This is a genomic window from Pseudomonas sp. MF6396 (assembly GCF_002018915.1).
GTDB classification, from domain to species: domain Bacteria; phylum Pseudomonadota; class Gammaproteobacteria; order Pseudomonadales; family Pseudomonadaceae; genus Aquipseudomonas; species Aquipseudomonas palmensis.
Genome location: NZ_MVOK01000017.1, coordinates 57,672 through 115,045, shown reverse-complemented (window position 1 = coordinate 115,045; position 57,374 = coordinate 57,672). Strand labels below are relative to the sequence as shown.

Sequence of the window (57,374 nt, the reverse complement as noted above, 5' to 3'; positions counted from 1 at the left end):
GCGTGGCGTACCGAGTTCCAGAACGCCTCGGTGGTCTGGCCCGAGAGGGTACGGCCCGAGGCGTCGGTGATGGTGCCCGAGATCATGATCGGCAGCTCGATGCCGTCGTCCTCGAACACCTGCTGCACGGCGAAGATCGCCGCCTTGGCATTGAGGGTGTCGAAGATGGTCTCGATCAGGATCAGGTCGGCGCCGCCCTCGATCAGGCCGCGGGTGGCCTCGATGTAGTTTTCCACCAGCAGGTCGAAGGTGACGTTGCGGTAGCCGGGGTCGTTGACATCCGGGGAGATCGAGCAGGTCCGGCTGGTGGGGCCCAGCACCCCGGCGACGAAGCGCGGCTTGTCGGGGGTTTCGAGGGTCTTGGCATCGGCCACCTGGCGGGCGATGCGCGCACCTTCCACGTTGAGTTCGTACACCAGCGATTCCATGCCGTAGTCGGCCTGGGATACCTGGGTGGCGTTGAAGGTGTTGGTTTCGAGGATGTCGGCGCCGGCATCCAGGTAGGCTTTCTCGATGGCCGCGATCACGTCGGGGCGCGAAAGCAGCAGCAGGTCGTTGTTACCCTTGACGTCGCTAGGCCAGTCGGCAAAGCGCGTGCCACGATAGTCGTGTTCCTCCAGGCGGTAGCTTTGGATCATAGTACCCATGCCGCCATCGAGGATCAGTATGCGCTCTTTGAGGGCTTGCTGAAGTGCTTGGTAACGGGCGCTGCGGTCAGACATAGGACTACCTGGTCGGGCAAATACAAAAGTTGCGGAATAATAACAAACCTGCGCGGTTTTTAGGCGTGTTGCCGGTTTGCATGAATTTGATTCATGTTGGCACGCTGCCGCCACCGGTAGAATCGTGAAGCTATCAATACCCAGGACATTCGGCACATGGTGCATCGTTTACTTGCCGGCGCCTTCGCACTGCTCATCAGCGGCGCGGCGCTCGGACAAGCCCCCGTCACAAGCCCGGCTATTTCCTATACCCGGGACATCCAACCGATCTTCACCGAGAAGTGCGTTGCCTGCCATGCCTGCAACGACGCGGCCTGCCAGCTGAACCTGGGCAGTGCCGAGGGCGCCGCGCGCGGTGCCTCCAAGGTGCCTGTGTATCAGGGCGACCGCAGTACGGCGGTCGCGCCGACCCGGCTGTTCTACGACGCGCACAGCGTCGAGGCCTGGCAGCGCAAGGGCTTCAGTTCGGTGCTCGACAGCCAGGGCAGCCAGGCCGCGCTGATGGCGCGCATGCTCGAGCTGGGCCACAACACGCCGCTCACCCCCAATGCCAAGCTGCCCGAGGAGATCGTGCTGGGGCTCAACCGCAACAACATGTGCCCGCTGCCCGGCGAGTTCGACGCCTACGCCGGCGCCCACCCCAGGGAGGGCATGCCGCTGGCCGTCACCGGCCTTACCGATGCCGAGTACCAGACCCTGCAGCGCTGGTTCGCCGCCGGTGCGCCGGTGGAGTACAACCCGATCCAGCCAAGTGCCACCGAGGCCGCGCAGATCACCGAATGGGAGGCGCTGCTCAACCGCCCCGGGTCCACCGAGGCGCTGGTGGGGCGCTGGCTGTACGAGCACCTGTTCCTGGCGCACATCTACTTTGTCGGCGGCGAGCAGGGCCACTTCTTCCAGTGGGTGCGCTCGCGCACGCCCAGCGGCCAGCCGATCGACCTGATCGCCACACGCCGCCCCAACGATCCGCCCGGCACCGACTTCTACTACCGCCTGATGCCCGTGCAGGGCGTGATCGTGCACAAGACCCACATCACCTACCCGATGGGGCCGAACAAGCTCAAGCGCGTCAAGCAGCTGTTCTACAGCGGCGACTGGCATGCCACGGCCTTGCCCGGCTACGGCCCGCGCCACCGCGCCAACCCGTTCGAGACCTTCGAGGCGATCCCGGCGATAGCGCGCTACCAGTTCATGCTCGATAACGCCGAGTACTTCGTGCGCACCTTCATTCGCGGCCCGGTATGCCGTGGGCAGATCGCCACCGACGTGATCCGCGACAACTTCTGGACCCTGTTCCAGGAGCCGGCACACGACCGCTACATCACCGATGCCGAGTACCGCGGCAAGGCCACGCCCCTGTTGGCGATGCCCGGTCAGATCGACGACGTGGGCAGCATCCTGACCCTGTGGCACGCCTACCGCGACAAGCGCAACGAGTACGAAAAACTGCGCCGCGACGCCTATGCCGACCTGCCGCCACCGAGCTGGTCGAGCCTGTGGGCCGGCAACGACAACGCCTTGCTGACCATCTTCCGCCACTTCGACAGCGCCTCGGTGAGCAAGGGCCTGATCGGCGATGTGCCCAAGACCCTGTGGCTGTTCGACTACCCGCTGTTCGAGCGCACCTATTACCAGCTGGCGGTGAATTTCGACGTGTACGGCAACGTCTCGCACCAGGCGCAGACGCGCCTGTACTTCGACCTGATCCGCAACGGGGCCGAGGTCAACTTCCTGCGCCTGATGCCGGCCAAGCAGCGCAGCGACATCCTCGGCGACTGGTACCAGAACAGCGGCAAGGTCAAGATGTGGCTGGACTACGAGGCGATCGACAGCAAGACCCCGACCGCCCTCAAGCTCGACCCGCGCGACCCCAAGCGCGACTTCGGCCTCAAGCTGGTGGAGCGCACCGGCAGCCTGAACGCCGCGCCCGACCCGATCAACCGCTGCCAGGGCGCGTACTGCTCGCTGCCCGGCAGCGAGGAGTTCCGTGACGTGGAGCAGGCCCTGAGCCGGCTGGCCTCGCGCCCGGCGGCCGGGCTCAAGGTGATCGGCCAGCTGCCCGAGGCGACCATGCTGCGCATCGAAGGGCAGGGCGGCCAGCGCAAGGTCTACAGCCTGCTGCGCAACCGCGCCCACAGCAACGTGGCGTTCATGCTCGGCGAGGCCTACCGCTACCAGCCGGGGCTGGACACCCTGACCCTCTACCCGGGGGTGATGAGCAGCTACCCCAACTTCATGTTCAACATTCCGGCCAGCGACGTGCCCGAGTGGGTCGAGGACATGGAGGCGGCGCGGGACGATCCGGCCCGCTTCGAGCGCATCGTCATGCGCTGGGGCGTGCGCCGCAGCCACCCGCAGTTCTGGCAGTACTTTCATGACCTGAGCCGCTACATCCAGCAGACCGATCCGGTGGAGGCCGGCGTGCTCGACATGAACCGCTACGAGAACCTCTGAGGCAACCGCCGGGCAGATCGGGCTGATCTTTCCCGGCCTTTCGTAGTCCCACCCGCAAGCGGTCCCGATTTGTGCGGGGCCAGGGTGGGGTAACGAGAGACGGGAATCGACATGCTGTTTTCGCTTCAGGCATTGAGGGCGCTCGCCGCCTGGGTGGTGGTCTGTCACCACTTCATGCAGATCTTCTTCGACTTCAAGGCCAGCGGCCCGGTAGGGCAGTTTCTGGCCGATCGCGGTGCGGTCGGGGTGGACATCTTCTTCGTCATCAGCGGGCTGGTGATCTACCTCTCGACCCGCGACAAACCCATGGCGCCGCGGCGCTTTCTGCTCAACCGGGTGCTGCGCATCGTGCCGGCCTACTGGTTCTATACCGGCCTGATGGCGCTGCTGCTGGTGGTGGCCAGCCAGTGGATGCCGCATCAGACCCTGGAGCTGTCGCACCTGCTGCTGTCGCTGCTGTTCATTCCGGCGGAAAACCCCGGCGGCTATGGCCTGTACCCCACGCTCAACGTGGGCTGGACGCTGAACTACGAGATGTTCTTCTACCTGCTGTTCTCGCTGGTGTTCCTGGTGCGCCAGCGCCATCACCTGTGGCTGGTGGCGCTGGCGCTGTTCGCGGTCAGCGAGGTGCTCACCGGCCTGGGCGTGCTGGGGCGGTTCTACAGCAACAACATCATCTACGAGTTCCTGCTGGGCGTAGCCATCGGCGTGCTCTACCGACGCGGCTGGATTGCCCAGGGGCTGTGGCTGCCGTTGCTGACCCTGGCGGCCGCATCGGTGGCGATCTATCGCCTGGATAATTCGTCGCGCCTGCTGCACTGGGGCCTGCCGAGCGCGCTGATCGTGCTGGCGTGCATCTCGCTGGAGCCGTATTTCAAGGGCAACCGGGTGCTCAAGGCACTGGGCGACTGCTCCTATTCGGTGTACCTGATCCATGTGCTGGTGCTGTACGGCGGCTGGTTTGCCAGCAAGCGTCTGGGGCTCAACCCCTACCTGGTGTTCGCGCTGTGCGTGCCGCTGATCGGCGGGGCGTCGTGGGCCAGTTACCGCTGGCTGGAAAAGGGCCTGTATCGGCGCATGAGTGGCTGGTTCGAGGCGCGTCTGGGCCCGGCGGTGCCGGTGGCACTTTCCCGACAGAATTACTAGGACTTTGTTCGCCGGCCGTGTTGGCGTAAACTGCGCACAAGTCTGTGAGGAACTTACATGAGCGCCATAACGATTACCGACGCCGCGCACGATTACCTGGCCGATCTGCTGGAAAAGCAGAATACCCCAGGCATTGGCATTCGCATTTTCATTACCCAGCCGGGTACGAACTACGCCGAAACCTGCATTGCCTACTGCAAGCCAGGTGAAGAAAAGCCGGAAGACGAAGCGGTGGGGCTCAAGTCCTTCACCGCCTACCTGGATGCGGTCAGCATCCCGTTTCTGGAAGATGCGGTGGTGGACTACGCCACCGACCGCATGGGCGGCCAGTTGACCATCAAGGCGCCGAACGCCAAGGTGCCGATGGTCAATGCCGACAGCCCGATCAACGAGCGCATCAACTACTACCTGCAAACCGAGATCAACCCGGGGCTGGCCAGCCACGGCGGTCAGGTCAACCTGATCGAAGTGGTCGAGGACGGTATTGCGGTGCTGCAGTTCGGCGGTGGTTGCCAGGGTTGCGGCCAGGCCGACGTGACCTTGCGCGAAGGCATCGAGCGCACCTTGCTCGAACGCATTCCGGAGCTCAAGGGCGTGCGTGACGTGACCGACCATTCGCAGAAAGAAAACGCCTACTACTAAGCAGTTGTAGCGTTCTGGCGGGCCCCTTCGCCGGCAAGGCCGGCTCCTACAGGTTTACCGTGACCTGTGTAGGAGCCGGCCTTGCCGGCGAAGGGGCCCGCTGCATTTCAAGGGCCAAGAAGGCAGATGTGCCGGCGAAGAGGCCCGCAAGGCCACAAAAAAAAGCCCCGCCAATGGCGGGGCAAAGTGGTCGGTGCTAACCAACCAAAGGAGCTCTGAATCAGTTCGCCGCAGCCACGCTGTCGGTCTGCCAGCCACCACCGAGTGCCTTGTAGATCGCCACGATCCCGCGATACAGGTCCACCTCGCCCAACGCCTGCGCGTCCTCGGCAGTAAGCCGTTCACGCTCGGCATCCAGCAGCACCAGGTAATCCACCGTACCTTCACGGTAACGAATCGACGCCAGGTCCGCGGCCTTGCGGCTCGCCTCGCTCTGGCGCAGCAGCGCCATCAGCCGTTGCTGACGCTTGGCGTAATCGCTGAACGCATTCTCCGACTCTTCCAACGCCAGCAGCACCTGCTGCTCATAGGTCGCCAACGCACCCTCGGCCTCGGCATTCGCGCCGCGCAGACGCGCCCGCACACTGCCCAGGTCGAACGCCGCCCAGGTGATGCTCGGGCCCAGTGCCCACGCCTGCGCCGCACTCGACCCCAACTGCGAACCACGCCCTGCGGTAAAGCCCAGGAAGCCGCTCAGGCTCACCCGCGGGAACAGGTCGGCCGTGGCCACCCCCACATTCGCCGTGGCCGCCGCCAGCTGGCGCTCGGCGCTGCGCACATCCGGGCGACGCTTGAGCAGTTCGCCCGGGTCGCCAATCGGCAGGGCCTTGGCAATCGCCGGCAACTGCGCCGGCGACAGGTCGACACTCAACGCATCCGGCCGCTGCCCCAGCAAGGTGGCGATGCGGTTGCGCGCACGCACCTGCTCGGCCTGCAGCTGCGGCACGCTGGCCTCTACCGCCGCCAGGCGCGCATCGGCGCGCACCACGTCCAGTTCGTTGCCAACCCCCGCATCACGCAGGGTTTCGGTAATGCCGCGCGAATCCTGCTGGGTCTTGAGGTTGGCCAGGGCTATCTTCTCGCGCAACTGCGCACCGCGCAGTTGTCCATAAGCATCAACCAGCTCGGCAATCAGGCTCACCTGCAATTGTTGCAGGTCGGCCTGGGCCGCGGCCTCCTGCGCCTCGCTGGCTTCCAGCTGGCGCTGAATGCGGCCGAACAGGTCAAGCTCCCAGGCCATGTCCAGGCCCAGGTCGTAGCGCTCGCTGTTGACCCGGCGGTCGGTCTGGCCAGGTATCTGACCCTTGCCCAGGTCGCTGCTGGCGCGGCTGGTGACGGTGGGCAGCGCATCGTTGCTCACATCGTCACGGATCGCCCGCGCCGCCTTCAGGCGCGCAAACGCCACGCGCAGCTCGCGGTTGTCGGCCAGCGACTGGCTCACCAGCTGGTTGAGGACCGGGTCGTCGAACTGACGCCACCAGATCGCATCGAAGCGGGTGCGGTCGAAGGCCGCCTTGGCCTCCTGCGCATCGGCCGCCGCCAGGTGCGCGGCGTCGGTGTGCGGGGCCTGGTAGTCCGGGCCGACCGCACAGGCGGCCAGGGCCAGCACCAGCAGGCTCGGTGCCCACAGTTTCAAGTGGTTCATGCCTGGTTCTCCAGCTGCAGCTGGCGGGCCGCCTTGCGGGCCTCGCTGCGCTCTACATAACGACGGATCAACACAAAGAACACCGGGGTCAGCAACAGGCCGAAAATCGTCACCCCGATCATCCCGGAGAACACCGCCACGCCCATGGCATGGCGCATTTCGGCGCCGGCCCCGGAGGAGAACACCAGCGGCACCACACCCATGATGAAGGCGAACGAGGTCATCAGGATCGGGCGCAGCCGCAGCCGGCAGGCTTCCAGCACCGCAGCCAGCGGGTCGAGCCCTTCGGCCTGCTTGTCCTTGGCGAACTCGACGATAAGAATCGCGTTCTTGCACGCCAGCCCCACCAGTACGATCAGGCCGATCTGGGTGAAGATGTTGTTGTCGCCACCGGACAGGATCACCCCGGTAATGGCCGACAGCAGGGTCATCGGTACGATCAGGATCACCGCCAGCGGCAGGCTCCAGCTCTCGTACTGGGCAGCCAGTACCAGGAACGCCAGCAGCACGCACAGCGGGAACACGAACAGCGCGGTGTTGCCGGCCAGGATCTGCTGATAGGTCAGCTCGGTCCATTCGAAGGTCATGCCGTTGGGCAGTTCTTCCTTGAGCAGTTTTGCCATGGCCTGTTCGGCCTGGCCGGAGCTGTAGCCGGGTGCTGCGCCACCGTTGATCTCGGCGGTGATGAAGCCGTTGTAGTGCATCACGCGGTCCGGCCCGGAGGTGTCGCTGACCTTGATGAAGGTCGCCAGCGGGATCATCTCGCCCTGGTTGTTGCGCACCTTGAGCTGGCCGATCTGCTCGGCATCCAGGCGGAACTGCTGCTCGGCCTGCACGTTGACCTGGTAGGTACGGCCAAAGCGGTTGAAGTCGTTGGCGTACAGCGAGCCCAGGTAGATCTGCAGGGTGTCGAAGATATCGTTGATCGCCACACCGTGGGTCTTGGCCTTCTCACGGTCGATGGCGGCATCCACCTGCGGCACATTCACCTGGTAGCTGGTGAACAGCCCGGCCAGCTCCGGCACGTTGTGGCTCTTGGCGATGATGTTCTGGGTTTCCTTGTACAGCGCCTCGTAGCCCAGGTTGCCACGGTCTTCGATCTGCAGGCGGAAACCGCCGATGGTACCCAGCCCCTGAACCGGCGGTGGCGGGAAGATCGCGATGTAGGCTTCCTGGATGTCGGCGTACTGCGCGTTCAACGTGGCGGCAATCGCCGCGGCCGACTGGCTGGGGTCCTTGCGCTGGTCGAACGACTTGAGTGCGACGAACACGATGCCGCTGTTGGGGCTGTTGGTGAACCCGTTGATCGACAGGCCCGGGAAGGCGATGGAGTCGGCCACACCCGGTTGCTTGAGGGCGAACTCGCTCATCTTCTTGATGACCGATTCGGTGCGGTCAAGGCTGGCCGCATCCGGCAGTTGCGCGAAGGCCACCAGGTACTGCTTGTCCTGGGCGGGCACGAAACCGGTCGGGGTGGCGGCAAAGCCCATCCAGGTCAGCACCATCAGCCCGGCGTACACGAACAGGGCGATGCCGCTGCTGCGGATCACGCGGCCCACGGTGCCCACGTAGCCATGGCTGGCACGCTCGAAGAAGCGGTTGAACGGCTTGAACAGCCAGCCGCCGAGCAGGCGGTCGAGCAGTTTCGAGAAGCGGTCCTTGGGGGCGTGATGGCCCTTGAGCAACACCGCAGCCAGCGCCGGCGACAGGGTCAGCGAGTTGAACGCCGAGATCACCGTGGAAATCGCGATGGTCAAGGCGAACTGCTTGTAGAACTGCCCGGTCAGGCCGGAGATGAACGCTGCCGGGATGAACACCGCGCACAGCACCAGCGCGGTGGCGATGATCGGCCCGGTCACTTCGCTCATGGCGCGCTTGGTCGCCTCCAGCGGGTTGAGTCCCAGCTCGATGTTGCGCTCCACGTTCTCCACCACCACGATGGCGTCGTCCACCACGATACCGATGGCCAGCACCAGCCCGAACAGCGACAGCGCGTTGAGCGAGAAGCCGAACAGGTGCATCACCGCAAAGGTGCCGATCAGCGAGACCGGTACCGCCACCAGCGGGATGATCGAGGCGCGCCAGGTCTGCAGGAACAGGATCACCACCAGCACCACCAGGATCAGCGCCTCGAACAGGGTGTGCACCACCGCTTCGATCGAGCCGCGCACGAACACGGTGGGGTCATAGACGATGCTGTAGTCCATGCCCTCGGGGAAGTCCTTCTTCAGCTCGGCCATCTTGGCGCGTACTTCGTCGGAGATCTCGATGGCGTTGGAGCCAGGGCGCTGGAAGATCGGGATCGCCACCGCCGGCTGATTGTTGAGCAGCGAACGCAGGGCGTACTGGCTGGAGCCCAGCTCCACCCGGGCGATGTCCTTGAGGCGGGTGATTTCACCGTCGGCGCCAGAGCGGATGATGATGTTCTCGAATTCCTCTTCGCTCACCAGGCGGCCCTGGGTGTTGACCGACAGCTGGAAGCTGGTGGCCCCGGGGGCGGGCGGCGAACCGAGCTGGCCGGCGGCCACCTGGCGGTTCTGCTCGCGAATGGCAGCCACCACGTCGCTGGCAGTCAGGTTGCGTGAGGCGGTCTTGTTCGGGTCCAGCCACACGCGCAGCGAGTAGTCGCCCATGCCGAACAGCTGCACGTCACCCACGCCACCCAGGCGAGCCAGCTCGTCCTTGATGTTGAGGATCGCGTAGTTGGACAGGTAGAGCATGTCGTAGCGGTTATCCGGCGAGGTCAGGTGCACCACCATGGTCAGGTCGGGCGAGGCCTTGTCGACGGTGATACCGATACGCGTGACTTCCTCGGGCAGCTTGGGCTGTGTGCGGGTCACACGGTTCTGCACCTGCACCTGCGCGTTGTCCAGGTCGGTGCCCAGGGCGAAGGTGATGGTCAGGGTGATCTTGCCGTCGGCGGTGGACTGCGAGGACATGTACAGCATGTTCTCGACACCGGTGATGGCCTGCTCGAGCGGCGCGGCCACGGTTTCGCCGATCACCTTGGGGTTGGCACCGGGGAAGTTGGCGCGCACCACCACGGTGGGCGGTACCACCTCGGGGTATTCGCTGATCGGCAGCTGGAACAGCGAGATGCTGCCGGCGATCAGGATCAGCAGCGACAGCACGGCGGCGAAGATCGGCCGGGTAATGAAGAACTGGGAAAAATTCATCGGTCTGGTCCCTTAACCGCGTGGTGCCGCGGCACTGGCGAGCTTGACCGTGACCGGCTTGCTCGGGGTGCTGGCTTCCAGGGCCTGGCGTTGCTGGGCGAGGGCGGCGAGGGTGGTGTCGCTGGCCATCGGGGTTTCTTCAGGGCTGACCGGCGAGCCAGGGCGTACACGCTGCAGGCCCTTGACCACGATGCGGTCTTCCTTGCTCAGGCCGCTGCGCACGATACGCAGGCCTTCGAGTTTGGGGCCCAGCTCCACGGCGCGGTAATCGGCCTTGTTGTCCTTGTCCATCACCAGCACGAACTTCTTGCCCAGGTCGGTGCCCACGGCCTCGTCGTTGATCAGCACGGCCGAATAGGTGGCGCTGCCGACCAGTTTCAGGCGTGCGTACAGCCCGGGGGTGAACTGGCCGTCGCTGTTGTCGAACACCGCGCGACCGCGAATAGTGCCGGTCTTGGGGTTGACCTGGTTGTCGACGAAGTTCATCTGGCCCAGGTGCGGGTTGCCGGTTTCGTTGGACAGGCCCAGGTACACCGGGGTGCTCTGGCCGCGCTGGCCGTCGCGGGCCAGCTGGGTGTACTTGAGGTACACGCGCTCGTCGGCGTCGAAGTAGGCGTAGACCTTGTCGGTGGACACCACGCTGGTGAGCGCGGTGACATCGGCGGTGACGATGTTGCCGGCGGTGAACTCGGCGCGGCTGACACGGCCGCTGATGGGCGCGGTCACGCGGGTGAAGCTCAGGTTCAGCCTGGCCAGGTCCAGCTGCGCCTGGATCGCGGCCACCCCGGCGCGGGCTTCGGCGGCGGCACTGGTGCGCGACTCGGCGAGTTCGGCGGAAATCGCGTTGCTGCTGCGCAGGCGCTCGCCGCGCTGGGCTTCGGTCTGGCTGCGGGTGGCGGTGGCGCGGGCTTGTTGCAGTTGGGCTTCAAGTTGGCGTACCTGAGCCTGGAACGGGCGCGGATCGATCTGGAACAGCAGGTCGCCTTTCTTGACCTGGGCACCTTCGGTGAAGGCTACCTGGTCGATCTGGCCGGACACGCGCGGGCGTACTTCGACGGTTTCGGGGGCTTCGAGGCGGCCGGTGAACTCGTCCCATTCGTTGATGGGCTGCTCCAGCACCTTGGCCACCGTGACTTTCGGCGCACCGGGCGCTTGCGGGGCCTCCGGGGTACGACCACAGGCACTCATCACCACCAGTGCCAGGGCAGCAAGGGGATAGCGCAAGGGTTTGAGTGAGTGTTCCATGGATAGATCCGCCAATGTATTGAGAGTGGGCGGATTCTGCGATTTGTAACTATTAACAACGAATCGAATGGGGCGAAGGTAACTATCATTCGGAATGATATGAACGCCATTCGCCGGCAAGGCCGGCTCCTACATGCAGATGCACAAACCCGTAGGAGCCGGCCTTGCCGGCGAATGAGCGCGTAACCGATACCCGATCAGGCCTGAGCCTTCTCCTCCTGCCCTTGACGCAACCGCGTGCTGATCAGCGCCGCCAGCACCAGCAGGCCGGCGATCACCCACAGCCCGTTGCGCGTGCTGCCGGTGGTCTGCTCGATCAACCCCATCACCGACGGCCCGACGAACCCGCCGAACAGCCCGCACATGGTCACGAACGCCAGCCCCGCCGCCAGTGCACTGCCGCTCAGGCGGCTGGACGGGAACACGAAGATGATCGACTGCACCACGAACAGCATCAGCGCCGTCAGCGAAAAGCCCACCAGCCCGATGAACGAGTTGGAGAACGAGGCAATCACCAGCCCCGCCGCCATGGTCAGCAAGCCGAAGAACATGATCATCCGGCAGCGGGTGGGGGTGGTGGCCAGGCGCGGGAAGGTCGCGGCGCCAATGGCGGCGGCAATCCACGGTACCGAGGTCAGCAGGCCGATCTGGAACGGCGACAGGTTGCCATAGGTGCCGATGATGCCCGGCAGAAAGAAGATCACCGTGTAGATGGTGATCTGGTGCACGAAGTACACCGCGATCGCCAGCCAGATCTGCTTGTCGCGAAACATCTGGCTCAGGCGGGTTTGTGGCGGCGCGGCGGCTTTTTCGGCGTTCAGGCGCTGCTCGATGTCGCGCTTGTCGGCCTCCGACAGCCATTTGGCCGAGGCCGGCCCGTCAGGCAGTTTCTTCCACACCACATACGCCAGCGCCACCGCCGGCAGGCCTTCGATCACGAACAGCCACTGCCAGCCATGCCAGCCCAGCAAGCCGTCCATCTGCAGCAACGCACCGCCCAGCGGCCCGCTGAGGATGTTGGCCAGGCACACGCCCAGCAAAAAGTAACCGGTGGCACGTGCCCGCTGTTCGCGGTCGAACCAGTAGGTCAGGTACAGCATCACCCCCGGGAACAGCCCGGCCTCGGCCACGCCCAGCAGCAGGCGCATGATGTAGAACGAGGTCTCGCCCTGCACGAACGCCATGCCCGCCGACAGCAGGCCCCAGGTGATCATGATGCGGGTGATCCAGAAACGTGCGCCCACCCGGTGCATGATTAGGTTGCTTGGCACCTCGGCCAGCGCGTAGGTCAGAAAGAACAGCCCGGCACCCAGGCCGTAGGCAGCGGCCGACAGCCCCAGGTCGATGCCCATGCTGGCCTTGGCCAGGGCAATGTTGGTGCGGTCCAGAAAGCTCATCACGTAGACGATGACCAGCAGCGGCAGCAGTTTGCGCAGCAGCAGGCTGTTCAGGCGTTGTTCGGCAGGCACGGCGGGCGCGGCCGCCGCTGTCGCGGTATTGAGGATTGTCATTATTGTTAACCCCGGTATTGATGGTGCGGCCCGCCGACGCGCAGGGCGCGGCGGCGGGCTTGGGTGTCGATCAGGTGCGGGCGATGTCCAGCCACACCGGGCCGTTCGGGTACTGGTAGCGCTCCAGGGTGTCGGCGTGCATCTCGATGCTGTAGCCGGGGCGCAGCGGTGGCATGTAGCGGCCGCGGCGGATCACCACCGGGTCGATGAAGTGCTCGTGCAGGTGGTCGACGTATTCCAGCACGCGGTTGTGCAGCGAGGCCGAAACGCCGATGTAGTCGAACAGCGCGATATTCTGCACGTATTCGCACAAACCCACACCCCCGCCATGCGGGCACACCGGCACGTCGTACTTGGCCGCCATCAGCAGGACGATCAGCACCTCGTTCAGCCCGCCCAGGCGCGCCGCGTCGAGCTGGCAGAAGTCCAGCGCACCGGCCTGGAACATCTGCTTGAACATCACCCGGTTGTGGCAGTGCTCGCCGGTGGCCACGCCGATCGGCGCGATGCGCTGGCGAATGGTGGCATGGCCGAGGATGTCGTCGGGGCTGGTCGGCTCCTCGATCCACAGCGGTGCGAAGGCGGCCAGGCGGCGCATGTTCTCGATCGATTCGTCCACGCCCCACACCTGGTTGGCGTCCATCATCAGGGTGCGTTCCCAGCCCAGCTCGTCACGCAGGATGCCGGCGCGGCGAATGTCGTCTTCCAGGTTGGCGCCGATCTTCTGCTTCACGTGGGTCCAGCCATCGGCCACGGCCTCGCGGGTCAGCTGGCGCATCTTCTCTTCGCTGTAGCCCAGCCAGCCCGGTGCGGTGGTGTAGCCCGGGTAGCCTTCGCGCAGCATCTGCGCCTCGCGCTCGGCCTTGCCCGGCGCATTGCGGCGCAGCAGGGCGATGGCTTCCTCGGGGGTGATCACGTCGGTGACGTAGCTGAAGTCCAGGCAGCGCACCAGCTGCTCGGGGCTCATGTCGGCCAGCAGCTTCCACACCGGTTTTTCTTCGTGCTTGGCCCACAGGTCCCACACGGCATTGATGATGGCGGCGGTGGCGAGGTGGATCACGCCTTTTTCCGGGCCCAGCCAGCGCAGCTGGCTGTCGCCCACGGTGAAGTTGTGCCAGAAGGCGCCCATGTCGGCGGTGATCTCTTCCAGGGTCAGGCCCACCACCATCGGTGCCAGCGACTGGATCGCGGCCACGCAGATCTCGTTGCCGCGGCCGATGGTGAAGGTCAGGCCGTGGCCTTCCAGGGGGCTGTCGGTGTGCAGCACCACGTAGGACGCCGAATAGTCCGGTGCGCTGTTCATCGCGTCGGAGCCGTCGAGCGACAGCGAGGTAGGGAAACGGATATCGCGAACGCTCAGGTGGGTAATTCGAATGCTCATGGCGGGCTCTTGTTCTCGGTGACCACTTGGAGTCCCGACTGTAGGTTGCCGAGCGATACGTGCATAATCGCGGTTTCCTAACCAGGGATACCGAATTCGATATGTCTGCGAGCCCTGAAGCCGATCCGCTGCTGCCACGCAGCCTCGGCGCGCTGAAAATTTCCAGCCGCCAGATCACCTTGCTCAACGCCCTGGGCGAGTTCGGCAACCTGCGCCGCGCCGCAGCGGCCATGCACACCACCCAACCGGCGGCGAGCCTGCTGTTGCAGCAGTTGGAGGAGCGCCTGGGCGTACGCCTGTTCGAGCGCCTGCCCCGGGGCATGCAGCCCACTCTGTATGGCGAGGTGATGATCCGCTATGCCCAGGGCGCGCTGCACGAGTTCGAGCACGCCCAGGCGCAGATCGCCGAACTGGCCCGCGGTGCCATGGGCCTGGTGCGGGTGGGCACGGTGATGGGCCCGGTGCCGCGCCTGCTGACCGGCGCGGTGCTGGCCTACAAGCGCGACCATCCCAAGGTGCGCATCAGCATCGAGGTGGGCACCAGCGACACCTTGCTGCCGGCGCTGCTGCGCGGCGACTTCGACGTGGTGCTCGGGCGCCTGCCCGACCAGGGTGACAGCCAGGACCTGGACATCGAGCTGTTCGACATCGGCGAGCAGATGCGCGTGATCGCCAGGGCAGGGCACCCGCTGGCCGGCGCCGCGGCGCTGCAACTGGCCGACCTGGTCAGCCTCACCTGGATCCTGCACCCGCTCGGCAGCCCGATGCGCCGGCGCGTGGAAAGCGCGCTGCAGGCCGGCGGCATGGTGCAGTCGCTGGACATCGTCGAGACCGCCTCGATCCTGGCCACCACCGCCATGCTCGAAGCCTCCGACATGATCGCGGTGGTGCCCAACGACGTGGCCGAGCATTATGCGCGCTATGGCATGGTCGCCATCCTGCCGGTGGAGCTGCCCATCAGCATGGTCAACCTGGGCCTGCTGACCCTGCGTTCGCGCCCACGCTCGGTGGCGCTGAACACCCTGCTGCATTACCTGCGGGCGCAATGACATGACCTGCGCCGCCACCTTCAGGAGGCACTGAGCCGATGCCCTCGGACATTACCCATTCCAGCTTCTGCAACTGGGTGCGCTTCAAGCACCTGGTGCTGATCGACACCCTGGCGCGCACGCGCAACATGCACGCCACCGCCTCGCGCATGAACCTCAGCCAGCCAGCCCTGAGCAAGATGCTGCGCGACCTCGAGGAGCAGTTCGGCTTTGCCCTGTTCGAACGCCTGCCGCGCAGCATGCCGCCCACCGAGCTGGGCGAGTACGTGGTGCGCTATGCGCAGAACGCGCTGGCCGACTCGCACACCTTCGTCGACCAGGTCAATCGCCTGCGCAAGGGCGGGCACGGCTTCATCAAGGTGGGCGGCATCTTCGCCGCCACCTCGGTGGTGCTGCCCCAGGCCATTGCCGCGATCAAGGCGCGCAGCCCGCTGCTGTCGATAGAAGTGGTGGAGCAGTCCAGCGACTACCTGCTGGCGATGCTCGAACAGAACAAGCTCGACCTGATGATCGGGCGCTTCACCGAACCGCGCTTCGCCCAGTTGTTCGACTTCCAGGCACTGGAGCCCGAGCCCTTCTGCCTGGTGGTCAACAGCAGCCACCCGCTCAACCAGCTCGAGATCACGCCGCTGGAGGCCCTGGGCGACTGGCCGTGGGTGCTGTACCCGGTCGGCACGCCGATCCGCGACCGCCTGGAGCGGGCGTTTCGCGCTGCCAACATCGCCACCCCCGCCGACAGCGTGGATACCATCTCGATGCCGATGTTCCTGCAACTGCTGCAGTCGGGGCCGATGATCGCCATGCTGCCGCGCTCGATGGTGGCGGCGCAGTTGGCCAGCGGTCAGTTTCGCGAGCTGCAGACCCCGCTGCACCTGGCACCGCTGGAGTACGGCATCATCACCCGCAAGGACCAGCCGCTGACCGGCTCGGCGCAGGTGTTCGCCGATATCCTGCTGGACTTCGCCCGTCAGCGCCGTCAGGCCGAGGGTCATAAAACGATCTATAAATGAAACGAGAATTCGCACTTCGATAACCCAGGGTTATCGCTTGATCGGATCATCTCATTGGGAATACGCCGGCCGGCTCCTTACAGTTGGTGCAGATTCGCCCGCACAAGACGGGCGTGATGCCATAACAAGAAGCTTGCCGTAGCGCCCTGAGAGGTCCCATGCACCTGATTGCCAGAACCCGCAGCAGCGAAGACCCTGCGGTCATCCGCCTCAACCCGCTGGACAACGTGCTGATTGCCCGCCAGGTGCTGCCCGAGGGCCTGCACCTGGACGCCGAGGCGGTCACCGTGCGCCAGTCGATCCCTTCGGGGCACAAGGTGGCCAGCCAGCGCGTGGAGCAGGGCGAGGCGCTGCGCCGCTATGGCCAGATCATCGGCTTTGCCTCGCAGCCCATCGAGGCCGGCGAACACGTGCATGTGCACAACGTGGAGATGGGCGACTTCGCCCGTGACTACGCCTTTGGCGAAGACGCCCACAGCGTGCCGGCCAGGGAAGCCTTCTTCGAAGGCATCGTGCGTGCCGACGGGCGGGTGGCCACCCGCAACTACGTGGGCATCCTGACCTCGGTGAACTGCTCGGCGACCGTCGCCCGCGCCGTGGCCGACCATTTTCGCCGCGATATCCACCCCGAGGCGCTGGCCGACTACCCCAACGTCGATGGTGTGGTGGCCCTGACCCACGGTGCCGGTTGCGCGGTCGACCCCAGCGGCGAAGCCCTTGGCCTGCTGCGCCGCACCCTGGGCGGCTATGCCGTGCACCCCAACTTCGCCGCCGTGCTGATCATCGGCCTGGGCTGCGAGACCAACCAGATCGAAAGCCTGATGCAGACCCAGGGGCTGACCGCCGGCGCCCAGTTGCGCGCGTTCACCATCCAGGGCATTGGCGGCACCTCCAAGACCATCGCCGCCGGTATCGAGCAGGTCAAGGCGCTGCTGGCCGACGCCAACCAGGTGCGCCGCGAGCCGGTCAGCGCCCGGCACCTGATCGTGGGCCTGCAATGCGGCGGTTCCGACGGCTATTCGGGCATCACCGCCAACCCCGCGCTGGGCAATGCGGTAGACCGCCTGGTGGCTGCGGGCGGCACCGCGATCCTGTCCGAAACCCCTGAAATCTACGGCGCCGAGCACCTGCTGACGCGCCGTGCGGTCAGCCGCGAAGTGGGCGAGAAGCTGATCGCGCGCATCCACTGGTGGGAAGACTACTGCCAGCGCATGAACGCCGAGCTCAACAACAACCCCTCGGCCGGCAACAAGGCCGGTGGCCTCACCACCATTCTCGAAAAATCCCTGGGCGCCGTGGCCAAGGCCGGCTCCAGCAACCTGGTGGACGTGTACCAGTACGCCGAGGCCGTGCGCGCCAAGGGGCTGGTGTTCATGGACACCCCCGGCTACGACCCGGTGTCGGCCACCGGCCAGGTCGCCGGCGGTGCCAACCTGATCGCCTTCACCACCGGTCGCGGTTCGGCCTACGGCTGCGCCCCGGCGCCGTCGATCAAGCTGGCCACCAACAACCGGGTGTTCGAGTACCAGGAAGAAGACATGGACGTGAACTGCGGCGGCATTGCCGACGGTTCCACCAGCATTGAAGAACGCGGCGCCTACATCTTCGAACAGATGCTGCGCATCGCATCGGGCCAGCGCAGCAAGAGCGAGCAACACGGCTACGGGCAGAACGAGTTCGTGCCGTGGCAGATCGGCGCCGTGACCTGATTGACCTTTCCGCACCCTTACAGAGGCGAAATGCACATGAGCTTTTCCGGACACAACTTCATCGCAGGCCAGCGCAGCGCCCTGGGCGACACCCTGGTCTACAGCGTCGACGCCCACACCGGCGAACGCCTGCCGGGCGGTTTCCACCAGGCCACCCTGGGCGAAGTCGACAGCGCCGTTGCCGGTGCCAGCGCGGCCTTCCCGTTGTTTCGCAGCCTGCCGGCCGTGCGCCGGGCCGAATTTCTCGACGCCATTGCCGATGAACTCGACGCCCTGGGCGAGGACTTCGTGGCGCTGACCTGCCGCGAAACCGCGCTGCCAAGCGCACGCATCCAGGGGGAGCGCGGTCGCACCAGCGGCCAGATGCGCCTGTTCGCCAAGGTGCTGCGCCGTGGCGACTTCTACGGTGCGCGCATCGACCAGGCGCTGCCCGAGCGCACGCCGCTGCCACGTCCGGACCTGCGCCAGTACCGCATCGGCGTGGGCCCGGTGGCGGTGTTCGGCGCCAGCAACTTCCCGCTGGCATTCTCCACCGCTGGCGGCGACACCGCCGCAGCGCTGGCAGCCGGTTGCCCGGTGGTGTTCAAGGCCCACAGTGGCCACATGGCCACTGCCGAGCGCGTGGCTGAAGCACTGCTGCGTGCCGCCGACAAAACCGGCATGCCGGCCGGCGTGTTCAACATGATCTTCGGTGGCGGTGTGGGCGAGGCGCTGGTCAAGCACCCCGGCATCCAGGCCGTGGGCTTCACCGGTTCGCTCAAGGGCGGCCGTGCCCTGTGCGACATGGCGGCGGCGCGGCCGCAGCCGATCCCGGTATTTGCCGAGATGTCGAGCATCAACCCGGTACTGGCGCTGCCGCAGGCACTGGCCAGCCGTGGTGCGCAGATGGCCAGGGAACTGGCCGCCTCGGTGGTGCAGGGCTGTGGCCAGTTCTGTACCAACCCGGGCCTGGTGCTGGGCATCCGTTCGCCGGCCTTCACCACCTTCATCGAGCAACTGGGCGGCCACCTGGCCGAACAGGCGCCGCAGACCATGCTCAACGCCGGCACCCTGGCCAGCTATGGCAAGGGCCTGCAGGCACTGCTGGCGCACCCCGGCATCCAGCACCTGAGCGGCCAGGCACAAGCCGGCAACCAGGCCCAGCCGCAGCTGTTCGGCGCCGATGTCAGCCTGCTGCTGGAACACGACGAACTGCTGCAGGAAGAGGTGTTCGGCCCCTGCACCATCGTGATCCAGGTGGCCGACGACGCCGAGCTGCTGCGCGCCGTCAGCGCCCTGCGGGGCCAGCTCACCGCCACGCTACTGGCCGACGGTGACGACCTGCCGGCCTTCGCCCAGCTGTTCGGCGTGCTCGAAGACAAGGTCGGCCGCGTGCTGGTCAACGGCTACCCCACCGGTGTGGAGGTGTGTGACGCGATGGTGCACGGCGGCCCGTACCCGGCCACCTCCGATGCCCGCGGCACCTCGGTCGGCACCCTGGCCATCGACCGTTTCCTGCGCCCGGTGTGCTACCAGAACGTGCCCGACGCGCTGTTGCCGGACGCCCTGAAGGACGCCAACCCGCTGGGTATCCAGCGCCTGGTCGATGGCCAGTACAGCCGCCAGGGCCTGAGCGATGTCTGAAGCCCGGCGCTACGACACGGCCACGCTGACCCGGTTCGTCGAACAGTTGTTCGAGGGTGCCGGGGCCGACGCCGAGGTGGCCCGGGTGGTGACCCGCGTGCTGCTCGAGGGCGCGCTGCTGGGGCACCGCACCCACGGCCTGAACCTGGTCAGCCGCTATGTCGGTGGCGTACAGCGCGGTGAGGTCAAGGCACGTGCCGCCGACCTCGAACACCTGCAGGGCAGCGGCATCGCCACGCTGTTCGACGGCCACTACGTGCTGGGCCCGTACTGCGTGGAGCGTGCCCTGGCATGCGCCGCGCAGGGTGCCCAGGCGCAGGGTATCGGCATCTCGGTGGTGCGCCGTGCCTCGCACATCGGCTGCCTGGCGGCCTACCTCAAGCCCTACACCGACCGTGGCCTGGTGGCCCTGCTGTATTCCTCCGACCCGTCGGTGGGGCTGGTGTGCGCCCAGGGCGGCATCGACCCGGTCTACACCCCCAACCCGATTGCCGCGGGTATCCCGACCCAGGGCGAGCCGATCCTGCTGGATGTGAGCATGTCCAGCGTCACCCTGGGCCTGGTGGGCCAGTGCCGCGATGCCGGCACCACCTTGCCCCACGCCGTGCTGATGAGTAACGACGGCACGCCGAGCAACGACCCGCGCGACTTCTTCACCACGCCCCAGGGCAGCCTGCTGCCATTGGGCGGGCAGGCCTTCGGGCACAAGGGCTTTGCCCTGGCCCTGCTGGTCGAGGCGCTGACCTCGGGCCTGGCCGGGCACGGGCGCAAGGACGCGCCGCAGCAGTGGGGCGCCTCGGCCACCGCAGTGGTGATCGACCCGCGCTTCTTCGGCGGGCTTGAGGCCTTTACCGCCGAGAGCAGCTTCCTTGGCCAGTTGGTGCTGGCCAGCCGTCCGCTCGACCCGCAGCGCCCGGTGCGCCTGCCGGGCCAGGCCGGGCTGAAACTGCGCGAGCAGGCGTTGCGCGAAGGCCTGGGCCTGTCGCCGGCGGTGCTCGATGCGCTGAACCAGACCGCTGCGCAGTTGCAACTGGCGCCGCTCCCGCAATGACCGACCACCACAACAAGAGTGCACACATGACCAACCAGAACCAGGCGCACGCGCCTCTCGCACTGAGCAACGATCTCGCCGTGTTCGCCACCGGCAGCTGGGTAGGGCGGGTGTGGCTGCCCGAGCAGGGCCCGGCCGTGGTGCTGGTCAGGGCGGGCGCGGTGCATGACATCAGTGCCCATGTGGCCACCGTCTCGGCCCTGCTCGAACAACCCGACCCGGCCGCCTACCTGCGCGCACTGCCGCTGGGCGAGGCGTTGATCGAGCTGCCCGCGCTGCTGGCCAACAGCGACCCGCAGCAGCGCGATGCGCGCCTGCCATGGTTGCTGGCCCCCATCGACCTGCAGGCGGTCAAGGCCGCCGGCGTGACCTTCGCCGCCAGCCTGCTGGAGCGTGTGGTCGAAGAGCAGGCCAAGGGCGACCCGGCCAAGGCCGACGCGATTCGCGACACCCTGGTCAGCCGCATCGGCGCCGACCTGTCGCGTATCGTGCCCGGCTCGGCCCAGGCCGAAGAACTGCGCGTGCTGCTGGTGGAGCAGGGCATGTGGTCGCAGTACCTGGAAGTGGGCATCGGCCCGGACGCCGAAGTGTTCACCAAGGCCCAGCCGTTGTCGGCGGTCGGCCACGGCGCCGATATCGGCCTGCACCCCAAGTCCAGCTGGAACAACCCCGAGCCCGAGGTGGTGCTGGCGGTGTCGAGCAACGGCACCATCCACGGCGCCATGCTGGGCAACGACGTGAACCTGCGCGACTGCGAGGGGCGCAGCGCGCTGCTGCTGTCCAAGGCCAAGGACAACAACGCCTCGACCGCCCTCGGCCCGCTGCTGCGCCTGTTCGACGAGACCGTCAGCCTGGAGGACGTGCGCGCCGCCGAAGTCGACCTGCGCGTCGAAGGCCGGGATGGCTTCGTGCTGCAGGGGCGCAGCTCGATGCGCCAGATCAGCCGCGACCCGGTCGACCTGGTGCAGCAGACCCTCAACGAGAACCACCAGTACCCCGACGGCCTGGTGCTGTTTCTGGGTACCCTGTTCGCGCCCAAGCAGGACCGTGACCAGCCCGGCAGCGGTTTCACCCACAAGCTGGGCGATGTGGTCACCATCAGCAACCCGCTGCTGGGCAGCCTGTGCAACCGCGTGACCACCAGCGACCAGGCGCCACAATGGGCATTCGGCCTGCGTGCGCTGATCGAAAGCCTGAGCCGTCGTGGCTTGCTGGAGGTGGCAGTGACTGCACGCCAGCCCTGAGCGGGCGTGCGTATTCCAGGGATGACGTGTGGATGAAGGATCGCCTCGGCGTTTGACGCTGCAACAACAATAATAAAGGCCATCAGATGAACGCACTGAAGAAGTACCAACGCATCACCGTCGTGTTTCTGCTGTTGATCGGCATCGTCAACTACCTGGACCGCAGCGCGCTGTCGATTGCCAACACCTCGATCCAGCGCGACATGCTCATCAGCCCTTCGCAGATGGGCATCCTGCTGTCGGCCTTCTCCGTGGCCTATGCCTTTGCGCAGTTGCCACTGGGCCTGATCATCGACCGCCTAGGCAGCAAGATCGCCCTGGGCGCCTCGTTGCTGGCCTGGTCGGTGGCGCAGTCGCTGTGCGGGCTGGTCAACAGCTTTGGCGGCTTCATGGGCCTGCGGGTGCTGCTGGGGATCGGCGAGGCGCCGATGTTCCCCTCGGCGGCCAAGGCGCTGTCGGAATGGTTCGACGCCAACGAGCGGGGCACGCCGACCGGCATCGTGTGGTCGTCGACCTGCCTTGGGCCGTGCCTGGCGCCACCGTTGCTGACGCTGTTCATGGTCAACTTCGGCTGGCGCGGGATGTTCATCATCACCGGCGTGATCGGCATCGTGCTGGCGCTGTGCTGGTTGACGTTCTACAAGAGCAAGGCCAGGTATCTGGCGGAACTGGCGGCGCAGGGCCAGGCGCTGCCAAGCGAACAGCCGGCGCCGCGGGCTGACGCGGTGCAGGCGCCCAAGGCGTCGTATTTTGCCGGCTGGCTCGACCTGTTCAAGCATCGCAGCACCTGGGGCGCGGTGCTGGGCTTCATGGGCGTGATCTACATGCTGTGGCTGCACCTGACCTGGCTGCCAGGCTACTTCGAGCGCGAGCATGGGCTGAACCTGTACGACACCGCGTGGGTGGTATCGCTGGCCTATGGTTTCGGCGCGGTGGGCACCATCGTGGCGGGGCGGTTCTGCGACCTGCTGGTACGGCGTGGCATGAGCGTGCTGGCCAGCCGCAAGTTCAGCGTGATCACCGGGCTGGTGCTGGCGGCGCTGTTCACCTTGCCGCTGTCATATGTGAGCGGGTTGACCGGGTGCGTGATACTGCTGTGCCTGGCGCTGTTCAGCATCAACATGGCCAGTGCCACGGCGTGGATGATCGTCAACACCATCGTCGACAGCCCGCGGGTGGCCTCGTTTGGTTCGATCCAGAACTTTGGCGGCTACATTGCAGGGTCCGTGGCGCCGATCGTGACCGGGTTCAGCATCCAGTATTCGGGCTCGTTCAATACCGCGTTCATGATCAGTGCGGTGGTGGCGCTGTGCTCGGCGCTGGCGTACTTCCTGTTGCTCAAGGCGCCGATCGGCGGGGCGGATGAGCCGGCGGGGCAGATGGCCGGGGCTACCCAGTAGGACAGGTGGCGAGCGCTTCGCGCTCGTTCGCTGGCGTGCCAGCGAAGAGGCCGGTGGTCTTCGCTCCTCTGCCATTCATCCACCCAATCGCACCCTGGCGCACGCGCGCCCTCAAACCCCCTGAATGGCCCGTGACACGGGCCCGCATTCAACCGGATCGAGGGTGAGCACCATGCCCCAGGGAAGCAAAGCCAAGTACACCGCCGAGCAGAAACGCAAGGCGCAGCACATCGAAGAAAGCTACGAGCAAAAAGGCACGCCCAAAGCCGAGGCCGAGGCGCGTGCCTGGGCCACGGTGAACAAGCAATCTGGCGGGGGCGAGAAAAAGGGCGGCTCAGGTCGCAGCACCCCGGCCGGCGAAAAGCACGCCGCTGCCTCCGACTCGGCCAAACGCGCCGCCAGCACCCGCGCCGGCCACGCGCGCACCTCCATCACCTCGTTGGCCAGCCAGACCAAGCAAAGCCTGCTCAAGGAGGCGCGCAGCAAGGACATCAAGGGGCGCTCGAGCATGACCAAGGCGCAGCTGATCGAAGCGCTGCACGCCCACCACTGAACCCACCCGACGCTGACCGGCGAGGCTGCCGGCCAGCGTCACGGGCTCAGGCCACCACGCCGTCGTCGACGATGGCCATCGGCAACTCGATGCTGCTGTCGCCAGGCGTGAGGATGACCTTGCGGCACTCCTGCTCCTTCTTGTCGAAGATCCTGTAGCCCTCGGCCGCCTGCTCCAGCGACAGGCGGTGGGTGATGATGGTTTCCGGCGTGAGCGCGCCGGTTTCGATGTAGCCCAGCAGTTCGGGCAGGTAGCGCTGCACGTGGGTCTGGCCCATGCGAAAGGTCAGGCCCTTGTCGAACGCATCGCCGAACAGGAAGCCGTGGATGAACCCCGAATACACCCCCGGCACACTGACCACACCGCCGCGCCGGGCTGCCGCGATGCACTGGCGCAAGGCCTTGCCGCTGCTGCCCTCGAGCTTGAGCGCGGCCAGCACGGTTTCGGTGGTGCTGCCCTTGGCCTCGAAGCCCACCGCATCGACCACACCATCCACCCCGCGCATGCCCGGGGTCTGGCGGATGATGGTATCGGCCGGGTCGTCGTCATCGTCGAAATTGATCGGGATCACGCCATACGCCTGCTGCGCATAGGCCAGCCGGTAGGGGTGGTGGTCGACCATGAAGATGCGTTCGGCGCCGAGCATCCGCGCCACCGCCGCGCACAGCAGCCCGACCGGCCCCGCGCCGTAGATGGCGAGGCTCGAACCCTGGCCGATCTCGGTGTTCTTCACCGCCTGGAAGGCCGTGGGCAGGATGTCGGACAGAAACAGCACCTTCTCGTCGCTCAGCGTGCCCGGCACGCGGAACGGACCGGTGTTGGCCTTGGGTACGCGCACGTACTCGGCCTGGCCGCCGGGTACGCCACCGTACAGGTGGCTGTAGCCGAACAGCGCTGCGCCAGAGGGGATGAGCTTCTTGTTGATGATCGCGCCGCGCCCGGTATTGGTGGTCTCGCACGCGGCAAACAGGTCCTGCTGGCAGAAGAAACAGCTGCCGCAGGCAATCACGAACGGGATCACCACGCGATCGCCCGGCTGCACCGCGGTCACCCCGGTGCCGACTTCCTCGACCACGCCCATGAACTCGTGACCGAAGATATCGCCGTCTTCGACCGCCGGGATCTTGCCGCGGTACAGGTGCAGGTCCGAGCCGCAGATGGCGGTGGCGGTCACCCGCAGGATCAGGTCGTCGGGTTCTTCCAGAATGGGGTCGATTACGGTATCGACCCTGACGTCGTGGGCGCCGTGGTAGGTGAGTGCTCTCATGGTCTCTCCAGCTTCGCGTAGGTAGGTGCAACACAGAGGGGCGCGCCCCGGCGCACAGGGCGCCGGGGCGACACTCAGGGCCTGAAGCCCAGGCCGTCGGACAGGTCGGCAGGCCCCTCGCGGGGGGCCTGCGCGGCAGCTGCCGGCGCGCTGGCGTCGGCGTTGTGCACGGCCTCGGTGGCGTCGGCGTACAGCGCCTTGCCGGTGCGGGTCACCTTGTCGGCCAGGGCATCGCGGGTTTCGCCCATCAGTTCGTCCTCCTTGCGCGTGCCGGGCAATGCCGCGCCCAGGGCCGCGCCGAGGGCGATGCCGATGGCGGCCAGCACCAGCGGCTGGTCCTTGAGCAGGTGGTCGAACTGGCCCTTGAGCTGCGCGGCCTGGGCCTGCACCCGGTCGCTGGCGTGGTGCGCGGCCTGGCGCACCTTGTCGGCCGAGCTGCCCAGGCTGTCGCCGGCGTCGCGCGCCTTGTCGTGGGCCACGTCCGAGGCGTGGTGCAGGTGCTCGCCGGCCTGGGCCATGGCGCCCTTGATGCCGCTGGCAGCGTCGCCCAGCGTGTCGGCCAGGCCGCTGCCGCCAAAGGTCGGCGAGCCGGGTGAGAAGGGGCGGTTCTGGTTCAGCGCCAGCCACGCCAGGCCCACGCCGGTGAGCACGGTGGGCACCGGGTTGTGCTTCAGGGTGGTGCCCAGGTTCTGGAAGAATTCGCCACCGTTGCCCTTGAAGTACGCCATGCCCTGGTCGATCAGCTGGCCGGGGGTGAGGCGGTGTTCCAGCGAGTCCACCAGGTGGCTGATGCTGGCGCGCTTGGCGTCGATCTCCTGCTCCAGGGTTTCCGGGCTCTTGTGCGATTCGGCTTCGAATGAGGTGCTCATGAGACTTTCCTCTTCAGTGCGTCCTTGTCCTGTTGCAGGGCATGCAGGGTGCGGTCAGGGGTGAGGTTGGACGGGTCGAACTGCTTCTTGCCGGCCTGCAGCATCATGAAGCCGATGACCAGGGTCACCGCGCCCACGATCAGCGCCGCCAGCCAGGGCGCGACCACGTAGGCCAGGCCGTACACCGCCGCCATCAGCAGGATGATCAGGCCCGCCAGCAGCACCATGGCGCCGCCGGCCACGGCGGCTGTACCGGCCTTGAGGGTGGTCAGGCTGCGTTGCAGTTCGGCCTTGGCCAGTGCCAGCTCCTTGGTGAACAGCTCGGGCACTTCACGGGTGAGCTGGCGCAGCAGGCTGCCGATGCTGGTGTTGTCGTGCTCGCCCGGTGGCGCGGGGGGCAGGGTATCGAGTGGGTCGCGTTCCATCACACACCTCCCTTGAAGCTGTCCTGGGTGTTGGGGCCATCGGCCAGGGTGCGGCCCAGCGGGTCGGCGGGCACGGGGTTGTCGCGCAGCGGCGGTACCGAGCTCTGGTAGGGCGCGCTGGCACCGTAGGCCTGCGTGGGGGTGCCCGACGCGGTCGGGTGGCTGCTGCTGGCGCGCAGAAAGCGCGACAGGCCAAAGCCGATGGCGACGCTGCCGGCCAGGAACAGCGTGGGGTTGTCGCGGGCCAGTTGCGCGCCCTTGTGCACCAGGTCCTCGATGCTGTTGTCGCGGACCTGGTCGGCAAAATCGCCCAGCCCGCTGGCCAGTTGCGCCATGTACTGGGCCAGCCCGAGGGAATCCTTGCCTTCAAGGGCCGAGGCTGCCGACTTGGCGCCTTCGACCAGCGAGTCGAGCTGTTCGGCGGCCAGGTCGCGATACTGCTCGTACTGTCTGGCGCCGTGTTCCCTGGCGTCGTCGAGCAATGCCCCGGCGTCTTCGGCCAGGGTGTGCAGGTGTTCCTGCGGGGTGCCCTGGGGCGACTGCGAGGCGTCGCCGTGGGCCGACTGATCAGTCCCGTTCATTGTGGTTCTCCCTTACGTTCGGATAAACGCCGGGCACACTGCGCTGATTGCCAAGCACTGTTTTACGGACTCTCAGGCGGATGACGGTGGGCGTGGCGGCAGAGTTCAAGGCAAGTGACAGGTGACTGCCAAGGGCACGACCAAAGGTGGGGCGGGCCCGCCCGGCGGCGGGCCTGGGGAAGGGCTCAGTGGCTGGTGGTATTCTTGAGGGCCTTCATGTAGTTGGCCTTGAACGCCTGCATCTGTTCGCCAAGGGCCTCGAGTTCGGCTTTTTTCAGCAGCTTGCGAGCCTGCGGGAACATCTCGGACTCTTCTTCCTCGATATGGTGTTCGAGCAGCTCTTTCACCACCTTCACGCGGCCGGTGAACTCCGGGGTCGACGGGTCGGTGGTCTTGAGGTCGGGCAGCACCAGGGAGTCGACGGTGCGGTGCTCTTCCTTGGCCTCGTAGTACATCACGTCCTGTTCCTTGCCGCCGGCCTGCTTGAACGCCGGGTAGAGGATCTGCTCCTCGATCTCGGTGTGCACGGTGATTTCCATCTCCAGTTCGGCAAGCAGCTGGGTGCGCGTCTTGACGCCGCGCTCGGTGGATGCGCTCAGTTTTGCCAACAGGGCCTTTACGCGCTTGTGATCGGCTTCGAGCAGTTCAATGGCATTCATGGTGATCTCCGGTGGCGGGTACGGTGGCGTGTTCGCCTCGGTAGTCGTTGCATCAACGGTGCCAGCCTGCACCGCTGGAAAAACCTCGCTGAATCAACGGCGTCGCCAGCGCATGGGCAGCGTCAGGCTTGCAAATTGCCCGAAACGGCCACCGGATCATGCAGTTTGGATGAAGGCACACTGCCCACGCCCACGCCGCCTCAGCGAAGCGGCGTGGGCATGCAATCAGCGCTTGCGCTTGGGCAGCACCGCGCTGAGCACCTGCTTGGCGGTCTGGGTGATCACGCCGGCTTCGTCGGGGTCGCCCTTGAGCAGGGTGGTGGCGAAGTTCTTCGCCTGTTGCACGGTGATGTGCGGCGGCAGGGGCGCCACGTTGGGGTCGGTCTTGAACTCGATCAGCACCGGGCAGTCGCTGGCCAGGGCCTGCTCCCAGGCGGCGGCAACGTCTTCTTCACGCTCGACGAAAATGCCCTTGAGCCCGATGGAGATGGCAAACAGGTGGTAGGGCACGTCGGGAATGTTCTGCGACGCCTCGAACTTGGGGTCGCCCTCCATTACCCGCTGCTCCCAGGTGACCTGGTTGAGGTCCTCGTTGTTGAACACCGCGCAGATCCAGTTCGGGGTCTGCCACTGACGCCAGTACTTGGCCACGGTGATCAGCTCGGCCATGTTGTTCATCTGCATGGCGCCGTCGCCCACCAGCGCGATCACCGGGCGCTCGGGGTGGGCGAACTTGGCCGCGATGGCGTAGGGCACGGCCGCACCCATCGAGGCCAGCCCGCCGGACAGCGAGCACTGCATGCCGCGGCGGATCTTCAGGTCGCGGGCGTACCAGTTGGCGCACGAACCCGAGTCGCTGGTGATGATGGCCTGGTCGGGCAGCCGAGGTGACAGCTCGTGCACCACCCGCTGCGGGTTGATCGGGTTGGCGCTGACCAGTGCGCGTTTTTCCAGGGTCTTGTCCCAGCGGGCGCGCCAGCCTTCGACCTTCTTGCGCCAGCTGCGGCTGGTCTTGCTGTCGAGCAGCGGCAGCAGGGCGCTCAGGGTTTCGGCCGCATCGCCCACCAGGTTGACCTCCATCGGGTAGCGCAGGCTGAGCATGTCGGGCTGGATGTCGATCTGCACCGCGCGGGCCTGGCCCTCCTTGGGCAGAAACTCGGCGTAGGGGAAGCCCGAGCCGATCATCAGCAGGGTGTCGCACTCCTGCATCAGCTTGTAGCTGGGCTCGGTGCCGAGCAGGCCGATGGCGCCGGTGACCCAGGGCAGTTCGTCGGGCAGGGCGGCCTTGCCCAGCAGCGCCTTGGCCACGCCGGCGCCGAGTTTTTCGGCCACGGCGATGACCTCGTCGGTGGCGTTCAGCGCGCCCGCACCAACCAGCACGGCGACCTTCTTGCCCGCATTGAGGATGTCGGCGGCGCGCTGCAGGTCGGCCTCGTAGGGCACCACCCTGGGCTTGCTGTAGCCGACGCCCGAATGCAGGGTGCCGTGGGCACGGGCGGGTTCTTTATAGGGCAGATCCTGCAGGTCGTTGGGCAGGATCACCGCCGTGACGCGGCGCTCGCCCACCGCCGTGCGCACGGCACGGTCGATCAGGTGGCGTACCTGGGAGGGTTCGGAGGCCTGCTGCACGAAGGCGCCGGCCACGTCCTTGAACATCGACAACAGGTCCAATTCCTGCTGGTAATGGCCGCCCAGCGCGGTGCGGGCCTGCTGGCCGACGATGGCGAGCACCGGCATGTGGTCCATGCGCGCATCGTAGAGGCCGGTGAGCAGGTGCGAGGCGCCGGGGCCGGAGGTGGCGATGCATACCCCCAGCTCGCCGGTGAACTTGGCATGGGCTGCGGCCATGAACGCGGCCATTTCCTCGTGCCGCGCCTGGATGAATTCGATCTTGCCCCGGGCCCGGTCGAGCGCGCCGAACACGCCGTTGATGCCATCGCCGGGGTAGCCGTAGATACGTCGCACGCCCCATTGATACAGCCGCTCAACCAGGAAGTCGCCCACTGTCGTCGTCATTCGATCCCTCACGTTTACAAGTGATAGTCAGAGGTCTGGACCGGGCGCGCGCGCAGAAAGTTTCAACTGTCGAGCGTGGCGACGACTATCGCGGCGGGGGCATTTGGAGGCATATTGCCGTGCCACCCGGCGTGCGCTGCACGCTTTACCAGAACAACCAGAAGAGGCAGAACGTGGTGCAACGGCGGCAGTTCAGCGGTGCCCTGCAGGGCTCGAACCTGCGTTTTGTAGGCGGGCAGGGTCACGGCAGCGGGCCCCGGGCGCGGGTGGGCTTTGTGCTGCTCGAACATTTTTCGTTGCCGGCCTTCACCCAGGCGCTCGATACCCTGGTCACCGCCAACCTGATCCAGGCCGACGCCTTCGCCACCACCACCTTCAGCCTTGACGGTGCCTCGGTGGTCAGCGACCTGGGGCTGGTGATCTGCCCGGATGCGCCGCTGGGTTTGAAGACGCTCGAAGGCCTGGACCTGCTGGTGGTGTGCGGTGGCCTGCGCACCGTGCTGCGCCCGCTGCCGGAGCTGGCGCTGTTGCTGCAACGGGCTGCGCAGGCGGGGGTGGCGTTGGCGGGGCTGTGGAATGGTGCCTGGTTTCTGGCCCAGGCCGGCCTGCTCGATGGCTACCAGTGTGCGGTGCACCCGGAGAACCGTGCGGCGCTGGCCGAGCTGGCCAGGCATAGCCAGGTGACAGGGGAGAGCTACACGGTGGACCGAGACCGCCTGACGGCGGGCAGCCCGGCGGGGGCGTTCAACATGGTGCTGGAGTGGATCGGCCAGCGTCATGGGCGTGGCCTGGTGGATGCCGTGGTCGATATCCTGGCCTACGAGGCCTCGCGCTTTCGCCGGGTGCAGCCGACCGTGCACCAGAACATGAGTGCGCCGCTGCGCGAGGCGATCAAGCTGATGGGGGCCAACCTTGAAGAGCCGCTGAGCCAGGTGCAGTTGGCGCAGTATGTGGGGTTGTCCCGGCGTCAGATCGAGCGGCTGTTCCAGTCGCAGCTGGGGACCACGCCGGTCCGTTACTACCTGGAGTTGCGCATTACCGAGAGTCGCCGGTTGTTGCAGCACTCGGACCTGGCGTTGATCGATGTGGCCCTGGCGTGCGGCTTTGTTTCGCCCAGCCATTTCAGCAAGTGCTACACCTCTTTTTATGGGTACGGCCCGTCGAAGGAGACGCGATTTGGCTGCGTGAATGGGCCGCAAAAGCCGGATATGCCGTAAGCCATGCGGTAACCACCTGTTTTTTCGTTATTTTTTATCGTTGGGGGCTTCCCTGGCGAAGCGAAAGTTGGTAAATTTCCGCTCATTCCTGCCGAGGCCTTTCATGGGCTTCCAGTTGCATCACAGGGGCGTCGCCAAGCGGTAAGGCAGCAGGTTTTGATCCTGCCATGCGTTGGTTCGAATCCAGCCGCCCCTGCCATTTTTCTCGTATCAACCTTCCCCAACTATCAAAAAACTGCTTGATTGCGGTCGGCTTCCGTTCGTGTTGCGTTTCGCTGCCGGGCCAGCGGCGCCAAGGCATGCAGGCCATGGCGCTCGGTTTAAACAACGCAGGTTCAAACGCTGGTCGCAGGGCTAGTGATCGTTGTGCTTGACCTTGCGCACCCGCACCAGAATCAACCCCAGCACGCCGATGGCCAGCGGCGCCATGCCCAGCAGTGCGTCCCGTGCGCTGACCTGCAGCCCCATCACCGTCAGGCCTGAATAGATCAGCTTGAACAGGTTGAGCAGGTAGTAGGTGATGGCGATGATCGACAACCCTTCCACTGCACGCTGGATCTTGATCTGGGTGTCGGCGCGGGTGCTCAGGCTCTTGAGGATCTCCGCGTTCTGCTCCTCCATTTCCACCTGCACCCGTGCCTGCAGCAGGTCGCCCAGGTTGGCCACGCTCTTGGCCAGCTGGTCCAGGCGCTGTTCGGTCACGGCGCAGTAGCGCACCGTGGGCTTGAAGCGCCGTTCGATGAAGATACCCAACCGCTGGCAATCGCCCAGGTGGCTTTCGCGCAGCTCGCCCAGGCGCTCGAACACCAGTTGCGCATAGGCCTGGGTGGCGCTGAAGCGGTGGCGGGTCTTCGCGGTGCTGCGCACCATCTGCGCCGACAGCCCGGCAATGTCGCCCAGCAGTGCCTTGGCGTTGCCCGGCTGCGGGTCGGCGTTGCGCTCGGACAGGCTCACCAGGGTTCTGTCGTAGGCATTGAGCTCCACGCTCAGGGCCTTGGCGGTGTCCAGCGACAGCGAGGCCATCATGCGGTAGGTCTCGATCTCCAGCAGGCGCCGGATCATGCGGCCCTGGCGGTAGGCATTGAGGCGCCTGTTGACGAACAGGAAGCGGTTGGTGCCGTCCTCGCCCAGGCGAAAATCGCTCCATACCCGCGCATCGCCTCCGCCAATGCACGAGCCGCACGGGTCCTTGAAACCGTAGCGCGACAGCTCGCCGGCAAATGCCGCGTCGTTGTGCACCATGATCTGCACGGCATTGATCAGGTACGGCAAAAAGGCATCGACCCTGTCCATCAGCAGCGCGGGCAGGGGCTGCCAGGCCGGCGTCTGCTCGGTGGTGGTGACCACCAGGGTGAGGGTGACGAACTCGGCGTGCCGTTCCCATTTCAGGGCGTGGCCTTGCAGTCGGGTGATGCCCTGCACGGCGCCGGGGCTCACCGGCTCCGGCAGGCACTGCAGCAGCAGCGCCTCGCAACGTGCGTCGTCGCTGAGAAAGGCCAGGTGGTAGACGTGGGCGGGCTCGTCGAAGTACAGCGAGGGGCGGGCGTGCAGCTCGTTGTGCAAGGTCTTGCGCTGTGGGTGCATGTAGATCAGGCCATGTTGGAATTGTTCTTGGCGCTTTCGATGATGCCCGTGACGAAGGTGATCAGGGCCTGGGTCAGGCCCTGTTCGCTGACCTGCACCCCGCGCCACTGCGCGTGCCCGTACAGCATGCCGATGACGGCATGGGTGACGAGGCCGATCGCGCCTCCCTGGCGCCCGTCGCGTGCACACTCGCTAGCAATGATGCCGCTCAGGATCGACGCATGGCTGCGGTTGAGCGCGTCGATCTGCAACTGCTGTTCGTGGGACAGGTTGACGTACTCGCGAGTCACCAATTGCACGCGATGGGCGTGGGCCAGGTTGAACCGCACAAACGCCTGGACGAAGCGCTGCAGGCGTTCTTCGGGGGTTCTGGCGCCTTTCATGCAGCGTTTTGTGTCGAACACCAGGTCGGCCAGGGTCGACTCGATCAGCTCGAACAACAGGCACTGCTTGTTCTCGATGTGGTGGTACAGCGAGCCGGCACGCAGGCCCAGATGGCTGGCCAGGTCGCGCAGGCCGATGGCCTGGTAGCCGCGGGTGGCGAACAGTTCGGTGGCCGCGTCGAGCAGGCGGTCCCGGGGCGAGCAGGCAGTAGCGGCAGCGGGCATGGCGCAGTCCTGTATGGGCATCGAGCGGGGCAAATTCGGTTTGACCAAATGTAAGACAACAGGCATCTTACGTAAAGACTAATGCGCGGAGGTGGTTATGGAAGGTCAGACGGTCGTAATCGTTGGCGGGGCTTCGGGTTTGGGCCTGGAGACCGCCAGGTTGATGGTCAAGCGTGGGGCACGAAAAATCGGCTTGATCGATCGCAATGAGCAGTTGATGGCCGAGGCGGCAAGCACCTTGCGCGCCCTGGATTGCGAGGTGGCCACGGCGGCGGCGGACATTTCGCGCCAGGCCAGCGCCCATGCAGCCTTCGGGCAGGTCGTCGAGGCGCTGGGGCGGGTGCACTGCCTGGTCAACAGCGCGGCGATCTACCCGCGCCAGGACATCTTCGAGATCACCGACGAAGAGTGGGACCTGGAAAACGCGGTCAACATCAAGGGCACCTACCACATGATGGTCGCCGCCGTGCGCCACATGCAGGGCTTCGTCGCGGCGCCGCAGGTGACCGGGCGCATCGTCAACGTGACCTCGGTGGATGCCTTCAAGGCGCACCCGCAGAACGCCCACTATGCCGCCACCAAGGCGGCGGTGGTGAGCCTGACCAAATCCTTCGCCCAGGCCTGTGCCAAGGACCAGATCCTGGTCAACTCGGTGGCGCCGGCCGGCTTTGCCACCGAGCGCGCCCGCCAGCTGGGTTTTCTCGGCGAGCTGGCCGCCGCCAACCCACTGGGCCGCGCGGCGGAACCTGCAGAGATCGCCGAATGGATCGTGATGATGGGCAGCAGCCGCAACAGCTATGCCACGGGTGAGAACGTGATTGTCAGCGGGGGTTACATCTATGCCTGAAGCAGCCGCATTACCGGCCTCCTACCGCTGTGCACTGGTGACCGGTGCCACCAGCGGCATCGGCAAGGCCATCGTGCTGGCCCTGCGCGATGCCGGCCTGCAGGTGATTGCCGTGGGCCGCAGCCGTGAGGCGCTGCAGGCGTTGGGCCAGGAGCAGGGCGTGGTGACGGTGGAGGCCGACGTGCGCCAGGCCGACGCCTTTGCCCAGGTGCTGAGCCAGTACCCGGTGGACGTGCTGGTCAACAATGCCGGGGTGCTGTCGAGCCGCGCCGCGTTCCAGGACATGGACCCGGCCGAGATCGACACCATGCTCGACATCAACCTCAAGGCGCCCCTGCACCTGACCCGTCAGGTGCTGCCGGGCATGGTGCAGCGCGGCCATGGCCACCTGTTCTTCATCGGCTCGAGTGCCGGGCGTGCGCCGCACCCCGGGGCGGCGGTGTATGGTTCGTCGAAGGCCGGCATCAGCCTGTTCTGCGACGCGCTGCGCTGCGACCTGCTGGGCAGCGGGGTGCGGGTGACCGAAATTGCCCCGGGTCGCGTGCAGACCCAGCTGTACCGTACCGCCATGGGCATGCAGGCCGCGGGCAGCGAGCTGTATGACGGCTACGCCTCGATCATGCCCGAGGACATCGCCCAGCTTCTGCTGGCGGCCTTGCGCCTGCCCGAGCAGGTGGATGTTTCGCGTCTGGAGGTGTTCCCCACGGCCCAGGCCGTGGGCGGCGCGCGGATGGTCAAGACGCTCGGCTGAGGCAGGCGGTGCCGGTGCGCGCGGCGCATCGGCACGCCAGCCCGGGCGAGGGTGGAAAAGCGTGGTGTTAGTGCTTGACCACCTGTAAGACAACATATAACTTACATTAAGCCCGCCAACCAGTCGGGTGTGACAAGCACAAGAATTCAGGGGAACGACGATGACTGCTACAGCATGCCGAGTCGGCGTGGACATAGGTGGGACCTTTACGGATATCGCGCTGGATGTCGGCGGGGTGTTGCACTCGACCAAGATTCTGACGGACTACGCATTGCCCGAGCGTGCGATCCTCACGGGTGTGCAGGCGGTCGTCGACGCGGCAGGCCTGAAGCTGTCTGATATCGAGCAGCTGATCCACGGCACCACCCTGGCCACCAACGCCCTGATCGAGCGCCGCGGCGCGCGCACTGCGTTCATCACCACCGAAGGTTTTCGCGACACGCTGGAGATGCGCACCGAAAACCGTTTCGAGCAGTACGACATCAACATTGCCCTGCCACCGCCGCTGATCGAGCGCGAGCACCGCTACACCCTGCGCGAGCGCCTGGACGTACGCGGCAACGTGCTGATCGCCCCGCAACAGGCCGATATCGACGCGCTGGTGCAGCGCATCGGCGAGGGCGACTACCAGAGCGTGGCCATCGGCCTGATCCACAGCTACATCAATGGTGCCCACGAGCGCCTGTTGCGCGACGCCCTGCAGGCGCGCCTGCCACACCTGTCGATTTCGATCTCCAGCGAAGTCTCGCCGCAGATGCGCGAGTTCGAACGCTTCAACACCGTGTGCGCCAACGCCTACGTCAAACCCCTGATCAAGTCGTACCTGGACCGCCTGGTGGTCACCCTCAAGGCCGCCGGCGCCGATTGCCCGGTGTTCATGATCCATTCCGGCGGCGGCATCATCTCGGTGCAGAGCGCCGCCGAGTTTCCGGTGCGCCTGGTGGAGTCGGGCCCGGCGGGCGGGGCGATCTTCGCCGCCGACATTGCACGCAAATACGCGCTCGACGCGGTGGTGTCGTTCGACATGGGCGGCACCACGGCCAAGATCTGCCTGATCGAGAACCAGGTGCCCAAGACCGCCAAGACCTTCGAAGTGGCGCGCACCTACCGCTTCAAGAAGGGCAGTGGCATGCCGATTTCCATCCCGGTGGTGGAGATGGTCGAGATCGGCGCCGGCGGCGGTTCCATCGCCAGCATCGACAGCATGCGCCAGATTCGTGTGGGCCCGCACAGCGCGGCGTCCGAGCCGGGCCCGGCCTGCTATGACCGCGGTGGCCTTGAGCCGACCATCACCGATGCCAACCTGCTGCTGGGCCGCCTGGATGCCGACAATTTCGCCGGCGGCGCGCTGCGCCTGTCGGTCGACAACGCCGCCAGCGCGGTGGACCGGGTGATCGGCCAGCCGCTGAGCATGGACCCGCGCACCGCCGCCTTCGGCATCTGCGAAGTGGTCGACGAGAACATGGCCAACGCCGGCCGGGTGCACGCGGTGGAGAGCGGCAAGGACATTGCCGACTACACCATGATCACCTTTGGTGGCGGTGGCCCGCTGCACGCTGCGCGTCTGTGCGAAAAGATGGGTGTGTCGCGCTTTCTGGTGCCGGCCGGCGCCGGGGTGGGGTCGGCCATCGGTTTTCTGCGTGCGCCGTTCGGCTATGAAGCGGTACGCAGCGCCTTCGTGCGCCTGGCCGAGTTCGAGGCGGGGCAGGTCAATGCACTGATCGACGACATGAAGGCCGAGGCCCTGGGCTTCCTGCGCCAGGGCATGCCCGAGGGCGAGCCGGAGATGGAGTGCACCGCGTTCATGCGCTACGTCGGCCAGGGCTGGGAGATCCCCGTGAGCCTGCCGTTCAAGGCTTTCAGCAACAGCGACACGGCGCAGTTCAAGACGCTGTTCGAGGCGGCCTACACGGTGTTCTTCGGCCGCCCGATCGAAGGCCCGGACGTGGAGATCGTCAGCTGGTCGGTCAAGGCCAGTTCGCCCTTGCCGCCCGTGGCGCTGGCCAGCCAGGTCAAGGCCTCGCACCGCGCCCACGAAGTGGCGCGTCGCCAGGTGTTCGACGTGGTCGCCGGCGGTTTCGTCGATGCCGGCATCTACCAGCGCGAAGCGCTGCAGGCCGGTGCGCGCATCGATGGCCCGGCGATCATCGCCGAGCGCGAAACCTCGACCTTCGTGTCGTCCTCGTTCACCGCCACGGTCCAGCCCGACGGCTGCCTGCTGGTCGTCCGGCGCTAAGCCGCATTCGTTTGGAAGGCGATAACCCATGAGCGAAACAATGATCGATATTCAAATGCAGGTGATGTGGAACCGCCTGGTGTCGGTGGTCGAAGAACAGGCCCTGACCCTGATCCGCACCGCGTTCTCCACCAGCGTACGCGAAGCCGGCGACCTCTCGGCCGGGGTGTTCGACCGCGCCGGCAACATGCTGGCCCAGGCCGTTACCGGCACCCCCGGCCACGTCAACACCATGGCCGAGGCGGTGGTGCACTTCATCAACGACATCGGCCCGGACAACATCTTCGAAGGCGACGTGTACGTCACCAACGACCCGTGGAAGGGCACCGGGCACCTGCACGACATCACCATCGTCTCGCCCTCGTTCTACAAGGGCCGGCTGATCGGCTACTTCGCCAGTACCGCCCACGTGGTGGACATCGGCGGGCGCGGTTTCGGCCCGGATGCCCGCGAGGTGTACGAGGAAGGCCTGTTCATCCCGATCATGAAGCTGTTCGAGCGCGGCCAGGTGAACCGCGACCTGATCAACATCCTGCGCAACAACGTGCGCGAGAACGACCGCGTGGTCGGCGACTTCTACGCACTGTCGGCCTGCAACGAGACCGGGCACAAGCGCCTGCTGAGCATGCTCGACGAGTTTGCCCTGGACGACCTGGAGCACATCGGCGGGTTCATCCTGGAGCACAGCCGCCGCGCCACCCTGGAATGCTTCAAGTCGCTGCCCCATGGCACCTACCACAACAGCATGACCCTGGACGGCTACGACGTGCCGGTGACGCTGGCGGTGACCCTGACGGTGGGTCCGGACGGCATTCTCACCGACTTCAGCGGCACCTCGGGCATGAGCCAGTTCGGCATCAACGTGCCGCTGGGCTACGCCAAGGCCTATGCCTGCTACGGGCTCAAGTGCATCGTGGCGCCGGAGATCCCCAACAACAGCGCCTCGCTGGAGCCTTTTGCGGTCACTGCGCCCGAAGGCTGCATTCTCAATGCCAAGCACCCGGCGCCGGTATCGGTACGCCATGTACTGGGCCACTTCGTGCCCGACCTGGTGCTGGGTGCGCTGCACAAGTGCCTGCCCGGCCAGGTGCCGGCCGAGGGCGCCAGCGCACTGTGGAACCTGCACCTGAGCGTGCGTCCGCTGGACAGCAACCCGACCGGGCGCAACGCCGAGATGCTGATGTTCAACAGCGGCGGCATGGGCGCGCGCTCCGGCATGGACGGCCTGAGCGCCACCGCGTTCCCCAGCGGCGTGCACACCATGCCGGTGGAAGCCACCGAACAGGCCGGCCCGGTGGTGGTGTGGCGCAAGGAACTGCGCGAAGGCTCTGGCGGTGCCGGCCTGCTGCGCGGCGGCCTGGGCCAGGAAATCGAGGTGTCGGCCGCCGAAGGCTACAGCTTCCGCTTCAGCGCCATGTTCGACCGCATCCAGTACCCGGCGCGTGGGCTCGAGGGGGGCAAGGAGGGGGCCCAGGGCTACGTGGGCCTGGACGACGGCACCCTGCTGCGCGGCAAGGGCCAGCAGTTCGTGCCGGCCGATCGGCGCCTGGTGCTGCGCCTGCCGGGTGGCGGCGGTTACGGCGACCCGCGCCAGCGGCCACGCCACGAGGTGGCGCGCGACCTGCGCTTTGGCTACATCAGTGCCAGCCAGGCACGCGACGACTACGCCTTCGAACCCGGCCAGGAGGGCTGACCCATGGACTTTCAGAGTGCCCGTGTGCGGGCGGTGAAAAGCTCGCCGAGCATGGCGGTATCGGTGCTGGCCAAGCAGATGCTGGCCAAGGGCGAGCCGGTGATCAACCTGAGCCTGGGCGAACCGGACTTCAACACCCCGGCCCACGTGATCGAGGCCGCGCACCAGGCGATGCTCGAGGGCAACAACCACTACACCGCGCCCAATGGCCTGGAGGTGCTGCGCCAGGCCATCGTCGACAAGTTCGAGCGGGAAAACGGCCTGCGCTACGCACTGGACGAAATCTGCGTGGGCAATGGCGCCAAGCAACTGCTGTTCAATGCGTTTCTCGCCACCCTGGAGCAGGGCGATGAAGTACTCACGCCAGCGCCGTACTGGGTGTCGTACACCGACATGGCGATGCTCAACGGCGGCGTGCCGAAGGTGGTGCCGTGCGGCGCCGAACACGGCTTCAAGCTGGATGCCGCGCGCCTTGAGGCCGCCATCACCCCGCGTACCCGCTGGCTGATGCTGAACTCGCCGAACAACCCCTGCGGGGCGATCTACAGCCGTGAAGAGTTCGCGGCCCTGGGCGCCGTGCTGGAGCGCCACCCCCGGGTGCTGGTGATCTCCGACGAGATCTACGAGCACATCGTGCTGGGCAGGCAGCCGTTCGTGTCGTTCGTCAGCGCCTGCCCGCACCTGCGCGAGCGCACCCTGCTGATCAACGGCGTGTCCAAGGCCTACGCCATGACCGGCTACCGCCTGGGCTATGCGGCCGGGCCACGCGAGCTGATCGTGGCAATGAACAAGACCCAGTCGCAGACCACCACCTGCCCGTCGACCATTTCGCAACTGGCGGCTGCTGCGGCGCTCAACGGCCCGCAGGATTTCGTGCGCCAGGCCAATCGCGAGTACCAGGCCCGAGGGGCGCTGGTGGTCGAGGGCCTGGCGGCCATCGAGGGGTTGAGCCTGCAGATGCCCGAGGGCGCGTTCTATGCCTTCCCGCAGTGCGCCGCGTTCATCGGCAGGCGTACGCCGGACGGGCAGGTGATCGAAACCGACGCCGACCTTGCCAGCTACCTGCTGCGGGTGGGCAAGGTGGCCACGGTGCCGGGCTCGGCCTTTGGCCTCGAACCCTACATTCGCCTGTCGTTCGCCACCTCGCGCCAGGAGCTGGAGCAGGCCCTGGGGCAGCTGCGCGATGCGTTCGCGGCGCTGGCCTAGTACCGACAAACCGACTTTCACGAGGTTTCAAGCATGAGCAAGCCGTTCAAACGTTTGTTGATCACCGGTGCAGCCGGTCGCCTGGGCAGCGTGTTGCGCAAGCACATGCAGGCCTTTGCCGACGAGCTGCGCCTGACCGATATCGCCGACATGGGCAGCGCCGCGCCGCACGAAGAGCTGGTGCGCTGCGACCTGGGCAACCTGGCCGATGTGCTGCCGCTGGCCGAGGGCGTGGATGCCATCATCCATGCCGGCGGCGTGCCGGTGGAGGACACCTTCGCGGCGATCCTCAACGGCAACATCGTGGGCACCTACAACATCTATGAAGCGGCGCGCCAGCATGGCGTCAAGCGCGTGATCTACACCAGCTCCAACCACGCCATCGGCTTCTATGACCGCACCGAAACCATCGACGCCAGCGCAGCGCACCGCCCCGACAGCCTGTACGGGGTGAGCAAGTGCTTTGCCGAGGACCTGGGCCGCTACTACTGGGACAAGTTCGCCATCGAGTCGGTGAACCTGCGCATCGGCTCCTCGTTCCCCGAGCCGCTGGACCGGCGCATGCTCGCCACCTGGCTGTCGTTCGCCGACTTCGCGCAGCTGTGCGAGCGCTCGCTGCTGGCGCCACGGGTCGGCCACATGATCGTGTACGGCATGTCCGACAACCGCGAAACCCTGTGGGACAACCGCCTGGCGTCCTCCCTCGGCTACGTGCCCAGGGACAGCGCCGACGACTACCGCGAGAAGGTCCTGGCCGAGCACCCGCCGCTGCACCCGAACGAGCCGGCAGCGCGCTACCACGGCGGCAACTTCGCCGGCGCCGGCCACTTCGAAGACCCGAAATGACCTTTTCCGAGCACTTTTGAAGAGACCCCAGCCATGGCTTCGACAGCAACAAAGCAGCATTACGATGTGGTGATCGTCGGCGGTGCGGTGAATGGCAGCGCCACCGCGTACTTTCTGGCCAGCAACCCGGACTTCACCGGCTCGGTGCTGGTGGTGGAGCGCGACTGGACCTATGCCCAATCGGCCACGGCGTTGTCCAGCAGCTCTATCCGGGTGCAGTTCTCCAACCCGATCAACATCCAGATCTCGCGCTTTGGCGCGCAGTTCATCCGCGACTTCCCCGAACTGATGGCGGTCAATGGCGACAGGCCCGACCTGGCCTTCAAGGAGAACGGCTACCTGTTCCTGGCCGACCAGAAGGGTTTCGACGTGCTCAAGCGTCTGCACCAGACCCAGCTGGACAACGGTGCCGACGTCACGTTGCTGGACACCGAGGCGCTGATCCGCCGCTTCCCGTGGGTCAACCCCGACAGCCTGGCCGGCGGCACCTATGGCGAGAGGGACGAGGGCTGGTTCGACAACTACGGGATCATGAACGGCTTTCGCAAAAAGGCCCGCAGCCTGGGCGTGGAGTATGTCGAGAACGAAGTGGTCCAGGTGCTGCGCGAGGGTGATGTGATCACCGGTGTGCGCCTGGGCGATGGCCAGTTGATCGGCTGTGGCCAGCTGGTCAACACCGCCGGCACCCGTGGACGCCAGGTGGCGCGCCTGGCCGGGCTGGACATTCCGGTGGAGGCGCGGCGCCGTTCGCTGTTCGTGTTCGACTGCCATACGCCGCTGCCCGGCACCGTGCCGCTGACCATCGACCCCACCGGGGTGTTCTTCCGTCCCGAAGGCCACCTGTACCTGGGCGGCACCTACCCGCGCCACGACCCGGAGGTGGATTTCAGCGACTTCGACGTGATGCACGACGAGTTCGAGGAAGAGGTGTGGCCGGTGCTGGCCGAGCGTGTGCCGGCGTTCGAGGCGATCAAGGTGGTCAACGCCTGGGCCGGGCACTACGACTTCTGCGTGCTCGACCACAACGCCATCGTCGGCCCCCATGACCAGGTGCGCAACTTCCTGTTCTGCAACGGTTTCAGTGGCCACGGCCTGCAGCAGGCACCGGCCATCGGCCGCGGCCTGAGCGAGCTGATCATCTACGGGGGCTACCGCACCCTGGACCTGAGTGCCCTGAGTTATCAACGAGTGATCGAGAACCGTCCTTTCCTGGAAGACTCGGTCATCTGACCGCGCCGCCTGATGGAGAACAACAAGATGAACACTGACAACAACGGGCTGCGCACGGGCGGGCAGGTGCTGGTCGATGCCTTGCGCATCAATGGCGTGGAACGCGCGTTCTGCGTGCCCGGCGAGAGCTACCTGGCGGTGCTCGATGCCTTGCACGATGCCAGGGACGACATCGAGCTGATCGTGTGCCGCCAGGAGGGCGGCGCCGCCTACATGGCCGAAGCCTACGGCAAGCTCACCGGCAAGCCGGGTATCTGCTTCGTCACCCGCGGGCCGGGGGCGACCAATGCCTCGGTCGGCGTGCACACCGCCTTCCAGGACTCCACGCCGATGATCCTGTTCATCGGCCAGGTGGCCCGCGACCAGGTGGAGCGCGAAGCCTTCCAGGAGATCGACTACCGCCGCATGTTCGGCCAGATGGCCAAGTGGGTGGTGGAGGTCGACGATGCCGCGCGCCTGCCCGAGCTGCTCAGCCAGGCGTTCCACCGCGCCACCAACGGCCGCCCCGGCCCGGTGGTGGTGGCGCTGCCCGAAGACATGCTGACGGATCGGGTGGCAGTGGCCGATGCCGGCCCGGCCCGGCGGATCGAAGCGGCGGCGGCATCTGCCGACCTGCAGCGCCTGCAGGCTCTGCTGGGCGAGGCACAGCGCCCGTTGGTGGTGCTGGGCGGTGGCGGCTGGACCGCCGCGGCGGTGGCCGATGCGCGGCGCTTCATCCAGGCCCAGAACCTGCCTGTGGCGGCTTCGTTCCGCTGCCAGGACCTGTTCGACAACACCTTGCCCCAGTACGCCGGCGACCTGGGCCTTGCCGCCGGCCCCGAGCTGGTGGAGGCGGTGAAAAGCAGTGACCTGCTGCTGGTGATCGGTGCACGCCTGGGCGAGATGAGCACCGGCGGCTATGCCCTGGTGGACATTCCGGTGCCCAGGCAGGCGCTGGTGCACATTCACCCCGGCATCGAGGAACTGGGCCGGGTGTACCAGCCGACCCTGGCGATCAACGCCGGCATGCCGACCATCGCCGCGCAACTGGCGGCGCTGGCGCCGGTCAAGCCGCAGGCATTCGCCGAGTGGGTACAGCGCCTGAACAGCGGCTACCGGGCCAACTTCGAATGCCCGCGTTCGCCCGGCGCGGTGCAGATGAGCGAGGTGATCGCCTGGCTCAACCAGCACCTGGCCGCCGACAGCATCATCACCTGCGGTGCCGGCAACTACACCGGCTGGGTGCACCGCGGCTACCAGCACCAGGCGTTTCGCACCTTGCTGGGGCCCACCAACGGCTCGATGGGCTATGGCGTGCCGGCGGCGATTGCGGCCAAGCTCACCGCGCCGCAGCGCAGCGTGGTGGCGTTCGCCGGTGATGGCTGCTTTCTGATGAACGGCCAGGAGCTGGCCACTGCCGCGCACTATGACGCCCGGGTCATCGTGGTGGTGGTGAACAACGGCATGTACGGCACCATCCGCATGCACCAGGAGCGCAGCTACCCGGGGCGGGTGTCGGGTACCGACCTGCACAACCCCGACTTCGCCGCGCTGGCACGGGCCTATGGCCTGCATGCCGAAACGGTGAGCGCCACCGAGCAGTTCGCGGGTGCGTTCGAGCGTTGCGAGGCGTCGGGCAAGCCGGCGCTGATCGAGGTGCAGATCGACCCCGAGGCGCTGACCCCGCGCATGACCCTCAGCCAGATCCGCGAAAAGGCCCTGGCGTCGCGTTGACCCTCCAGGCGGGGGCAGGGTCTGCCTCCGCCGTTTCCCTTCATTCCCCTGCGAGCCCATCAGCATGAACCTTGCCGATCCTGATCTGCTGCGTGAACGTTGCTATATCGATGGAACCTGGGTGGGCGCCGACAGCGCCCGCAGCATTGACGTGACCAACCCGGCCACCGGCCAGCGCCTGGGTGGCGTGCCGCGCATGGGCGCCGACGAAACCCGCCGCGCCGTGCTCGCCGCCCAGGCGGCGCTGCCGGCCTGGCGCGCCCTCACCGCCAGGGAACGCGCCAGCCGCTTGCAGGCGTGGTTTCGCGAAATTCTCCTGCACCAGGAAGACCTGGCGCGCATCATGACCGCCGAGCAGGGCAAGCCCCTGGCCGAGGCCCGTGGCGAGATCGCCTTCGCCGCAGCCTATGTGGAGTTCTATGCCGAGGAGGGCAAGCGCCTGTATGGCGACGTGATCCCCTCGCCGCAGGCCGACCGACGCCTGCTGGTGACCAAGGAGCCGATTGGCGTGTGCGCGGCGATCACGCCGTGGAACTTCCCGGCGGCGATGATCACGCGCAAGGCCGCCCCGGCCCTGGCGGCCGGCTGCACGCTGGTGCTCAAGCCCGCCTCGCAGACCCCGTTCAGCGCCCTGGCGCTGTGCGTGCTGGCCGAACGCGCGGGCATACCGCGTGGCGTGCTCAACGTGGTGACCGGCGACTCGGCCGCCATCGGTGGCGAACTGACCGCCAACCCGGTGGTGCGCAAGCTGTCGTTCACCGGCTCCACGCCCATCGGCATCCAGTTGCTGCAGCAAAGCGCGGCCACGGTGAAGAAGGTGACCCTGGAGCTGGGCGGCAACGCGCCCTTCATCGTGTTCGACGACGCGGACCTTGAAGCGGCGGTGGAGGGCGCACTGGTGGCCAAGTTCCGCAACAGCGGGCAGACCTGCGTGTGCGCCAATCGCTTCTACATCCAGGACGGCATCTACGAGCGCTTTGTCGAGCGTTTTGCCCAGCGGGTCGGCGAGCTGGTGGTGGGCGAGGGCAGCCAGGCCGGCACCACCGTCGGCCCGCTGATCGATGCCAAGGCCGTGGCCGGGGTCGAGGCGATGGTGAGCGACGCACTGGAGGGCGGTGCGCGACTGGTCGCCGGTGGCCGGCGCCACCCCCTTGGCGAGGCGTTCTACCAGCCCACCGTGCTGGCCGAGGTGACACCGGACCTGCGCGTGGCCCGCGAGGAGATTTTCGGGCCGGTGGCGCCGCTGTTTCGCTTTCACAGCGAAGAACAGGTCATCGCCCAGGCCAATGCCACCGAGTTCGGCCTGGCCTGCTACCTGTATGCACGGGATGTGGGGCGGATCTGGCGGGTCTCGGAGGCCCTGGAGTACGGCATGGTCGGCGTCAATGTCGGCGTGCTGGCCACCGAGGTCGCACCGTTTGGCGGCGTGAAGTCATCGGGGCTGGGGCGCGAAGGCTCGCGCTACGGGATCGAGGATTACCTCGAGATCAAGTACGTGTGCCTGGGCCTGGGCTGACCCGCGAGGGCAGGGCGACAGCGCCGCTCAGTCGCCGCTGTCGACCAGGCGCTGGTAACGCGACAGGCTTTCTTCCAGGTGCTTGCGCACCGCCGAACGGGCGGCGTTGACGTCGCCCATGCTGATGGCCGAGAGAATCGCGCCGTGTTCGCGGCCGATCTTCTTGATGTGCGCCAGGCGGTTCTTGCCGGTGGACTGGCCGTGCTTGAGGTTGAGGTCGAAGATGATGTCCGGGCCCAGGGCTTCGAGCAACTGCGGGAAGTGCGGGTTGTTGGTGGCGCGGGCAATCGCCAGGTGGAACTCGAAGTCGGCACGGGCCTCTTCCTCGAGGTTGGAGCCGTCCAGCGCGTTGAAGCGGTCGAAGGCCTCGGTGATCTGCGCCACGCTGGTGGGGCTGCGGCGCTCGGCGGCACGCGCGACCGACTCGGTCTCGATGCCCAGGCGCAGTTCCAGCACGTGGGCGGCGGCGCGCACGTCATCGACTGCGGTGCTCAGGGCAAAGCCCAGGCGCTTGACGTCCTGCTCGACCACGAATACGCCTACACCCTGGCGGGCGATCAGCCGACCGCCCAGACGCAACGAGGCCACGGCCTCGCGAATCACAGGGCGGCTGACGCCGAATTCCTTGCACAGCTCCTGTTCGGACGGAAGCTTCTGCCCCGGCCCGTATGTGCCATTGTCGATCCGGTTGGACAGCTCGTGGATCACTGTCTCCGCCAGATTGGCCCTGCGCGTTCCAAACGACGCATTCATAGTTGTGTAGCTCCTGAAACTGATGTGCTCATCACGATGGATTGAATGGTTGAACAGGTTGGCGCATCCGTCAAACGCGATCTGCGTCGATTTCACCCGACCCGCTAAAAACCCGAAGTAGCGGCGAAAATGTAGCCATATGTTATCAAACAACTGACTTGTTATGGTGCAAGCGCCTGATTCTACTGCAATCCCATGCCTCGTTAAGGTGCATGGATCAAGGCGTGCGTGGCTTTTATCAGCATTTTCATTTTCCTCAAGCATACACCCATTGACAGTTGCCTGCTGACTGTTATCTTACAAGTGCGCCGGCGAGGTTGGCCAGGCGTGTGCAGTTCGTCCAATGATTACTGGGAGCTGAGAATGAATAAGAACAACCGGGGTTTGACCGCCCTTGCTGCACTGATGGCAACACTGATGGGGGCTGGCACGGCGAACGCGGCGGACACCCAGCTGGTACGGATCGGCTTTGCCGGCCCGCTGACCGGGCCCTCTGCACACCAGGGGCTGGATGTGGAACATGGCGTGAGCATCGCCATCGAAGAGGCCAACCAGCAGCAGTTGAAGCTGGGCGACAAGGTGGCCCAGTTCAAGCTGGTGTCCGAGGACGATGTGGCCGACCCGCGTACCGGTACCGCCGTGGCGCAACGCCTGGTGGATTCGAAGGTGGCGGTGGTGATCGGGCATTACAACTCGGGCACCAGCATCCCGGCCTCGAAGATCTACGCCGATGCCGGCATCCCGCAGATCTCGCCGTCGGCGACCAACCCGGCGCTGACCCGCCAGGGCATCAAGACCGTGTTTCGCGTGGTCAACGACGACGCCACCCTCGGCCGCTATGCCGGCAACTACCTGGTCAAGACCCTGCAGGCCCAGCGCATCGCGATCTTCGACGACCGCACCGCCTACGGCCAGGGCCTGGCCGACGAAGTGACCAAGGCGGTCAAGGCCGCCGGTGGCAACGTGGTGGTACGCGAATACACCAACGACAAGTCCACCGACTTCAATGCCATCCTCACCACCGCCAAGTCGCAGAAGGTCGATGCGGTGTTCTTCGCCGCCCTCGACTACCAGGCCGCCCCCATGGCCAAGCAGATGAAGAACCTGGGCCTGAAGGCCAGGTTCATGAACATCGGCAACCTGCCCAACGACGAGTTCAAGAAGATGGCCGGCAGCGCCGCCGAGGGCGTGTACGCCTGGAACTACGGCACCCCGTTGCTGGAGATGCCCAAGGGCGCGGCGTTCGAGCAGAAGCTCAAGGCCAAGTTCGGCACGGGCGTGGTGCAGTCCTCGCCGGCGGCGTACGACGCCACCTGGGCGGCGATCACCGCCATGGTCAAGGCGCAGTCGGCCGACCCTGCCGTGTACCTGCCGGTACTCAAGAGCGAAAGCTACGAGGGCGTCACCGGCACCATCGCATTCGATGAATTCGGCAACCTGAAAAGCCCGGCCGCCACGGTGTTCCAGTTTGCCGACGGCGGCTGGAAAACCCTCTCGGTCGAGCGCGACTGAGCCGTTGCTCTACCTCGAATAACAAGCGGGCCGCCCGGCTCGCAACAATAAGAAGCGTTCATTTCTGACCTGCCAGGCATGCCGCCGCGTCGCTGTTGCCAGCGCACGCGGTGAGCGACAACGCAGTTTTGAGGATTCAGCTCGTGGAAGGCAATTTCGATATCTTGTTGCAGCAGGTCCTCAACGGCCTGGTGCTGGGCAGCATCTATGCCCTGGTAGCCCTGGGCTACACCATGGTCTACGGCATCATCGGCCTGATCAACTTCGCCCACGGCGAGGTGGTGATGGTGGGCGCCATGGTGACCATCTCGGTGCTGAGCATGCTCGCGGGCATGGGCTTTGCGCCCGGCATCCTGACCCTGCTGCTGGCGATCATGGTGGCGGCGGCGGTGTGCATGCTGATGGCCCAGGGCATGGAGAAGTTCGCCTACCGGCCCTTGCGCAAGGCCCCGCGCCTGACCCCGCTGATCCTCGCGATCGGCATCTCGATCGCCTTGCAGAACCTGGCGATGATGATCTGGGGGCGTGGCTACAAGACCTTCCCCGAAGTGGTCGAAACCCGCCCGATCGAGGTGTTCGGCGCCACCGTCACCAACGTGCAGATGAGCATCATGATCATCTCGGTGGTGATCATGCTGGGGCTGTGGCTGCTGGTCGACAAGACCCGCCTGGGCAAGGCCATGCGCGCCACCGCGCAGAACCAGGAAGTGGCCGGGCTGATGGGCATCAACATCAACCGGGTGATTTCCGCGACCTTCCTGATCGGTGCCGGGCTTGGCGCCATCGCCGGGGTGATGCGCGCGGTCAACTACGGCCAGGCCGACGCCTACATGGGCCTGCTGCTGGGGCTCAAAGCCTTCTCGGCGGCGGTGCTGGGCGGTATCGGCAACCTGTTCGGGGCCATGGCCGGCGGGCTGCTGCTGGGCCTGATCGAGTCGCTGGCCGCCGGCTACACCGGCCACCTCACCGGGGGCTTCCTGGGCGCCAACTACCAGGACATCTTCGCGTTCGCCGTGCTCATTCTGGTGCTGCTGTTCCGACCCAACGGCCTGATGGGCGAACGCCAGGCCGACCGGGCCTAGGAGGCAACGCACATGAAAAACCAAACCGCACAGTACCTGCTGCTGATCCTGGCGTTCGTGGCCTTGCCCTTCGTCGTCGACAGCATTCCGTTTCTGGGGCCCACCTGGGTACGCATCCTCGGCTTTGCCATGCTCTACGTGCTGCTGGCACTGGGCCTGAACATCGTGATCGGCTACGCCGGCCTGCTCGACATGGGCTACATCGGCTTCTATGCCATCGGCGCCTACCTGTACGCCTTGCTGGCCTCGCCGCACCTGAACATGGCCGGGCTGGTGGACGGCGTGCTGAACTGGCCGCTGTGGGTGATCATCCCGCTGGCAGCGATTGCCGCGGCCATCTGCGGGGTGCTGATCGGCGCCCCGGTGCTCAAGCTGCGCGGCGACTACCTGGCCATCGTGACCCTGGGCTTTGGCGAGATCATCCGCATCTTCATGAACAACCTCGACCAGCCGGTAAACATCACCAACGGACCGCAGGGCATCAGCAACATCGCACCCTTGCACATCGACGGCGGGGCCTGGTCGCATGCCGCAGGGCAGGCGCCCGAGGCGCTGCTGTCGCTGCAGACCTCATGGAGCCTGTTCGGGCTCAAGGTCACCCCGGTGATCAGCTACTACCTGTTCTTCCTGGTGGTGGTGATCTTCGCCATCGTGCTGTCCAAGCGCCTCGAAGTCTCGCGCATCGGGCGGGCCTGGATGGCCCTGCGCGAGGACGAGGTGGCGGCCGAGGCCATGGGCCTGAACAAGCGCAACCTCAAGCTGCTGGCATTTGCCATGGGCGCGACCTTTGGCGGGGTATCCGGGGTGCTGTTTTCCAGCTACCAGGGCTTCGTCAGCCCCGAGTCATTCACCCTGATGGAGTCGATCATGGTGCTGGCGATGGTGGTGCTCGGCGGCATGGGCTCGATTCGCGGCGTGGTGCTGGGGGCGTTGATCCTGTCGGTGATGCCCGAGGTGTTCCGCGACCTGGTCAACTGGATACAGCCGTTCGTGATGGACAACGTGACCTTCGTCAGCCGCGAGGTGCTGCGCAACGTGCTGGATGCCTCGACCCTGCGCATGCTGGTGTTCGGCCTGGCGCTGATTCTGGTGATGCGCTACCGGCCCGAGGGCCTGTGGCCGTCCAACCGGCGCCGCGCCGAGCTGCATGACGGCGACCCCGAGCCCACCCCGGCGGCGACCGCGCTGAGCACCACGGTGCCCGCGAGCACGCCGGCCTTCGATCACCCGGCCCAACAGGCGGACAAGGTATGAGCGACGTATTACTGGAGCTGCGTTCGGTCAGCAAGTTCTTTGGCGGCCTGCAGGCCCTGCACGGCATCGACCTGTCGATCCGGCGCGGCGAGATCCGCGGCCTGCTGGGCCCCAACGGCGCGGGCAAGACCACCCTGTTCAACGTGCTTACCGGGCTGTACCGGGCCGAAGAGGGCAAGGTCGAATTCGACGGCAAGCCGCTGAACATCAGCAAGCCGCACAAGGTGGTGGAGGCGGGTATCTCGCGCACCTTCCAGAACATCCGGCTGTTCCACAACATGACCGCGCTGGAAAACGTGATGATCGGTCGCCATGTACGCACCCGCTGCGGGGTGTTCGGGGCCGTGTTCCGCACCCCGGCCTGCGTGCGCGAAGAGCGCGAGATTCGCCAGGCTGCGCGGCACTGGCTGGCCTACGTGGGCATCGGGCACCTGGCCGGGGAGCTGGCCAAGAACCTCTCCTACGGCGACCAGCGGCGTCTGGAAATTGCCCGCTCGCTGGCCACCGAACCCTTGCTGATTGCCCTGGACGAACCGGCGGCCGGCATGAACGCCTCCGAGACCGAAGGCCTGCGCCAGCTGATGTGCAAGATGAAGGCCGACGGCAAGACGGTGCTGCTGATCGAGCATGACGTGAAGCTGGTGATGGGCTTGTGCGATCACGTCACCGTGCTGGAATTCGGCAGGAAGATCGCCGATGGCCTGCCGGTCGATGTGCAAAGGGACCCTCGGGTAATCGAGGCCTATCTGGGTTCGGAGGCGGTGGCCTGAACATGAAGAACATTCTTGAAGTACGCGACCTGCAGGTGGCCTACGGGGCCATCCAGGCGATCAAGGGCATCGACCTGCACATCCGCGAAGGCGAAATGGTCGCGTTGATCGGCGCCAACGGCGCCGGCAAGACCACCACCCTCAAGACCCTGGCCGGCCTGCTCAGCCCGGTGGCCGGGCAGATCACCTTCGATGGCAAGGCGCATGCGGCGATCAAGAGCTACGACCTGATCCGCCAGGGCCTGGCGCTGGTGCCGGAAGGCCGCGGGATCTTCCCCAAGCTGACGGTGTACGAGAACCTGGAGATGGGCGCGTTCTCGCGAACCGACGGCAAGGACGCGATCCAGGCCGATATCGAACGCATGTTCGGCATCTTCCCGCGGCTCAAGGAGCGCGCCTTTCAGCTGGCCGGCACCATGTCGGGCGGCGAGCAACAGATGCTGGCGATTTCCCGGGCATTGATGGGCAGGCCCAAGCTGCTGTTGCTCGACGAGCCGTCGATGGGCCTGGCGCCGATCATCGTGCAGAAGATCTTCGAAACCATCGTCGAGGTGGTCAAGGGCGGCGTGACCCTGCTGCTGGTGGAGCAGAACGCCAGGCTTGCCTTGCAGACCTGCCAGCGCGCCTATGTGATCGATGGCGGGCGCATCGCACTGGAAGGCCAGGCCAGCGACCTGTTGCACAACGAGCAGGTGCAGAAGGCGTACCTGGGCGAGTAGGCGCCGTTCAGGGGTGCCGGCGCTGCACCAGGGCCGGGCCCTGGTTGCGGCTGTTGCCCACGGCGCTGTCCACGGGGTACCACTCGAACACCTGGGCGGGCTCGGCGAGGTCCAGCAGCAGCTGTTCGGCGTATGCCTTGGAGGTGGCGGGGTCCAGCCAGTGGCGTGCGGCGTCTGCGGCCAGCACCACCGGGCGCCGGTCATGCACATCCAGCAGGCCGCCCTGGCTGTCGGCCGTGATGATCACGCAGCCGTCCTGTTCGCCGGGTGGGTCGCCCAGCTGGCCGATGGCCGCGCACAGGGCAGGGCGTCCATCGCGGCGGCGGATCAGGTAGGGCTGCTTCTTCGGCCCGCCTTCATCGACCCATTCGAACCAGTTGTCGACCGGCACGATCAGCCGGTGCGGCCAGATGGCGCGAAAGAACGGGCCGTGGGCCACCTTCTCGACGCGGGCATTGATCGGTGCCGGCTTGTCCTGCGCCCAGTGGGGCCGCCAGCCCCAGCGCAGCAGGTCGGCGTGCAGGGTGTCATGCTGCACGCCGAGTACCGCCAGCTGGGTGGTGGGGGCCACGTTATAGTGCCCAAGCGGCGCATCGCCCACGCGGTTGACCAGTGGGTTGGGCATGCTCAGGGCGTCCACGAACTCGTGGATGCCGTGGTACTGGCTCAGTCGTCCGCACATGTGCACCTCCGCCGGCAGGCCTGTTTGAGCATAGGCCGATTTGGTGGGCGGCGGTGCGTGGCCGGTCGGACGCTGTCAGCCGGGGGCGAGGGTCAAGGCGCTTCCTGGCTCAGCGCCGAGCGCCCGGCACTGTGGAACACCACGTCATCCTGCGGGGTGTGGATGCGGCTGCACAGCACGTTGCGGTAGTGCCGCTCCAGCGGGTTGTGCCGCGAAAGCCCTGGGTTGCCGCTGGCCTCGATGGCCAGCTCCACGGCCTGGATGGCGTTGTGCGTGACCAGTTGCTTGAGCTGCCCGGCGTGCTGCGCGGTGACCTGGCCGCTGGCCGCGGAGTCGAGCAGGTTGCGGTTGGCGAACAGCAGGGTATCGATGCGCCCGACCCGCTCCTGAAAGCGCGGCAGGCTGGCCAGCGGCTGGCCGAGGTTGGACGGCACCCGCTCGCGCAGGAAGCTCACCAGCCAGTCGCGTGCGGCCTGGGCCACGCCGTCGTAGAGGCTGGCCAGCAGCACCGCCATCCACAGCTGAGCTTCGCCATCGAGCTCGGCGCGCGGTGCGCTGGCCGGGCTGACGGCCACGGCATGCTCCAGCGGCAGCAGCACATTGTCGAACTCGACGCGGTGGCTGCAGGTGGCACGCATGCCCAGGTGATCCCACTCATCGACGATGCGGATGCCGGGGCTGTCCTTGTGCACCAGAAAGCCACCCACCAGCGGGTCGGCATCGTCGCTGCGCGCCCACACCAGGTACCAGCTCAGGCCGTGGCTGCCGGTGGAGTAGAGCTTGGTGCCGGACAGGCGCCAGCCTTCGGCGGTACGCCGCGCGAGGGTTGCGGGCAGGCCGCCACGGGCCGGGGTGCCCAGCTCGGGTTCGACCCTGAAGGCATTGATCAGCGCGCCGTGCTCCACCGCTTCGCGGGCCAGGCGCTGGCGCAGCGACACCGGCCAGCGCTGGTCGTCCTGCAGGCGCACGTGCTGCAGGTACTGCATGACCAGAATCAGTGCGGTGGAGGGCTCGCCCTTGGCCACGGCGGCCACCACCTTGCGCGCGGTGGCGAGGTCGGCACCGGCACCCCCCAGCTCGCGCGGCACGGTGAGCGCGAGCAGGCCATGGCGTTGCAGCAGGGCAAAGTTGGCGGCGGGGAAGGCACCGCTGCGGTCCACCTCGGCGGCGCTGGCGGCCAGCTCGCGGGTCAGGGTAAACAGCAGTGGGTCCAGGTCGGCCAGGGCAGGGGCCGACTCGATCGAACGGTACGGCGCGGCAATAGAAGACAGGCTCATCAGGCACTCATCGCAGAAAATCCAGGGAGCACCCGGGGGTGCCGTCGTCCCGCCCCGAGTTGTGTGTGCAGATCGGCGGGCTTATGACCGTATGCGTTAAATTTTCTGCTGTAAAATTCTTTATGGTTATAAGCTAATGGCGATAATTAAACGTTATTTGCATATTAGGATATTCATAAAATGCACTTCACTGATTTATGACGAGCCGGTAGAGTCGCTCTACAATCGCCTTCAGGAGTGCACTGCATGCCACCCATTTCACGACTTCTCGCCCTCGCCGGCGCCTTGCTGCTGGCCGGGCAGGTGCTGGCCGAACCGCGTATCGAACTGCGCATCGGCGACCAGAAGGGCAACATGCGTGCCCAGCTGGAGGCCGCCGACGGGCTGCGCGACCTGCCGTATGACATCAAGTGGGCGGAGTTTCCGGCTGCCGCGCCGCTGGCCGAGGCGCTCAATGCCGGCGCGGTGGACGCCGGCATCATCGGTGATGCGCCGCTGCTGTTCGCCCTGGCGTCCGGCGCGCAGGTCAAGGCGATTGCCGTGGACAAGTCCGACGCCTATGGCACCGCGGTGCTGGTGGACCCCGGGTCGGCGCTGCACGCGGCGGCCGACCTCAAGGGCAAGCGCATCGCCACCGGGCGCGGCTCGATTGGCCATTACGTGGCGCTCAAGGCGCTGGCCAGCGCGGGGCTGAGCGAGAAGGACGTCGAGTTCCGCTTCCTTGGCCCGGTGGATGCCAGGATGGCCCTGGCCAACGGTTCGGTGGATGCCTGGGCGACGTGGGAGCCCTACACCGCGCTGGCCGAAACCACCGGCCAGGGCCGGGTGCTGGCCAATGGTCGCGGCTTGTCCAGTGGCAACAGCTTTCTGGCGGCGACCGACAAGGCGTTGGCCGACCCGGCCCGGCGCGCGGCGCTGCAGGACTACCTGGCGCGCCTGGCCAAGGCCCAGGTGTGGGCCAACCAGAACCTGGACAGCTACTCCAAGACCCTGGCGCAGATCATCGGCTTCCCGCAGGACGCGGCCCGGCTGCAGTTCGAGCGTCGCCAGTTGCGCTGGCAGGTCGTGGACGCCGGCACCATCGCCGAACAGCAGGAAACCGCCGACTTCTACCAGGCCCACGGCCTGATTGCCCAACGTCTGGACGTGGCGCCGACCTTTGCCGGCGGCTTCGTGCTGCCCGCCAGGGTCGCCGTGACCCAGGCCCACTGACAGGAGCTGACCCCATGCAACCGTTCAAACGTCTGCGACAACTGGCCATCGGCGCGCTGCTTGGCGCCAGCCTGGTCGGTAGCGCCAGCGCGGGGCAAACCCTGCGCATCGGTTACCAGAAATCCTCGACGCTGCTGATTCTGCTCAAGGCCCAGGGTACGTTGGAGCAGCAGCTGGCGCAGCAGGGCATACAGGTCAGCTGGCATGAGTTCGCCAGCGGCCTGCCGCTGCTGGAGGCCCTGAACCTGGGCAATGTCGATGTGTCGGCGGATGTGGCCGACACCGTGCCGGTGTTCGCCCAGGCGGCGGGGGCGCGGCTGACCTATTTTGCCCGCGAGACGCCATCGCCACTGGCCCAGGCCATTCTGGTGCCGGCGGATTCGCCGCTGCACAGCCTGGCGGATCTCAAGGGCAAGAAGGTGGCGGTGACCAAGGCCGCGGGGAGCCATTACCTGTTGATACAGGCCCTGGCCAGGGCCGGGTTGACCTTCAGCGATATCCAGCCGGCCTACCTGATCCCGGCCGATGGCCGTGCGGCGTTCGAGAACCGCAAGGTCGATGCCTGGGTCACCTGGGACCCGTTCGTGGCCAGCGCCCAGCGCCAGCAGCATGCGCGGGTGCTGAGCGACGGGCAGGGGCTGGCCAGTTACCAGCGTTACTACCTGGCGGGCAGCGATTACGCCAAGGCGCATCCGCAGGTGCTTGAGACCGTGTTCGGTGCGTTGCAGAAGGCAGGGCAGTGGACCAAGGCCAACCCCACGCAGGCGGCGCAGGTGCTGGGGCCGTTGTGGGGCAACCTGGATGTGGCCACGGTGGAGCAGGCCAATGCGCGGCGCAGTTACGACGTGCAGTTGGTGAAGCCGGAGCATCTGGCCGAACAGCAGCAGATTGCCGATGTGTTCTTTGCCCAGGGCCTGTTGCCGCGCAAGGTGGATGCGGCGGCGGTGTCGTTGTTCGAGCCGGTGGCAGGGCGCTGATTTCGGCTCGGCGGGTGAGGGCTGCCTGATCCACGGTGGGTTCAGGTTGTACGAGTGCTTCGCGCTCGATTCGCCGGCAAGGCCGGCGCCTCCTGTGCTTGTGCCCGAAGGGCGCAGAAGCGGGCCTTGCCCGCACCTGCGTATGCGGCCTGTCGGCCAGGGGCAGACCATACGGTCTGCTCAAGAGGTTCAGATCACCCGGAACCCATGGGTGCCATCACGCCCCAGCTGCGCCACCAACCCGAACTCCCAATCCAGGTACCCCTGCATCGCCTCACGCGGGTTGTCGGTGCCTTCATACGGCCGGCGGTAACGGTCGCTGCGCGGCACCGCCAGGTGCGTCTCGCCCGACTCCAGCGGCCGCCCCTCGGCAATCCAGCGGCCCGTACCACCCTCCAGCACGAATACCGGCACTCGGGTCAGGCGTTGCAGGTCCTGCGCCGCAAACCGCGCCAGCAAGCTGCTGCCGCAGGTCAGCACGTAACGTCCCGCCACCGGCAAGCGCTCCAGTGCCTGCTCCAGCTGTGCCCTGATCGCCCAGTGCGCACCCGGTATGTGCCGCTGCACGTAATTGGCACTGGTGGTGAAGTCGAGCAGCACCGTGTCGGCGTCTGCCTGCCACTGCACCAACTGTTCGGGGTCGATGGTCGAAGGCTGCGGCAACGCCGGCAACGGCGGCTGCCAATCACCCGTTTCGCTGAAGTCGCCTGCGCCCAAGCCATCGAGCACCGCCACCTCCCAACCCATCTGCGCCAACCACGACGCACTCATGTTGGCACGCACGCCATCGTCATCGATCAGTACGATGCGCGCCCCGCGCACACTGGCCACATGGTCGGTTTCCTGCACCAGCTGACCACCCGGCGTCGAGCGGCTGCCTGGCAGGTGGCCCCGGGCAAATTCCTCGGGGGTGCGCACATCGAACACATAAGTACTGCGATCGGCCTGGGCGCGCCACGCCGCCAGCGTCTGGCTGTCCGCACGCACGACGCCGGCCTTGTCGGCCACGGCGCGGGCCTGTTCGGCGGCGCGCTGCCGGTTGGCCGGGCTCACGTCGCCAAAGCGCCGCGATTGGCCATGGGCCAGGGTCTGCCCCGCCAATGTCCAGCCAATGGTGCCGTTGCGCAAAGCCGATACCGGGTTGGGAATGTCGGAGTTGACCAGCGACTGGGTGCCGATGATGCTGCGGGTGCGCCCGGCGCAATTGACGATCACGCGGGTGGCCGGGTTCGGTGCCAGCTCGGCCACCCGCAGCACCAGTTCGGCACCCGGCACGCTGATGCCGCCCGGAATGCTCATGGTCTGGTATTCGTCGAAGCGACGCGCATCCAGCACCACCACGTCGGCCCTTTCGTTCAGCAGCGCCTGCACTTCTTCGGCCGCCAGCGAAGGGGTGTGGCGCTGGCTTTCCACCAGTTCGCCAAACGCCTTGCTCGGTACGTTCACATCCTGGAACAGCTCGCCGCCGGCCTCGCGCCAGCCGGCCAGGCCGCCTTCGAGCAGGGCCACGTCGCTGTAGCCAAGTTGACCCAGGCGCTGGAGCGCAATCTGCGCCAGGCCCTCGCCATCGTCATACACGGTGATCGGTGTATCGCGCCGGGGCACTCGCGCGTAGATTTCGATTTCAAGCCTGGAAAGCGGGATGTTGGCCGCGAACAGCGGATGTTCCACGGCGAAGGGCGCTTCTTCGCGCACATCGATCAGGGCCAGTTCATGCCTGGCCAGCAAGTGCTGGCGCAGGTGGGCGTAGGTGCGGGTGGTCGGGGTGCTCATGGCGCAAGGTTCTCTTTTGACAGGTCCCACAGATTGGGCAGTTGGGTGTTGGAATAACCGGAAATGAAGGGTTTCTCGCTGCCGTCGGCCAGGTACACGGCACGCCTGCCCGCGCCGATGTTGGCGCCGTACACGTGGATGCTGATCGACACCTGGTCGTCGAAGGCATTGCTGACCTGATGGATGTCGCCGATGCGCGGCGACACCGCCTCGACCTGGCCGCGCTCGAGGCGCACCGGGCTGCCGGACGGCAGCAGCGCGCCGTGCTCGTTGCGGGCAAACCCCTGGGCGTACTCGGCGCCGCGCAGCATGCCGATCAGGCCCCATAGCCGGTGGTCGTGGACCGGCGTGGTCTGCCCCGGCCCCCACACGAAGCTGACGATGGAGAAGCGCTGGCGCGAATCGCAGTGCAGCAGGTACTGCTGATAGCGTTCGGGGCTGGGCTGGGCCAGCTCTGGCGGCAGCCAGTCGTCATGGGCCACCAGTTGCTGCAACAGGCGCTGGCCATCATCGAGAAGGGCCGCTTCATCGGTTTCTC

At 66.3% G+C, this 57,374-nt stretch carries 47 protein-coding genes and 1 tRNA gene (2 of these 48 cut by a window edge); 29 read left to right on the top strand and 19 right to left on the bottom strand.

Annotated elements, in window-relative coordinates; translation table 11 throughout:
* On the bottom strand, positions 1-722 hold the 5' portion of the coding sequence (gene metH / locus MF6396_RS17940; protein ID WP_078481165.1) for a methionine synthase. The gene continues 2,986 nt to the left of window position 1, outside the view; the window shows 722 of its 3,708 coding nt (coding positions 1-722); the start codon lies at positions 720-722; the stop codon falls past the left edge of the window.
* Between the two features lie 156 nt (positions 723-878).
* Between metH and MF6396_RS17935 the strand changes: the two genes are divergently transcribed.
* The 3 genes from MF6396_RS17935 to nfuA all read left to right on the top strand — a co-directional run bounded on the left by MF6396_RS17935 (position 879) and on the right by nfuA (position 4,964).
* Positions 879-3,176: a fatty acid cis/trans isomerase gene (locus tag MF6396_RS17935; protein WP_078481164.1), complete on the top strand. Its 2,298-nt coding sequence runs from the start codon at positions 879-881 to the stop codon at positions 3,174-3,176.
* Between the two features lie 111 nt (positions 3,177-3,287).
* Positions 3,288-4,322, top strand: a complete 1,035-nt coding sequence (locus MF6396_RS17930) for an acyltransferase family protein (RefSeq protein ID WP_054914323.1) — start codon at positions 3,288-3,290, stop codon at positions 4,320-4,322.
* Between the two features lie 57 nt (positions 4,323-4,379).
* Positions 4,380-4,964: a Fe-S biogenesis protein NfuA gene (gene nfuA / locus MF6396_RS17925; protein WP_058540345.1), complete on the top strand. Its 585-nt coding sequence runs from the start codon at positions 4,380-4,382 to the stop codon at positions 4,962-4,964.
* A 220-nt stretch (positions 4,965-5,184) separates the two neighbouring features.
* Here the strand turns inward: nfuA and MF6396_RS17920 are convergent, their stop codons facing one another.
* From MF6396_RS17920 to MF6396_RS17900, 5 genes are all read right to left on the bottom strand, one after another.
* Positions 5,185-6,609 (bottom strand): efflux transporter outer membrane subunit, encoded by a 1,425-nt coding sequence (locus MF6396_RS17920; RefSeq protein ID WP_043864075.1) that lies wholly within the window; start codon positions 6,607-6,609, stop codon positions 5,185-5,187.
* Positions 6,606-9,785: an efflux RND transporter permease subunit gene (locus tag MF6396_RS17915; RefSeq protein WP_054914324.1), complete on the bottom strand. Its 3,180-nt coding sequence runs from the start codon at positions 9,783-9,785 to the stop codon at positions 6,606-6,608. Before MF6396_RS17915 ends, MF6396_RS17920 begins: the two co-directional genes overlap by 4 nt.
* A 12-nt stretch (positions 9,786-9,797) precedes the next feature.
* On the bottom strand, positions 9,798-11,030 hold the full coding sequence (gene mexE, locus MF6396_RS17910; protein ID WP_043864073.1) for a multidrug efflux RND transporter periplasmic adaptor subunit MexE: 1,233 nt from the start codon (positions 11,028-11,030) through the stop codon (positions 9,798-9,800).
* Positions 11,031-11,227: 197 nt separating this feature from the next.
* Complete coding sequence (locus MF6396_RS17905) at positions 11,228-12,541, bottom strand: MFS transporter (protein ID WP_078481163.1); 1,314 nt, start codon at positions 12,539-12,541, stop codon at positions 11,228-11,230.
* A 70-nt stretch (positions 12,542-12,611) separates the two neighbouring features.
* Positions 12,612-13,922, bottom strand: a complete 1,311-nt coding sequence (locus tag MF6396_RS17900) for an L-fuconate dehydratase (RefSeq protein ID WP_043864071.1) — start codon at positions 13,920-13,922, stop codon at positions 12,612-12,614.
* A gap of 101 nt (positions 13,923-14,023) precedes the next feature.
* Here MF6396_RS17900 and MF6396_RS17895 point away from each other — a divergent pair, with 101 nt between their 5' ends.
* The 8 genes from MF6396_RS17895 (at position 14,024) to MF6396_RS17860 (ending at position 23,561) form a co-directional block, all read left to right on the top strand.
* Complete coding sequence (locus MF6396_RS17895; protein WP_054914325.1) at positions 14,024-14,971, top strand: LysR substrate-binding domain-containing protein; 948 nt, start codon at positions 14,024-14,026, stop codon at positions 14,969-14,971.
* Positions 14,972-15,009: 38 nt separating this feature from the next.
* Positions 15,010-15,981: a LysR family transcriptional regulator gene (locus tag MF6396_RS17890; RefSeq protein WP_043864069.1), complete on the top strand. Its 972-nt coding sequence runs from the start codon at positions 15,010-15,012 to the stop codon at positions 15,979-15,981.
* A gap of 158 nt (positions 15,982-16,139) precedes the next feature.
* A complete protein-coding gene (locus tag MF6396_RS17885; RefSeq protein ID WP_078481162.1) occupies positions 16,140-17,690 on the top strand; it encodes a UxaA family hydrolase in 1,551 nt (516 codons plus the stop codon).
* Between the two features lie 36 nt (positions 17,691-17,726).
* A complete protein-coding gene (locus tag MF6396_RS17880) occupies positions 17,727-19,313 on the top strand; it encodes an aldehyde dehydrogenase (NADP(+)) (protein ID WP_078481187.1) in 1,587 nt (528 codons plus the stop codon).
* Positions 19,306-20,364 carry an Ldh family oxidoreductase gene (locus MF6396_RS17875; protein WP_078481161.1) on the top strand — a complete coding sequence of 353 codons (1,059 nt, stop codon included), beginning with the start codon at positions 19,306-19,308 and terminating at the stop codon, positions 20,362-20,364. The genes MF6396_RS17880 and MF6396_RS17875 overlap by 8 nt, the downstream gene beginning before the upstream one ends.
* A gap of 26 nt (positions 20,365-20,390) precedes the next feature.
* Complete coding sequence (locus MF6396_RS17870) at positions 20,391-21,608, top strand: fumarylacetoacetate hydrolase family protein (protein WP_078481186.1); 1,218 nt, start codon at positions 20,391-20,393, stop codon at positions 21,606-21,608.
* Between the two features lie 86 nt (positions 21,609-21,694).
* The gene (locus MF6396_RS17865) at positions 21,695-23,008 is read left to right on the top strand and encodes an MFS transporter (RefSeq protein WP_054914329.1); all 1,314 of its coding nucleotides are present in this window, start codon (positions 21,695-21,697) and stop codon (positions 23,006-23,008) included.
* A 172-nt stretch (positions 23,009-23,180) separates the two neighbouring features.
* The gene (locus MF6396_RS17860) at positions 23,181-23,561 is read left to right on the top strand and encodes a termination factor Rho (RefSeq protein WP_078481185.1); all 381 of its coding nucleotides are present in this window, start codon (positions 23,181-23,183) and stop codon (positions 23,559-23,561) included.
* Between the two features lie 46 nt (positions 23,562-23,607).
* Here MF6396_RS17860 and MF6396_RS17855 read toward each other — a convergent pair whose 3' ends face one another.
* From MF6396_RS17855 to MF6396_RS17830, 6 genes are all read right to left on the bottom strand, one after another.
* A complete protein-coding gene (locus MF6396_RS17855; RefSeq protein WP_078481160.1) occupies positions 23,608-24,828 on the bottom strand; it encodes a zinc-dependent alcohol dehydrogenase in 1,221 nt (406 codons plus the stop codon).
* Between the two features lie 74 nt (positions 24,829-24,902).
* Positions 24,903-25,697, bottom strand: coding sequence for a DUF3618 domain-containing protein (locus MF6396_RS17850; protein WP_078481159.1), 795 nt, complete (start codon positions 25,695-25,697; stop codon positions 24,903-24,905).
* Complete coding sequence (locus tag MF6396_RS17845) at positions 25,694-26,122, bottom strand: phage holin family protein (RefSeq protein WP_078481157.1); 429 nt, start codon at positions 26,120-26,122, stop codon at positions 25,694-25,696. The genes MF6396_RS17850 and MF6396_RS17845 overlap by 4 nt, the downstream gene beginning before the upstream one ends.
* A complete protein-coding gene (locus MF6396_RS17840) occupies positions 26,122-26,703 on the bottom strand; it encodes a hypothetical protein (RefSeq protein ID WP_102063817.1) in 582 nt (193 codons plus the stop codon). Before MF6396_RS17840 ends, MF6396_RS17845 begins: the two co-directional genes overlap by 1 nt.
* Positions 26,704-26,888: 185 nt before the next feature.
* Entirely contained in the window at positions 26,889-27,362 is a 474-nt protein-coding gene (locus MF6396_RS17835) for a hemerythrin domain-containing protein (protein WP_043864060.1), read from the bottom strand.
* 225 nt (positions 27,363-27,587) lie between these two features.
* Positions 27,588-29,378 carry a thiamine pyrophosphate-requiring protein gene (locus tag MF6396_RS17830; protein ID WP_054914333.1) on the bottom strand — a complete coding sequence of 597 codons (1,791 nt, stop codon included), beginning with the start codon at positions 29,376-29,378 and terminating at the stop codon, positions 27,588-27,590.
* Positions 29,379-29,554: 176 nt separating this feature from the next.
* Here MF6396_RS17830 and MF6396_RS17825 point away from each other — a divergent pair, with 176 nt between their 5' ends.
* On the top strand, positions 29,555-30,595 hold the full coding sequence (locus MF6396_RS17825; RefSeq protein ID WP_229590272.1) for a GlxA family transcriptional regulator: 1,041 nt from the start codon (positions 29,555-29,557) through the stop codon (positions 30,593-30,595).
* A gap of 124 nt (positions 30,596-30,719) precedes the next feature.
* A tRNA-Gln gene (locus tag MF6396_RS17820) sits at positions 30,720-30,794 on the top strand.
* Between the two features lie 155 nt (positions 30,795-30,949).
* On the opposite strand, the gene MF6396_RS17815 is transcribed toward MF6396_RS17820, so the two are convergent.
* Complete coding sequence (locus tag MF6396_RS17815; protein WP_078481156.1) at positions 30,950-32,179, bottom strand: DUF3422 domain-containing protein; 1,230 nt, start codon at positions 32,177-32,179, stop codon at positions 30,950-30,952.
* A gap of 5 nt (positions 32,180-32,184) precedes the next feature.
* The gene (locus MF6396_RS17810; RefSeq protein WP_054914335.1) at positions 32,185-32,787 is read right to left on the bottom strand and encodes a TetR/AcrR family transcriptional regulator; all 603 of its coding nucleotides are present in this window, start codon (positions 32,785-32,787) and stop codon (positions 32,185-32,187) included.
* Between the two features lie 97 nt (positions 32,788-32,884).
* Here MF6396_RS17810 and MF6396_RS17805 point away from each other — a divergent pair, with 97 nt between their 5' ends.
* The 9 genes from MF6396_RS17805 (at position 32,885) to MF6396_RS17765 (ending at position 44,825) form a co-directional block, all read left to right on the top strand.
* Entirely contained in the window at positions 32,885-33,634 is a 750-nt protein-coding gene (locus tag MF6396_RS17805) for an SDR family NAD(P)-dependent oxidoreductase (protein WP_043864056.1), read from the top strand.
* Positions 33,627-34,385, top strand: a complete 759-nt coding sequence (locus tag MF6396_RS17800; RefSeq protein WP_078481155.1) for an SDR family oxidoreductase — start codon at positions 33,627-33,629, stop codon at positions 34,383-34,385. Before MF6396_RS17805 ends, MF6396_RS17800 begins: the two co-directional genes overlap by 8 nt.
* 160 nt (positions 34,386-34,545) lie before the next feature.
* Entirely contained in the window at positions 34,546-36,621 is a 2,076-nt protein-coding gene (locus tag MF6396_RS17795) for a hydantoinase/oxoprolinase family protein (RefSeq protein ID WP_078481153.1), read from the top strand.
* Between the two features lie 40 nt (positions 36,622-36,661).
* Entirely contained in the window at positions 36,662-38,314 is a 1,653-nt protein-coding gene (locus tag MF6396_RS17790; protein ID WP_236171901.1) for a hydantoinase B/oxoprolinase family protein, read from the top strand.
* A gap of 3 nt (positions 38,315-38,317) precedes the next feature.
* Positions 38,318-39,520, top strand: a complete 1,203-nt coding sequence (locus MF6396_RS17785) for an aminotransferase class I/II-fold pyridoxal phosphate-dependent enzyme (RefSeq protein WP_043864052.1) — start codon at positions 38,318-38,320, stop codon at positions 39,518-39,520.
* 33 nt (positions 39,521-39,553) lie between these two features.
* Positions 39,554-40,366, top strand: coding sequence for an NAD-dependent epimerase/dehydratase family protein (locus tag MF6396_RS17780; protein ID WP_078481152.1), 813 nt, complete (start codon positions 39,554-39,556; stop codon positions 40,364-40,366).
* A gap of 33 nt (positions 40,367-40,399) precedes the next feature.
* Positions 40,400-41,596 (top strand): NAD(P)/FAD-dependent oxidoreductase, encoded by a 1,197-nt coding sequence (locus MF6396_RS17775; RefSeq protein ID WP_078481150.1) that lies wholly within the window; start codon positions 40,400-40,402, stop codon positions 41,594-41,596.
* 27 nt (positions 41,597-41,623) lie between these two features.
* Positions 41,624-43,309 (top strand): thiamine pyrophosphate-binding protein, encoded by a 1,686-nt coding sequence (locus MF6396_RS17770; RefSeq protein ID WP_102063820.1) that lies wholly within the window; start codon positions 41,624-41,626, stop codon positions 43,307-43,309.
* A 64-nt stretch (positions 43,310-43,373) separates the two neighbouring features.
* Positions 43,374-44,825, top strand: a complete 1,452-nt coding sequence (locus MF6396_RS17765; protein ID WP_078481147.1) for an NAD-dependent succinate-semialdehyde dehydrogenase — start codon at positions 43,374-43,376, stop codon at positions 44,823-44,825.
* 27 nt (positions 44,826-44,852) lie between these two features.
* Here MF6396_RS17765 and MF6396_RS17760 read toward each other — a convergent pair whose 3' ends face one another.
* Positions 44,853-45,578 carry a FadR/GntR family transcriptional regulator gene (locus tag MF6396_RS17760; RefSeq protein WP_043864047.1) on the bottom strand — a complete coding sequence of 242 codons (726 nt, stop codon included), beginning with the start codon at positions 45,576-45,578 and terminating at the stop codon, positions 44,853-44,855.
* A 363-nt stretch (positions 45,579-45,941) separates the two neighbouring features.
* On the opposite strand from MF6396_RS17760, the gene MF6396_RS17755 reads away from it, so the two are divergent.
* From MF6396_RS17755 to MF6396_RS17735, 5 genes are all read left to right on the top strand, one after another.
* Positions 45,942-47,090, top strand: coding sequence for a branched-chain amino acid ABC transporter substrate-binding protein (locus tag MF6396_RS17755; RefSeq protein ID WP_078481146.1), 1,149 nt, complete (start codon positions 45,942-45,944; stop codon positions 47,088-47,090).
* A gap of 143 nt (positions 47,091-47,233) precedes the next feature.
* The gene (locus MF6396_RS17750; protein WP_043864046.1) at positions 47,234-48,172 is read left to right on the top strand and encodes a branched-chain amino acid ABC transporter permease; all 939 of its coding nucleotides are present in this window, start codon (positions 47,234-47,236) and stop codon (positions 48,170-48,172) included.
* Positions 48,173-48,184: 12 nt separating this feature from the next.
* On the top strand, positions 48,185-49,426 hold the full coding sequence (locus MF6396_RS17745) for an ABC transporter permease subunit (RefSeq protein WP_043864045.1): 1,242 nt from the start codon (positions 48,185-48,187) through the stop codon (positions 49,424-49,426).
* Positions 49,423-50,196 (top strand): ABC transporter ATP-binding protein, encoded by a 774-nt coding sequence (locus MF6396_RS17740; RefSeq protein ID WP_078481145.1) that lies wholly within the window; start codon positions 49,423-49,425, stop codon positions 50,194-50,196. Before MF6396_RS17745 ends, MF6396_RS17740 begins: the two co-directional genes overlap by 4 nt.
* Positions 50,197-50,198: 2 nt before the next feature.
* Positions 50,199-50,915: an ABC transporter ATP-binding protein gene (locus tag MF6396_RS17735; protein WP_043864043.1), complete on the top strand. Its 717-nt coding sequence runs from the start codon at positions 50,199-50,201 to the stop codon at positions 50,913-50,915.
* 7 nt (positions 50,916-50,922) lie between these two features.
* Here MF6396_RS17735 and MF6396_RS17730 read toward each other — a convergent pair whose 3' ends face one another.
* Complete coding sequence (locus MF6396_RS17730) at positions 50,923-51,597, bottom strand: SOS response-associated peptidase (protein WP_078481144.1); 675 nt, start codon at positions 51,595-51,597, stop codon at positions 50,923-50,925.
* Positions 51,598-51,689: 92 nt separating this feature from the next.
* Positions 51,690-52,874, bottom strand: a complete 1,185-nt coding sequence (locus tag MF6396_RS17725) for an acyl-CoA dehydrogenase family protein (protein WP_078481142.1) — start codon at positions 52,872-52,874, stop codon at positions 51,690-51,692.
* Between the two features lie 246 nt (positions 52,875-53,120).
* Between MF6396_RS17725 and MF6396_RS17720 the strand changes: the two genes are divergently transcribed.
* Together MF6396_RS17720 and MF6396_RS17715 are read left to right on the top strand one after the other, a co-directional pair.
* Positions 53,121-54,086, top strand: a complete 966-nt coding sequence (locus tag MF6396_RS17720) for an ABC transporter substrate-binding protein (protein WP_078481141.1) — start codon at positions 53,121-53,123, stop codon at positions 54,084-54,086.
* Between the two features lie 14 nt (positions 54,087-54,100).
* Positions 54,101-55,063 (top strand): aliphatic sulfonate ABC transporter substrate-binding protein, encoded by a 963-nt coding sequence (locus tag MF6396_RS17715; RefSeq protein ID WP_043864039.1) that lies wholly within the window; start codon positions 54,101-54,103, stop codon positions 55,061-55,063.
* Between the two features lie 189 nt (positions 55,064-55,252).
* Here MF6396_RS17715 and MF6396_RS17710 read toward each other — a convergent pair whose 3' ends face one another.
* Positions 55,253-56,836, bottom strand: coding sequence for a rhodanese-related sulfurtransferase (locus tag MF6396_RS17710; protein ID WP_078481140.1), 1,584 nt, complete (start codon positions 56,834-56,836; stop codon positions 55,253-55,255).
* Positions 56,833-57,374, bottom strand: the 3' portion of a protein-coding gene (locus MF6396_RS17705) for a cysteine dioxygenase (protein WP_078481139.1). The gene runs 67 nt beyond the window's last position; 542 of the gene's 609 nt are visible here — the last part of the coding sequence; the start codon falls outside the window, past its right edge; the stop codon is at positions 56,833-56,835. Before MF6396_RS17705 ends, MF6396_RS17710 begins: the two co-directional genes overlap by 4 nt.

Excerpts from the sequence above, each read along its gene's own strand:
- MF6396_RS17935 (WP_078481164.1), top strand. The coding sequence starts at position 879 with ATGGTGCATCGTTTACTTGCCGGCGCCTTCGCACTGCTCATCAGCGGC.
- MF6396_RS17930 (WP_054914323.1), top strand. The coding sequence starts at position 3,288 with ATGCTGTTTTCGCTTCAGGCATTGAGGGCGCTCGCCGCCTGGGTGGTG.
- nfuA (WP_058540345.1), top strand. The coding sequence starts at position 4,380 with ATGAGCGCCATAACGATTACCGACGCCGCGCACGATTACCTGGCCGAT.
- MF6396_RS17920 (WP_043864075.1), bottom strand. The coding sequence starts at position 6,609 with ATGAACCACTTGAAACTGTGGGCACCGAGCCTGCTGGTGCTGGCCCTG.
- MF6396_RS17915 (WP_054914324.1), bottom strand. The coding sequence starts at position 9,785 with ATGAATTTTTCCCAGTTCTTCATTACCCGGCCGATCTTCGCCGCCGTG.
- mexE (WP_043864073.1), bottom strand. The coding sequence starts at position 11,030 with ATGGAACACTCACTCAAACCCTTGCGCTATCCCCTTGCTGCCCTGGCA.
- MF6396_RS17905 (WP_078481163.1), bottom strand. The coding sequence starts at position 12,541 with ATGACAATCCTCAATACCGCGACAGCGGCGGCCGCGCCCGCCGTGCCT.
- MF6396_RS17900 (WP_043864071.1), bottom strand. The coding sequence starts at position 13,922 with ATGAGCATTCGAATTACCCACCTGAGCGTTCGCGATATCCGTTTCCCT.
- MF6396_RS17895 (WP_054914325.1), top strand. The coding sequence starts at position 14,024 with ATGTCTGCGAGCCCTGAAGCCGATCCGCTGCTGCCACGCAGCCTCGGC.
- MF6396_RS17890 (WP_043864069.1), top strand. The coding sequence starts at position 15,010 with ATGCCCTCGGACATTACCCATTCCAGCTTCTGCAACTGGGTGCGCTTC.
- MF6396_RS17885 (WP_078481162.1), top strand. The coding sequence starts at position 16,140 with ATGCACCTGATTGCCAGAACCCGCAGCAGCGAAGACCCTGCGGTCATC.
- MF6396_RS17880 (WP_078481187.1), top strand. The coding sequence starts at position 17,727 with ATGAGCTTTTCCGGACACAACTTCATCGCAGGCCAGCGCAGCGCCCTG.
- MF6396_RS17875 (WP_078481161.1), top strand. The coding sequence starts at position 19,306 with ATGTCTGAAGCCCGGCGCTACGACACGGCCACGCTGACCCGGTTCGTC.
- MF6396_RS17870 (WP_078481186.1), top strand. The coding sequence starts at position 20,391 with ATGACCAACCAGAACCAGGCGCACGCGCCTCTCGCACTGAGCAACGAT.
- MF6396_RS17865 (WP_054914329.1), top strand. The coding sequence starts at position 21,695 with ATGAACGCACTGAAGAAGTACCAACGCATCACCGTCGTGTTTCTGCTG.
- MF6396_RS17860 (WP_078481185.1), top strand. The coding sequence starts at position 23,181 with ATGCCCCAGGGAAGCAAAGCCAAGTACACCGCCGAGCAGAAACGCAAG.
- MF6396_RS17855 (WP_078481160.1), bottom strand. The coding sequence starts at position 24,828 with ATGAGAGCACTCACCTACCACGGCGCCCACGACGTCAGGGTCGATACC.
- MF6396_RS17850 (WP_078481159.1), bottom strand. The coding sequence starts at position 25,697 with ATGAGCACCTCATTCGAAGCCGAATCGCACAAGAGCCCGGAAACCCTG.
- MF6396_RS17845 (WP_078481157.1), bottom strand. The coding sequence starts at position 26,122 with ATGGAACGCGACCCACTCGATACCCTGCCCCCCGCGCCACCGGGCGAG.
- MF6396_RS17840 (WP_102063817.1), bottom strand. The coding sequence starts at position 26,703 with ATGAACGGGACTGATCAGTCGGCCCACGGCGACGCCTCGCAGTCGCCC.
- MF6396_RS17835 (WP_043864060.1), bottom strand. The coding sequence starts at position 27,362 with ATGAATGCCATTGAACTGCTCGAAGCCGATCACAAGCGCGTAAAGGCC.
- MF6396_RS17830 (WP_054914333.1), bottom strand. The coding sequence starts at position 29,378 with ATGACGACGACAGTGGGCGACTTCCTGGTTGAGCGGCTGTATCAATGG.
- MF6396_RS17815 (WP_078481156.1), bottom strand. The coding sequence starts at position 32,179 with ATGCACCCACAGCGCAAGACCTTGCACAACGAGCTGCACGCCCGCCCC.
- MF6396_RS17810 (WP_054914335.1), bottom strand. The coding sequence starts at position 32,787 with ATGCCCGCTGCCGCTACTGCCTGCTCGCCCCGGGACCGCCTGCTCGAC.
- MF6396_RS17805 (WP_043864056.1), top strand. The coding sequence starts at position 32,885 with ATGGAAGGTCAGACGGTCGTAATCGTTGGCGGGGCTTCGGGTTTGGGC.
- MF6396_RS17800 (WP_078481155.1), top strand. The coding sequence starts at position 33,627 with ATGCCTGAAGCAGCCGCATTACCGGCCTCCTACCGCTGTGCACTGGTG.
- MF6396_RS17795 (WP_078481153.1), top strand. The coding sequence starts at position 34,546 with ATGACTGCTACAGCATGCCGAGTCGGCGTGGACATAGGTGGGACCTTT.
- MF6396_RS17790 (WP_236171901.1), top strand. The coding sequence starts at position 36,662 with ATGATCGATATTCAAATGCAGGTGATGTGGAACCGCCTGGTGTCGGTG.
- MF6396_RS17785 (WP_043864052.1), top strand. The coding sequence starts at position 38,318 with ATGGACTTTCAGAGTGCCCGTGTGCGGGCGGTGAAAAGCTCGCCGAGC.
- MF6396_RS17780 (WP_078481152.1), top strand. The coding sequence starts at position 39,554 with ATGAGCAAGCCGTTCAAACGTTTGTTGATCACCGGTGCAGCCGGTCGC.
- MF6396_RS17775 (WP_078481150.1), top strand. The coding sequence starts at position 40,400 with ATGGCTTCGACAGCAACAAAGCAGCATTACGATGTGGTGATCGTCGGC.
- MF6396_RS17770 (WP_102063820.1), top strand. The coding sequence starts at position 41,624 with ATGAACACTGACAACAACGGGCTGCGCACGGGCGGGCAGGTGCTGGTC.
- MF6396_RS17765 (WP_078481147.1), top strand. The coding sequence starts at position 43,374 with ATGAACCTTGCCGATCCTGATCTGCTGCGTGAACGTTGCTATATCGAT.
- MF6396_RS17760 (WP_043864047.1), bottom strand. The coding sequence starts at position 45,578 with ATGAATGCGTCGTTTGGAACGCGCAGGGCCAATCTGGCGGAGACAGTG.
- MF6396_RS17755 (WP_078481146.1), top strand. The coding sequence starts at position 45,942 with ATGAATAAGAACAACCGGGGTTTGACCGCCCTTGCTGCACTGATGGCA.
- MF6396_RS17745 (WP_043864045.1), top strand. The coding sequence starts at position 48,185 with ATGAAAAACCAAACCGCACAGTACCTGCTGCTGATCCTGGCGTTCGTG.
- MF6396_RS17740 (WP_078481145.1), top strand. The coding sequence starts at position 49,423 with ATGAGCGACGTATTACTGGAGCTGCGTTCGGTCAGCAAGTTCTTTGGC.
- MF6396_RS17735 (WP_043864043.1), top strand. The coding sequence starts at position 50,199 with ATGAAGAACATTCTTGAAGTACGCGACCTGCAGGTGGCCTACGGGGCC.
- MF6396_RS17730 (WP_078481144.1), bottom strand. The coding sequence starts at position 51,597 with ATGTGCGGACGACTGAGCCAGTACCACGGCATCCACGAGTTCGTGGAC.
- MF6396_RS17725 (WP_078481142.1), bottom strand. The coding sequence starts at position 52,874 with ATGAGCCTGTCTTCTATTGCCGCGCCGTACCGTTCGATCGAGTCGGCC.
- MF6396_RS17720 (WP_078481141.1), top strand. The coding sequence starts at position 53,121 with ATGCCACCCATTTCACGACTTCTCGCCCTCGCCGGCGCCTTGCTGCTG.
- MF6396_RS17715 (WP_043864039.1), top strand. The coding sequence starts at position 54,101 with ATGCAACCGTTCAAACGTCTGCGACAACTGGCCATCGGCGCGCTGCTT.
- MF6396_RS17710 (WP_078481140.1), bottom strand. The coding sequence starts at position 56,836 with ATGAGCACCCCGACCACCCGCACCTACGCCCACCTGCGCCAGCACTTG.